General features: G+C 60.4%; 45 protein-coding genes and 1 riboswitch (2 of these 46 running past the window's edge). Of the genes, 38 read left to right on the top strand and 7 right to left on the bottom strand.

Features of this window, described 5'->3' with window-relative positions; genetic code table 11:
• The 3 genes from PGH32_RS05330 to PGH32_RS05340 all read left to right on the top strand — a co-directional run.
• Positions 1-393, top strand: partial view of an SDR family NAD(P)-dependent oxidoreductase gene (locus tag PGH32_RS05330; RefSeq protein ID WP_337893399.1) — the 3' portion only. The gene continues 357 nt to the left of window position 1, outside the view; only the last 393 of its 750 coding nucleotides appear in the window; its start codon lies off the left edge, out of view; it ends in the stop codon at positions 391-393.
• A gap of 708 nt (positions 394-1,101) precedes the next feature.
• Positions 1,102-1,725, top strand: coding sequence for a GNAT family N-acetyltransferase (locus tag PGH32_RS05335; protein WP_337893400.1), 624 nt, complete (start codon positions 1,102-1,104; stop codon positions 1,723-1,725).
• A gap of 969 nt (positions 1,726-2,694) precedes the next feature.
• On the top strand, positions 2,695-3,882 hold the full coding sequence (locus tag PGH32_RS05340) for a hypothetical protein (protein ID WP_337893401.1): 1,188 nt from the start codon (positions 2,695-2,697) through the stop codon (positions 3,880-3,882).
• A gap of 806 nt (positions 3,883-4,688) precedes the next feature.
• Here PGH32_RS05340 and PGH32_RS05345 read toward each other — a convergent pair.
• The gene (locus PGH32_RS05345) at positions 4,689-5,822 is read right to left on the bottom strand and encodes an ABC transporter substrate-binding protein (protein WP_337893402.1); all 1,134 of its coding nucleotides are present in this window, start codon (positions 5,820-5,822) and stop codon (positions 4,689-4,691) included.
• A 418-nt stretch (positions 5,823-6,240) separates the two neighbouring features.
• Here PGH32_RS05345 and PGH32_RS05350 point away from each other — a divergent pair, with 418 nt between their 5' ends.
• From PGH32_RS05350 to PGH32_RS05400, 11 genes are all read left to right on the top strand, one after another.
• Positions 6,241-7,179, top strand: coding sequence for a D-ribose ABC transporter substrate-binding protein (locus PGH32_RS05350; RefSeq protein ID WP_337893403.1), 939 nt, complete (start codon positions 6,241-6,243; stop codon positions 7,177-7,179).
• A gap of 14 nt (positions 7,180-7,193) precedes the next feature.
• The gene (locus PGH32_RS05355) at positions 7,194-7,802 is read left to right on the top strand and encodes a DUF2291 family protein (RefSeq protein WP_337893404.1); all 609 of its coding nucleotides are present in this window, start codon (positions 7,194-7,196) and stop codon (positions 7,800-7,802) included.
• Positions 7,802-9,322: a sugar ABC transporter ATP-binding protein gene (locus tag PGH32_RS05360; protein WP_337893405.1), complete on the top strand. Its 1,521-nt coding sequence runs from the start codon at positions 7,802-7,804 to the stop codon at positions 9,320-9,322. Before PGH32_RS05355 ends, PGH32_RS05360 begins: the two co-directional genes overlap by 1 nt.
• A 1-nt stretch (position 9,323) precedes the next feature.
• Positions 9,324-10,433 (top strand): ABC transporter permease, encoded by a 1,110-nt coding sequence (locus PGH32_RS05365; protein ID WP_314422285.1) that lies wholly within the window; start codon positions 9,324-9,326, stop codon positions 10,431-10,433.
• Between the two features lie 176 nt (positions 10,434-10,609).
• Positions 10,610-11,605 (top strand): sugar phosphate isomerase/epimerase family protein, encoded by a 996-nt coding sequence (locus PGH32_RS05370; RefSeq protein ID WP_314422279.1) that lies wholly within the window; start codon positions 10,610-10,612, stop codon positions 11,603-11,605.
• A gap of 337 nt (positions 11,606-11,942) precedes the next feature.
• Complete coding sequence (locus tag PGH32_RS05375; RefSeq protein ID WP_123330670.1) at positions 11,943-12,446, top strand: RNA polymerase sigma factor; 504 nt, start codon at positions 11,943-11,945, stop codon at positions 12,444-12,446.
• Positions 12,447-12,548: 102 nt separating this feature from the next.
• Positions 12,549-13,496 (top strand): FecR family protein, encoded by a 948-nt coding sequence (locus PGH32_RS05380; protein WP_337893407.1) that lies wholly within the window; start codon positions 12,549-12,551, stop codon positions 13,494-13,496.
• Positions 13,497-13,615: 119 nt separating this feature from the next.
• Positions 13,616-16,330, top strand: a complete 2,715-nt coding sequence (locus tag PGH32_RS05385; RefSeq protein ID WP_337893408.1) for a TonB-dependent receptor — start codon at positions 13,616-13,618, stop codon at positions 16,328-16,330.
• Between the two features lie 49 nt (positions 16,331-16,379).
• Positions 16,380-16,985: a biliverdin-producing heme oxygenase gene (locus PGH32_RS05390; protein ID WP_314422264.1), complete on the top strand. Its 606-nt coding sequence runs from the start codon at positions 16,380-16,382 to the stop codon at positions 16,983-16,985.
• A 158-nt stretch (positions 16,986-17,143) separates the two neighbouring features.
• Complete coding sequence (locus PGH32_RS05395) at positions 17,144-17,923, top strand: Slam-dependent surface lipoprotein (RefSeq protein WP_314422261.1); 780 nt, start codon at positions 17,144-17,146, stop codon at positions 17,921-17,923.
• Between the two features lie 170 nt (positions 17,924-18,093).
• Positions 18,094-19,611, top strand: a complete 1,518-nt coding sequence (locus PGH32_RS05400; protein WP_337893409.1) for a surface lipoprotein assembly modifier — start codon at positions 18,094-18,096, stop codon at positions 19,609-19,611.
• A gap of 13 nt (positions 19,612-19,624) precedes the next feature.
• Here the strand turns inward: PGH32_RS05400 and PGH32_RS05405 are convergent, their stop codons facing one another.
• The 5 genes from PGH32_RS05405 to tenA form a co-directional block, all read right to left on the bottom strand.
• Positions 19,625-20,833 carry an FAD-dependent oxidoreductase gene (locus PGH32_RS05405; protein WP_337893410.1) on the bottom strand — a complete coding sequence of 403 codons (1,209 nt, stop codon included), beginning with the start codon at positions 20,831-20,833 and terminating at the stop codon, positions 19,625-19,627.
• Positions 20,834-20,921: 88 nt separating this feature from the next.
• Positions 20,922-21,854 (bottom strand): ABC transporter substrate-binding protein, encoded by a 933-nt coding sequence (locus PGH32_RS05410; protein WP_337893411.1) that lies wholly within the window; start codon positions 21,852-21,854, stop codon positions 20,922-20,924.
• A gap of 36 nt (positions 21,855-21,890) precedes the next feature.
• Positions 21,891-22,652, bottom strand: a complete 762-nt coding sequence (locus PGH32_RS05415) for an ABC transporter permease (protein ID WP_314422243.1) — start codon at positions 22,650-22,652, stop codon at positions 21,891-21,893.
• Positions 22,649-23,380: an ABC transporter ATP-binding protein gene (locus PGH32_RS05420; protein ID WP_443112738.1), complete on the bottom strand. Its 732-nt coding sequence runs from the start codon at positions 23,378-23,380 to the stop codon at positions 22,649-22,651. Before PGH32_RS05420 ends, PGH32_RS05415 begins: the two co-directional genes overlap by 4 nt.
• A gap of 5 nt (positions 23,381-23,385) precedes the next feature.
• The gene (gene tenA, locus PGH32_RS05425) at positions 23,386-24,087 is read right to left on the bottom strand and encodes a thiaminase II (RefSeq protein ID WP_314422238.1); all 702 of its coding nucleotides are present in this window, start codon (positions 24,085-24,087) and stop codon (positions 23,386-23,388) included.
• Between the two features lie 64 nt (positions 24,088-24,151).
• A riboswitch (TPP riboswitch) is annotated at positions 24,152-24,256 on the bottom strand.
• 1,338 nt (positions 24,257-25,594) lie between these two features.
• On the opposite strand from tenA, the gene PGH32_RS05430 reads away from it, so the two are divergent.
• On the top strand, positions 25,595-26,629 hold the full coding sequence (locus PGH32_RS05430) for a hemin-degrading factor (RefSeq protein WP_337893413.1): 1,035 nt from the start codon (positions 25,595-25,597) through the stop codon (positions 26,627-26,629).
• Between the two features lie 152 nt (positions 26,630-26,781).
• Here PGH32_RS05430 and PGH32_RS05435 read toward each other — a convergent pair whose 3' ends face one another.
• Positions 26,782-27,480 (bottom strand): extensin-like domain-containing protein, encoded by a 699-nt coding sequence (locus tag PGH32_RS05435; RefSeq protein WP_314422226.1) that lies wholly within the window; start codon positions 27,478-27,480, stop codon positions 26,782-26,784.
• A gap of 1,549 nt (positions 27,481-29,029) precedes the next feature.
• Here PGH32_RS05435 and PGH32_RS05440 point away from each other — a divergent pair.
• From PGH32_RS05440 to PGH32_RS05550, 23 genes are all read left to right on the top strand, one after another.
• Positions 29,030-30,247 (top strand): nitrate- and nitrite sensing domain-containing protein, encoded by a 1,218-nt coding sequence (locus PGH32_RS05440; protein WP_337893414.1) that lies wholly within the window; start codon positions 29,030-29,032, stop codon positions 30,245-30,247.
• 281 nt (positions 30,248-30,528) lie between these two features.
• Entirely contained in the window at positions 30,529-31,788 is a 1,260-nt protein-coding gene (locus PGH32_RS05445; RefSeq protein WP_337893415.1) for a CmpA/NrtA family ABC transporter substrate-binding protein, read from the top strand.
• Positions 31,789-31,800: 12 nt separating this feature from the next.
• The gene (ntrB, locus tag PGH32_RS05450; protein ID WP_337893416.1) at positions 31,801-32,712 is read left to right on the top strand and encodes a nitrate ABC transporter permease; all 912 of its coding nucleotides are present in this window, start codon (positions 31,801-31,803) and stop codon (positions 32,710-32,712) included.
• 9 nt (positions 32,713-32,721) lie between these two features.
• Entirely contained in the window at positions 32,722-33,516 is a 795-nt protein-coding gene (locus tag PGH32_RS05455) for an ABC transporter ATP-binding protein (RefSeq protein ID WP_123330644.1), read from the top strand.
• A 22-nt stretch (positions 33,517-33,538) separates the two neighbouring features.
• Positions 33,539-37,741: a nitrite reductase large subunit NirB gene (gene nirB, locus PGH32_RS05460; protein ID WP_337893417.1), complete on the top strand. Its 4,203-nt coding sequence runs from the start codon at positions 33,539-33,541 to the stop codon at positions 37,739-37,741.
• The gene (locus tag PGH32_RS05465; protein WP_337893418.1) at positions 37,738-40,407 is read left to right on the top strand and encodes a nitrate reductase; all 2,670 of its coding nucleotides are present in this window, start codon (positions 37,738-37,740) and stop codon (positions 40,405-40,407) included. The genes nirB and PGH32_RS05465 overlap by 4 nt, the downstream gene beginning before the upstream one ends.
• A gap of 23 nt (positions 40,408-40,430) precedes the next feature.
• On the top strand, positions 40,431-41,279 hold the full coding sequence (gene cobA, locus PGH32_RS05470; protein WP_443112768.1) for a uroporphyrinogen-III C-methyltransferase: 849 nt from the start codon (positions 40,431-40,433) through the stop codon (positions 41,277-41,279).
• 363 nt (positions 41,280-41,642) lie between these two features.
• Positions 41,643-42,326, top strand: a complete 684-nt coding sequence (locus PGH32_RS05475) for a response regulator transcription factor (protein WP_314422196.1) — start codon at positions 41,643-41,645, stop codon at positions 42,324-42,326.
• Positions 42,327-42,328: 2 nt separating this feature from the next.
• Entirely contained in the window at positions 42,329-43,792 is a 1,464-nt protein-coding gene (locus PGH32_RS05480) for a sensor histidine kinase (RefSeq protein WP_314422192.1), read from the top strand.
• 359 nt (positions 43,793-44,151) lie between these two features.
• Entirely contained in the window at positions 44,152-44,355 is a 204-nt protein-coding gene (locus PGH32_RS05485) for a Flp family type IVb pilin (protein ID WP_314422185.1), read from the top strand.
• Positions 44,355-44,912, top strand: coding sequence for an A24 family peptidase (locus tag PGH32_RS05490; RefSeq protein ID WP_337893420.1), 558 nt, complete (start codon positions 44,355-44,357; stop codon positions 44,910-44,912). The genes PGH32_RS05485 and PGH32_RS05490 overlap by 1 nt, the downstream gene beginning before the upstream one ends.
• 32 nt (positions 44,913-44,944) lie before the next feature.
• Positions 44,945-45,850 (top strand): Flp pilus assembly protein CpaB, encoded by a 906-nt coding sequence (cpaB, locus tag PGH32_RS05495; RefSeq protein ID WP_314422179.1) that lies wholly within the window; start codon positions 44,945-44,947, stop codon positions 45,848-45,850.
• Between the two features lie 62 nt (positions 45,851-45,912).
• Positions 45,913-47,358, top strand: coding sequence for a type II and III secretion system protein family protein (locus tag PGH32_RS05500; RefSeq protein WP_337893421.1), 1,446 nt, complete (start codon positions 45,913-45,915; stop codon positions 47,356-47,358).
• A 12-nt stretch (positions 47,359-47,370) separates the two neighbouring features.
• A complete protein-coding gene (locus PGH32_RS05505; RefSeq protein ID WP_337893422.1) occupies positions 47,371-48,036 on the top strand; it encodes a CpaD family pilus assembly lipoprotein in 666 nt (221 codons plus the stop codon).
• 15 nt (positions 48,037-48,051) lie between these two features.
• Positions 48,052-49,260, top strand: a complete 1,209-nt coding sequence (locus PGH32_RS05510; protein ID WP_337893423.1) for an AAA family ATPase — start codon at positions 48,052-48,054, stop codon at positions 49,258-49,260.
• Positions 49,261-49,285: 25 nt separating this feature from the next.
• The gene (locus PGH32_RS05515; RefSeq protein ID WP_337893424.1) at positions 49,286-50,653 is read left to right on the top strand and encodes a CpaF family protein; all 1,368 of its coding nucleotides are present in this window, start codon (positions 49,286-49,288) and stop codon (positions 50,651-50,653) included.
• A gap of 9 nt (positions 50,654-50,662) precedes the next feature.
• Positions 50,663-51,640, top strand: coding sequence for a type II secretion system F family protein (locus PGH32_RS05520; RefSeq protein WP_337893425.1), 978 nt, complete (start codon positions 50,663-50,665; stop codon positions 51,638-51,640).
• 13 nt (positions 51,641-51,653) lie between these two features.
• Positions 51,654-52,622, top strand: coding sequence for a type II secretion system F family protein (locus tag PGH32_RS05525; protein WP_337893426.1), 969 nt, complete (start codon positions 51,654-51,656; stop codon positions 52,620-52,622).
• Positions 52,623-52,636: 14 nt separating this feature from the next.
• Entirely contained in the window at positions 52,637-53,491 is an 855-nt protein-coding gene (locus tag PGH32_RS05530; RefSeq protein WP_337893427.1) for a tetratricopeptide repeat protein, read from the top strand.
• A complete protein-coding gene (locus tag PGH32_RS05535; protein ID WP_314422145.1) occupies positions 53,488-53,994 on the top strand; it encodes a TadE/TadG family type IV pilus assembly protein in 507 nt (168 codons plus the stop codon). Before PGH32_RS05530 ends, PGH32_RS05535 begins: the two co-directional genes overlap by 4 nt.
• Complete coding sequence (locus PGH32_RS05540) at positions 53,987-54,574, top strand: TadE/TadG family type IV pilus assembly protein (protein ID WP_314422143.1); 588 nt, start codon at positions 53,987-53,989, stop codon at positions 54,572-54,574. The genes PGH32_RS05535 and PGH32_RS05540 overlap by 8 nt, the downstream gene beginning before the upstream one ends.
• A gap of 4 nt (positions 54,575-54,578) precedes the next feature.
• Complete coding sequence (locus tag PGH32_RS05545) at positions 54,579-56,156, top strand: hypothetical protein (RefSeq protein ID WP_337893428.1); 1,578 nt, start codon at positions 54,579-54,581, stop codon at positions 56,154-56,156.
• A 37-nt stretch (positions 56,157-56,193) separates the two neighbouring features.
• Positions 56,194-57,671 carry the start of a putative Ig domain-containing protein gene (locus tag PGH32_RS05550; RefSeq protein WP_337893429.1) on the top strand. It continues 6,205 nt past the right edge of the window, so only the first 1,478 of its 7,683 coding nucleotides appear in the window; the start codon lies at positions 56,194-56,196; its stop codon lies off the right edge, out of view.

Genomic DNA, 57,671 nt, shown 5'->3' on the forward strand with positions numbered 1-57,671 from the left:
GTGCAGAAAGCGCTGCCGCTGATGAGCAAAGGCGCGTCCATCATTCTGACCGGCTCGACGGCAGCGGCGAAAGGTACGGCCAGCTTCAGCGTTTACAGCGCGAGTAAGGCCGCCGTCCGCAGCCTGGTGCGTTCGTGGGCGCTTGACCTGAAGGATCGTGGTATTCGTGTCAACGTGGTCAGCCCTGGCCCAATCCGCACGCCGGGTCTGGGCGGTCTGGTACCGGAAGAGCATCGTCAGGGGTTGTTTGACGCGCTGGCAGAGGGTGTGCCGCTGGGCCGTTTGGGCGAACCCGAAGAGATCGGTAAAACCGTGGCATTCTTAGCGTCTGACGATGCGAGTTTCATCAACGCGGCGGAAATATACGTTGATGGTGGGTTAGCGCAGATTTGATTCGCGGCCAGAGCAGCACTTCACGTGTCGGAGTTAAAGGAAAGCGCTGCACGTATAGCACCTAGCGAATTGGGGCGGGTGGGAGCGTCGCTTTAATTTCCGCGACTGGCGTATCGGGGCTGGCCGGAACACGGACTTGCTGCCACATCCCTGTTCGCTCGGTCTGGCAAGTCCTTGTGCTCGGGAATGTCGCTTTAATTTCCGCGACTGGCTTATCGGGGCTGGCCGGAACACGGACCCGCTGCCACATCCCTGTTCGCTCGGCCTCGCACATCCCTGTACTCGGACGGTCCGCTTTTCCGGCCAGCCCCGATTGCCTGATTGCTTTGGTGTTGCTGCTGGAACAACTGATTTCTTCTGGCAGCAACACATGTTCTGAAGGGGAACCGTTACGGGACAGGTTAGCCGGGTGTCTGCCGCAGGGATGGCGGTAATTCTGATAGCCGCATGTATCGATACGCCAAATCTACCGCCTGCTAAATACAAATTGGCTGAGCCGAGTTATGGAGCGCAGAAAGATCGTCATGAGATTGTGCCTGCCTGTACTTCAATCTGAAAACATAAGCTTGTAAACATAATGTGCATAATGTACTTTTTTGTTCGCGGTTTAATGAGGTAAAGACGTCTGTTCACAAGAACTGACGTGTACAAACTGCATCGCCAAATGTAAGAACCTGAAGAATTCTTAAACTAAGGAACGTGCTGAAAATGAGTAACACAATATCAATGGCTCCTGCAGGTTATTCCAGCGTGCCGGCCGGGCATGTGGCCACTGTGGTTACCTGTCTGGAGATGCTGGAGAAACCGAGGGTCAGGCAGGGTGAGCTTCCTGCTGGTGTTACGCTGGAAGTTATCGATAGCACAGATATGAATCGCTACCGTAAATTATACCGTCACGTTGGAGAAGAATGGCTTTGGTTTTCTCGCATTATCATGAAGGACCACAAACTTGCAGAAATACTGGAAGATAAGAATGTAGTCGTTTATGCGCTGCAATGTGACGGCAAAGATATCGGCATCCTTGAACTGGATTATCGTGTAGCTGGCGAATGTGAACTTGCTTTTTTTGGCCTGACTTCGCAGGCGACGGGTAAGGGGTTGGGGCGATGTTTGATGGATGCAGCCATCTTTATGGTTTGGAATAAACCCGTCAGTCGCTTTTGGGTTCACACCTGTACATTCGATCATCCCGCCGCGCTAAATTTTTACATCCGTTCGGGTTTCCAACCTTATGCTATTCAGATTGAGGTTGCACCAGACCCAAGATTAACCGGGTATCTTCCAGAAAATGCTGCTCCTCATATCCCTCTGCTAAAAACCGGCAGGGGTTGAAGTAAGTAATCCTGGAGCCTTCCCCTCTGTAACAGATTCAACCGCGAATTAGCTTTTAACGATCTTATTAAGTCTTATGATCTGGACGGATTCCGTCGCTTCAGTTTCCGTGACTGGCTTATCGGGGCTAGCCGGAACGCGGACCCGCTGCCACATCCCTGTTCGTTCGGGAGCGTCGCTTTAATTTCCGCGACTGACGTATCGGGGCTGGCCGGAACACGGACCCGCTGCCACGTCCCTGTTCGCTCCGGAGCGTCGCTTTAATTTCCGCGACTGGCGTATCGGGGCTGGCCGGAACACGGACCCGCTGCCACATCCCTGTTCGCTCGGCCTCGCACATCCCTGTACCTGGTGAGTCGCTTTAGATTCAGCGCCTGGCGTATCGGGGCTGGCCGGAACGCGGACCCGCTATCAAGTTCTTGTCCGCTCGGCCTCGCACCTCCCTGTACCTGGTGAGTCGCTTTAGATTCAGCGCCTGGCGTATCGGGGCTGGCCGGAACACGGACCCGCTGCCACGTCCCTGTTCGCTCGGCCTCGCACCTCCCTGTGCTCGGACGGTCCGCTTTTCCGTCCAGCCCCGATTGCCTGCATGCATTGGTGCTGCTGCAACAACTGTGCCTTATCCGGCAGCAACGCAAAGACTCAAAAGGGAGACAGTAACGGGACGGGTTTCGACTGGTCATGATGTATGGCTGTATTTGTGAGGTAGTATGCGGTTTAGAAAACATGAAAAGTGCAGACGTCGATTAAAGAACCCCCAGTATGTTTTTACTTAACCAGTGGCAGCATCCCGAAACAATTAGAGTACCAATGATTCGCTTAATACAGGTCTAGAATAAGGGTTTAGCAAAAAAACTATTTTAAAGATAATTTCTTTCCCTTCTCGTATACTCACAGTGTGTTAATCGCTATTCTTCTTGCCAAAAGTTTTTTTCATCATGATCTCAAACCAATGTGAAAGGATGCATCATGGCAATTACTACAACCGATGAAATAAAAGAGTTATTATCTAAAGTTAGTAGGGGTGTCGTTAAAATGATTCCGTACATGACGGTTTTATCAGGTATGATAATATGGAGTTATTTGAATAATATTGGTAGGTTGGATTTGTTAATGGATTCATTTTCTATTAACATTGGCCTGGTATCTTTATTAATATCCTCAATTATATTGTCCTGTTCTATAGGGGTGATACTCACTTTGCCAAGCGCAATACTTATCTTACATCACTCAATTATCCCGGACTTAGTTAAGAAACCTTTTTCCTTACCATGGTTTGGTTGGGGTTTATGTGTACTTTTTTTAATTATAGCATTTCTTCCTGGTATTTCAGGTATGAAAGAAATGGCTCTATCACCTTTAAAACTTTCTTTTGTAATCGCAATACTATCTTTGGCTATTTGTATCATGTTTTCACTAATGAATGATGATTTCATTGCTAATGATTTTTTAGATAAACTTAATAATATTTTTAGGATGTTGGTGGCATCAATTTTATTGACATCCTCCACTTTATCTATATCGATTCCTGTTACTTTTCTTATGAAGAATAGCTCGGGTGAAAGCATTGTATCACTGATGATAGCGTTGGTTTTCATGCTCGCATTTGCGTTCTTGTCGTTTCTCCCTGCAATAGTCTACTATAAAGAAGTAATGAAGAAACCATTTAAAAATGAAGTTGGGGCTATTATTCCATTAGCAAAGAAAATATCTATAACTGCTATTATATGCATTATATTTACATCATTACTATTCCCTAATGTGTCTACTTCATTAATTAGTAGCTCTCTTTATTTTACCGGGATTACTGATAATAGAAACCACCAGTTTTTAGTCAGTTCTGAGAGTTATCAACCTGAAATGTTCCCTCAGCATATATGGATGACCACGACAAAAGATAAAATAGAGAAAGGATTTTTTATATATGGTTTAAGGATGTTTTCATTAGGTGATAAGAGTTTAATATGTCCAGATAGTGTTGGTAATTTAAAACGTATTGTTAATAGAGTGAATTATGATTCCCTCCGATTTTCAGACAATAATCAGAATTCCATAAAATTAAAAGAAATGACGAGTATTTGTGTGGTTATGACCAGTGAAGACGCTCAACAATGGGATACACTATTTTATAGTGAAGATAAAGATAAAGATAAATGATATTGCTGGCATAACATCACACTCAATTCAGCAACGCAACGATTCAAAAGGGGGACCGTAACGGGACAGGTTAGCCGGGTGTCTGCCGCAGGGATGCGGCAGTCAAGCCCCCATGGATGGGTTCACGGCGACCCGGCGATCTGCCCGTTACGGTCGCCCGTGGGCACCGAACTGTTTTCCGCCAGCCCCAATCACCTGAACGTTTCTGAATTTCTGAACTGCTGCATGAACAACCGTCCCTTTCCTGGCAGCAATGAAATTATCCAAAAGGGAGACCGTAACGGGACAGGTTAGCCGGGTGTCTGCCGCAGGGACGCGGCAGTCAAGCCCCCAGGGAGGGGTTCACGGCGACCCGGCGATCTGCCCGTTACGGTCGCCCGTGGGCACCGAACTGTTTTCCGCCAGCCCCAATCGCCTGAACGTTTCTGAATTTCTGCCTTAACAACCGTGCATTACCCGGTAGCAACACAATTATCCAAAAAGGGGGACCGTAACGGGACAGGTTAGCCGGGTGTCTGCCGCAGGGATGCGGCAGCCAAGCCTACAGGGAGGTATTTACGGCGACCCGGCGATCTGCCCGTAACGGTCGCCCCGTTCACGGACCTCACCGCAAAAAGTCTCCGAACGGCCAGAATAGCGATCGTCCTCTGGCAGCAATGCAACGATTCAAAAGGGGGACCGTAACGGGACAGGTTAGCCGGGTGTCTGCCGCAGGGATGCGGCAGCCAAGCCCCCAGGGATGGGTTCACGGCGCCCCGGCGATCTGCCCGTTACGGTCCCCCGATGGGCACCGAACCCCCAGCAACCTACTTAACCGGATGATACTCAATATTAATCGGCTCATCCGGCAGCCTGGTAAACTTCTGGATAATCTGGTGATAATCCGCCGTCGGATCCACATCCTTAAACTGCTGCGGATAAAAATCCTTCGCCAGCATCTCAATGCCGATAATATTGTACGGATGATTGTAGAAATGATGGTAAACCGCCGCCACCTTGCCCGCCTTCACCGCCGGAATATCCTTCACCCCGTTACGATTGCGCAGGCGATCGAAACTCTCTTTGATCTCCTCAACGCTGGTGTTGTAGCCCAGTGGGATCACCGTACTCGCCTTGCCGCCGCGCTTTGAACCGCTCATCACGTAGTAATCAGGATCCATTGAAATCACCTTTTCCACCGCAACGTTTCCGCTGGTGCCCGGCAGCAGCTCGGAGCCGATGTTGCGCGCGCCCGTGGCCTCAACCAAAGCACCCCAGCCGTTACGACCGTGGGTAAAGCAGCAGGCATCGCCGCCGCCGCCGATACCGGCAATCGGCTCAACGAACACCAGCGGCTTCGGTGAAATATCCTTCACCCTGTTTTGAATCGCAGTCAGCTTCTGCTGATAGAAATCGGTATAGGCTTTGGCATTGTCTTCCTGGTTCAGCACCTTGCCCAGCAGGGTCACGCTGGCAGCGGTGTTCTGTACCGGATGCAGCTCCACGTCCACGAACAGCACCGGAATATTCAGCGCCGCCAGCTGCTTCAGCACGCCGGTCTGCTGGAGCGACGGCTTCGCGCGCAGCTGGGCAATCATCAGGTCCGGATGTTTGGCGATCACCGTTTCCAGATTCACTTCACCCTGGTCAGAAAAGCCCATATCAAGGATTTTCTCAGACTGCGGCCAGCGGCTTTTCAGCATATTCCAGCTGCCGGTATCCTGCTTCTTCAGCAGGTTGTTCCAGGAGACCACGCGCTTAAACGGATTGTCGCGGTCAAGCAGGGCGAGGCTGAGGATCTCGCGTCCGTCCTGCAGGATAATACGCTGCGGCTCCTGTTTGATCACCACCTGCTGGCCGTCCATATCGGTCACGGTCAGCGGATAAGTGGTGGCGAACGCCAGGGCGGGCAGGGTTGTAACAAGGAGAGCGGAAAGCTTCAAAGCGGGAACAGTTTTCATATTCGGAAAGACTCAGAATAAAAGGTGATGATAATTATTCTCATTTTTATCTAAACGGCATCTAAACTTTGTAACATTTTTATAAAAAATTCACATTTTCCCCTTTATCTGCATCTGTAACTCAAACTCCCTCCGTTTCCATCGGGTGGTCTACCAGGATACCGGCAAGGCGCTTGCCGTTCGCAAGCCATGAAGAACCGCAGCAAACCACATCGACTACCTTCAGGTTATCTTGTCATTACATTGAAAAATAAGTATTAATTTAAATAAACTTACTCATTAGTAATAAATTTAAACGCATATTGTGATCTTGCTCGCTTTTCCGTGCGGATTGTTTGGACAAAAAAGGCGCAATAAATAATAGTGATTGAATAATAAATCATGCTCGAATAATTATTCACAGCGGAGATAAAAAAAGATGAAACGTACCCTGCTTACCGGACTGTTGCTTTCTGCCATGAGCCTCTCTTCTGCCGCGTTTGCGGCGGATAAAGGGCTGATCGTTATCATTACCCCGTCCCACGATAACCCGTTCTTTAAAGCCGAAGCCGACGGCGCATCGCAGAAAGCGAAGGCGCTCGGCTACACCACGCTGGTGGCCTCTCATGATGATGACGTCAGCAAGCAGAATCAGCTGATTGAAACCGCCATTGGCCGTAAGGCGAAGGCCATCGTGCTGGATAACGCCGGTGCGGATGCCACCGTTGGCCCGGTACAGAAGGCGAAAGATGCCGGTATCCCGACCTTCCTGATCGACCGTGAAATCAACAAATCCGGCGTCGCGGTGGCGCAGATTGTCTCCAACAACTATCAGGGTGCGCAGCTGGGGGCGGAGAAGTTTGCCAAATTACTGAACGGCAAAGGGGAATACGTCGAACTGCTGGGTAAAGAATCCGATACCAACGCCGGGGTACGTTCGCAGGGCTATCACGACGTTCTGGATGATTACCCGGATATGAAAATGGTCGCACAGCAGAGCGCCAACTGGAGCCAGACCGAAGCCTTCAGCCGCATGGAAACCATTTTACAAAAAAATCCCAATATCGTTGGCGTGATCTCCGGTAACGACACCATGGCGCTGGGCGCGGAAGCCGCGCTGAAGGCCGCCGGCAAAACTAACGTGATCGTGGTGGGCTTCGACGGCAGCGACTACGTGCGCGACTCGATTATCAATAAAGGCAACATCAGGGCGACCGTGCTGCAGCCGGGCTGGGCGCAGGCGCAGATGGCCGTTGAGCAGGCGGATTACTACCTGACCCACGGCAAAGCGCAGAAAGAAGAGAAGCAGCTGATGGACTGCGTGCTGATTGACGACGCCAACGCCAGCAGGCTGAAAACCTTTAACCTCGCCAACTGATCCGGGAGCCGATGATGGTGACGAAACTTCCGCTCGCCGTTCTGCTGAGCGCCAGCGTGCTGCTCAGCGGCTGTACGGTGGTTGACCTTGATGAAAACGGTCAGCCGATCCTGCCAAAGGATCCGGCAGCGAAAGCCAGCTTTAGCAGTCAGACCCCGCAGCAGATCGCGCAGGAGAACTGGGACAGCAGGGTACTGAAAGGGGCGCAGGATCGCGCCCTCACCTGGAATGACATGAAGGCCAGAAGTGCCGCGCAGAAGCCGGAGACCAGCAGCAGCGTCTTTGTTCAGGCCGCCGGAATGGTGACCGCGGTCAGCGATGCTGCCGACCGGGAACGCCTGTTGACGGTGACCATTAATGGCGAATCGGTGCCGGTCGCTATCGGCCCGGTTATCCGCAGCAACGCCATTCGCGATGCGGCCGGATTCAAATTTGAAGAATTCACCAACCAGGTGCAGTTCGCCAGGCTGACCAAAGCGCTGAACCAGCATAACGTTCAGCAGTTGCCGAAGATCGACGGCAGCTGGGTGGGCAAACCCGTTCAGCTGACGCTGGCCGTGACCCTGCAACCGCAGCGGATTGAGGATGCGGTCGCCGTGGTGATCAAGCAGGAGCAGCCGTAATGAGCCAGAGCGATCCGATTATTCTGCACACCCGCGCGGTATCCATGCTGTTCCCCGGCACGCTGGCGCTGGACAACGTCGACTACCGCGTCTGGCGCGGCAAGGTCAACGTGATTATCGGCGAAAACGGCGCGGGTAAATCCACGCTGATGAAAATCCTCGCCGGGGTGCAGCAGCCGACCAGCGGTGAGATCTGGCTTAACGGTGAACAGGTGCAGCTCAGCAGCACCCGCGCGGCATCGAAGCTGGGGATTGGCATGGTGCATCAGGAGCTGAACCTGTTTGAAAACCTGTCGGTGGCGGAAAACATTTTCCTCGGCCGCGAACTGCAAAAAGGCGTGCAGCCGATCGATGAAAAAGCGCAGGAGGCGCGCACGGCGGCGCTGATGCAGCGGCTTGACCAGGCGATTTCACCGCGCGAGCTGGTTGCCAATCTGAAAGTCGGGCAGCAGCAGCTGGTGGAGATCGCTAAAGCACTGGCCGAAAACACCGACATCCTGATCCTCGATGAACCGACCTCGGCGCTGAGTAAAACAGAGGTGGAGATCCTGTTTCGGGTGATCCGCGAACTGACCCGTCAGGGCGTGTCGATTATCTATATCTCGCACCGTCTGGAGGAGCTGATGGCGATTGGCGACACCATCACCATCCTTCGTGACGGCCGCTTTCAGGCGGAAGCGCAGGTCAGCGACATTGATGTGCCGTGGATTGTGCGTGAAATGCTCGGCAGCGAGCCGGTCAGCAGCTTCCTGACCCCCGATCGCCAGTTCGGCGCGACGGTGCTGGAGGCGGAAAACATCACCTGCGTTGGCCCCGCCGGGAACGCGGTGGTTAACGACGTCTCCTTCAGCGTGCGCGCCGGGGAAATCGTCGGCATTTACGGCCTGATGGGGGCGGGGCGCACCGAGCTGTTCGAATGCCTGCTCGGCACCCAGCCCTCGTATCTCGGCAAACTGTGGCTGGACAGCAAACCGGTGCCGCAGCGGCTGTCCACCGCCGACCGCATCCGGATGGGCATGAGCCTGGTGCCGGAAGACCGCAAACGTACCGGCATCTTCCCCATCTCCTCGGTGGCCAGCAACCTGACCATTGCCAGCCTGTGGCAGCGGCTGGAGCACCGGTTTGCCATCTCTCACAAACAGGAAATGGCGGTGGTCAGCAGTACGGTCAGCAATCTGTCGATCAAAATCTCCTCGCCGGAGGTGGCGATCAACGCGCTGAGCGGCGGCAACCAGCAGAAGGTGGTCATTGGCCGATCGCTTTTGACCAATCCGCGACTGCTGCTGCTGGATGAACCGAGCCGGGGCATTGATGTCGGGGCGAAGGCAGACGTGTTCCGCATGATGGTCAGGCTGTCAGAGCAGGGCATTGCGGTGCTGTTTTCCACCTCGGATCTGAAAGAAATTATGGCGGTCTCCGACCGTATTCTGGTGATGTCCGGCGGCAAGCTGACCGCCGATATTCCACGGGCGGCGGCCGAAGAGTCCGCGCTGGTGAAAGCAAGTGCACAGGGGTTCTGACATGACACATCTTACCGGGAAAGCGCAGTCGGCGCCTGCGATCAACGCCTTTAACTCGCGGGAGGGAATGATCCTGCTGCTGTTAAAAATGCGCACCTTTATTGCTCTGATTTTGATCGTCGGATTCTTCGCCATCACCGTGCCGGACTTCCTCGCCGTCGGCAGCATGGTGATCATGATTAAACACATCGCCATCAACGCCTTCCTGGCGCTGGGCATCACCTTTGTGATTATTACCGCCGGCATTGATCTGTCGATCGGCGCCACGCTGGGGCTGTGCGGGATGATTGCGGGCTGGCTGATTACCAAAGGCATCGTGCTGCCCGCCTTCGGCATCGCGATTTTCCCCAGCGTCTGGGTGGTGGTGCCGCTGGTGCTGCTGATCGGCGGGCTGATCGGTGCGGCCAACGGCTGGATCATCACCCGCTATAACGTGGCACCGTTTATCTGCACGCTGGGCACCATGTATATCCTGCGCGGGGCGGCGATGCTCACCTCGGGGGGCGAAACGTTCCCCGGGCTGCAGGGCAACCCGCAGCTTGGCAATACCGGCTTCGACAAAATCGGATCCGGCTATTTCCTCGGCCTGCCGTGGGCTATCTGGATGATGGTGCTGCTGGCGCTGGTGATTGCCTACGTTGCCCGCCGGCTGCCGTTTGGCCGCCAGGTTTACGCCATCGGCGATAACGAACGCGCCGCCGAACTCTCCGGCGTGCGGGTGAAACGCGTGAAAATCTGCGTTTATGCCATCTCCGGGCTGTGCGCGGCGATTGCCGGCATCGTGGTGTCTTCCCAGCTGGTGGCCGCCCATCCGGCAAACGGCACCGCCTTTGAAATGAACGCTATCGCCGCGGTGGTGCTGGGCGGCACTTCGCTGGCCGGCGGGCGCGGCACCATCCTCGGCACGCTGATCGGCGCGTTTGTTATCGGCTTCCTCGCCGACGGGCTGATCATGATGGGCGTCAGCGAATTCTGGCAGATGGTGATTAAGGGCATCGTGATCATCATTGCGGTCATCATCGATCAGATGCAGAGCCGCATGCAGCAGAAGGCGGCGGTGGTGGCGCAGAAGGCGCTGCTGGTGGAGGCCGGAACCAGCCGGGCTGCCTGATCCGTGCCGAAGTTTACCCCGGGTGACCCGACTGTCGCCCACGTTTTACCCGGGGCGGCCTGATGCTGGCCCACGTATTCACCCCCCGGCGGCAGGTTAATCCGCAGTCGTCCGGCAGAGAAATTGACAACCTTGCAGCCCCGGCTGCGTGATATTCAGCATGGAGAAGACCCGATATGACAACCTACAACTACCCGAAATTTGGCGCCGGTCTCTGGCATTTTGCGAACTACGTTGACCGTTACGCGGTAGACGGCTACGGCCCGGCGCTCAGCACCCTGGAGCAGATCAAAGCGGCAAAAGAGGTCGGCGATCTCTCCTACGTGGACGTACCGTATCCCTTCTCGCCGGGCGTCACCATCAGCCAGGTAAAAGAGGCGCTGGCCGATGCCGGACTGAAAGCGATCGGCATCACCCCGGAGATTTACCTGCGTAAGTGGTCGCGCGGGGCCTTTACCAACCCGGACCCGGTGGCGCGTGCGGATGCGCTCAAGCTGATGAACGAAGCGGCCGACGTGGTGCGTGAGCTGGGTGCCAGCTACGTGAAAGTCTGGCCGGGCCAGGACGGCTGGGACTATCCGTTCCAGGTGGATCACAAGCAGCTGTGGAAGCTGGCGGTAGACGGCATGCGCGAGCTGGCGGCGGCCAACCCGGACGTCAAATTTGCTATCGAATACAAGCCGCGTGAACCGCGCGTGAAAATGACCTGGGATTCGGCGGCGCGTACCCTGCTGGGCATCGATGAAATCGGCCTGGACAACGTCGGCATCCTGCTGGACTTCGGCCACGCGCTGTTCGGCGGCGAATCCCCGGCGGACTCCGCTCAGCTGATCATCGATCGCGGCCGTCTGTTCGGTATGGACGTTAACGACAACCTGCGCGGCTGGGACGATGACCTGGTGGTGGGTACCGTGCATATGACGGAGATCTTCGAGTTCTTTTACGTGCTGAAGATCAACAACTGGGACGGCGTCTGGCAGCTGGATCAGTTCCCGTTCCGCGAAGACAACGTTGAAGCGGCACGCCTGTCGATTCGCTTCCTCAAGCACATCTACCGCGCGCTGGATAAGCTGGATATTCCGGCGCTGCAGGAAGCGCAGTCGCGGCAGGATGCGATGCAGGCCCAGCGCATTATTCAGAACGCGCTGCTGTCATCAATCGAAGAAGAGTAATCCTCAGTACCTTAACCCGCCGGGAAACCGGCGGGTATTCACCTTCCTCGCAATGTGTTAAATCCCCGTAAAAATCAGGGTTTGATATCGAAAATCTTAATAAAAATACAAATGAAAATCATTACCATCTGTTTCAAATTTTATATATTCTAAACACACTTCGTTGACGTTGCTGCCAGCCAATAGCGATATGGCCTTGCCCACTGCGCTTTTGCCGGATAAACGTTCACGTTTTACATATTTGGCCGCACAGGCTTTTAGCGGCCATCCCTGCTGGGAAACACAGCACTGCAGTAAAGATCGCTGTTATCCAGAGTGTTACTGCGAGGTTTGGTTGATGTGGAACCTGAAAAGCCTGTTTAATAAGCATGCTCAGGAAATTCAACGTTTTTTGCAGAAGCGCGGGCACGGCCCCGACGTGGCTGCGGATTTAACCCAGGATGTGTTTCTGCGTATTTTAGGTTCCGCAGCGCCCAAACGGGACGATAATCCACGTGCCTATCTGCATATGGTGGCGCGCAGCCTGTCGGTGGATCTGTATCGCCGCGAGAAAATTGCCTCGATCGATTATCTGTCGGAAGAGGCCTACTGCGAGCTGCCGGATGAATCGCCGGATCCGGAGCGGGTCACCTCCGATCGTCAGCAGCTGGCGGTGCTTGACCGTGGGCTGACGGCGCTGCCGGATCAGACCCGGCGCGCCTTTGAGCTTTATCGCTTAGGGGATATGACCATTGCTGAGGTGGCACAGGAGCTGGATTTATCGGTGTCCCACACCTGGACGCTGATCCGCCGCGCCTACCAGCATTTACGCACCACCCTGGATGATGATGCGAAGCACTAATGACTTTGCACAGCGACAGCGCGTGTAATTCCCTATAATCTGAATTACCTTTTCTTCCCGTCGCCGCCAGGCTGCCGGAATTTGCCAATAATGACTGAGAAAATGTCGCAACACGAAAAGCTGTTTGAAGAAGCCTTCGACCTGATCATTCGTCTGCACGGCGATCCGGGGAATCCGGCCGCGCGCGAACTGGCCGAACGCTGGCGCGCACGCGGCAAAGAGCATGAGGCAGTATGGGCAGAAGCCGTCCATCTGCACGGCATGACCGGCAGGGTGGTTCAGGCCCGCAGCCAGTCCGAGCCGCAGCCGGTCGGGATTTCTCGCCGCCGCTTTGTGCTGGGCGGTTCCGTTGCCGTGGCGGCTGCCGCTAGCGGCCTGGCGCTGGCACCCGGCATGCTGTTACAGATGAAAGCCAGTCATTTAACCTCCACCGGCGAAATCCAGCAAATCCCGCTGGAGGACGGATCGGAAATTATCCTTGGCCCCAACAGCGCCATTGCCTCCCGCTTCACCGCCGATGAACGCCGCATTGAACTGCTGAGCGGCATGGCGTGGCTCAACGTCGCCGACGACGCCCGTCGGCCGTTTAATGCGGTGGTGGAAGGCATGCAGGTGGTGACGCAGAAAGGGGCCTTTGACCTCAGTCGTGATGCCGAACTGCTGACCGTTGCCGTAGAGCAGGGGGCGGTCGACGTCGCCACTCCCGGCCTGTCGCTGTCGCTGAATGAATCCGTTACCGCCGGCAGCTGGCTGTCGCTGGACCGCGACGGCGGTCTGGTGGAGCGCGGCACCCGCAATCCGCAGCAGTTCGCCTCCTGGCGCAGCGGTATGCTGGTGGCGGAAAGCGAAACCGTCGCCGCCGTGGTGGCACGCATTTCCCGCTGGGTGCCGGGGAAAGTGCTGATCGCCAGCCGCGAGCTGGGCGAACAGCGTATCAGCGGCGTGTACAACCTCGCCCATCCTCAGCGCGCGCTGGCGGCGGTGATCCAGCCCTATGCCGGAAAAGTGCGTGAAATTACCCCCTGGCTGACCATTATTTCCGCAGTCTGAAAAAAAAGTTCAAATTTTTAAGAAAATTTTCGACTCCCGTTCGTTTTATTAAGTAAGAACTGGCTCGGATGCGAATCCGCAAAGCCAGCGTACTGATTAATAACGCCTGCGGGGTCAAAATGAAGTCTGTGAAGTGCAAACGCGCGAAATCGCGCAACGGCAAAAAGTGGCTGATGGCAGCCGTGTTCCGTACCAGCGCGATCTCTCTGGCGCTGATGTCGATGCAGCAGGGTGCGTTTGCGCAAACTTCGCCAGTCTCCTTCAATATCCCGGCCGGTTCCCTCTCCGGCGCTATCGCCGAGTTTGGCCGCCAGTCCGGCGTGCAGGTCAGCTATCCACCGGAATTCGCCGCAGGTAAACAGTCGGTGGGCGTCAAGGGTGCCGTCTCTGCGGAAGCGGCGCTGGGCCGCATTTTACAAGGCTCCGGGCTTTCGTATCAGTTTGTAAACAGCGACAGCGTGACGCTGGTGAACGGCGGTGCCGCGGCCAGTACGTCTGCGTCTGCCTCGGCGACGGACGACTCGCTGCTGCTGGGCACCATCACCGTTACCAGCCGTGCGGGCAGCGACCCGGCCGATGCGCCCTGGCAGGGGGCCAGCTCTCGCGCCCACCTCTCCGCCGAGCAGGTTGAGCGTTTTAGCGGCACCTCTGTGGGTGATTTTTTATCGGGTATCCCGGGAGTACTGAACGGTGACGGCCGCAACTCCGGCGCGGTGGATGTTAACATTCGCGGCCTGCAGGGGCAGGGGCGCGTACCGGTGCTGGTTGACGGCGCCAGCCAGGAAACCACCGTCTATCAGGGCTATAACGGCTCCACGGCGCGCACCTATATCGACCCGGACTTTATCGGCTCGGTTGATATTGAAAAAGGGGCCAGCATGGGGGCCGATTCCACCGGCGCGGTCGGCGGGATTGTGCGCATGAGCACCATCGGCGTGAAGGATATCCTGCTGCCGGGCCACGATTTTGGCGTGCGCCTGAAGGGAAACTTTAACACCAACAGCCGCAGCGCGCCGTCGCCGGGCACTACCGGTGGCCTGACCAACCTCGGCACCTATTACAGCTGGGATGAGTTCCCGAGCGGCTTTGGTGATTCCAGCGGGGTGAACCGTCCGTCGGCGCTGAAGCCGACCGGCGGATCCGGCAGCATCGCCATCGCCGGCACCACCGATGCGGTGGACGTGGTGGCCGCCTACGCCCAGCGTTACAACGGCAACTACTTTGCCGGTAAACGCGGTGGGGACGATGCTCACGCGGTGATTTCGGATCCAACCGGGCCGTTCGGTGAGGTCAATGTCACAGACGGCAGCCCGCTGACGCCCTATCGCGCAGGCGAGGAGGTATTAAACACCTCGCGCGATACGGAGTCATGGTTGCTGAAAAGCACCTTCCGCTTCCAGGACAACCAGAAGTTTGAGCTGGGCTATTCGCGCTATCTGAGCCGCTACGGCAACATTCTCGGTTCACAGCTGATGAGCTACTTCAATTCGCAACCCTATCAGGGACTGCTGAGTACCATCGACCTGGCGACGTGGACCGGTCGCTACAGCTGGAAACCGGAAGACAGCAATCTGATTGATATCAAAGTTGATACTTTCTATTCCGATGTAGATAACCGGGTTAATTCGGTGTTTAACAGCAGCGGCACCCTGTATCCACAGTACTTCTGGCTGGCGTCGAACCGCTGGGGCGGCAACGCGTCGAATACCTCACGTTTCTACAGCGACATGGCCGATGTGACCTGGCAGTACGGCGGTTCATTTACCCGTGAAAACGTGGGACTGCCGGACGGTGTGGATGAAGAGACCATGTCCGGATCGCGTTTTGGCTGGCGCAAAGAGTACAGCGGTTTCAGCACCCTTGAAGTGAAGCCGCTGGACTGGGTGACCCTGAGCGGAAATCTGCGCTATTCCACCTTTGAAAGCTTTGACCGCAGCCCGTCGCTTGAATCGCCGTTTACCCGCAAAGATCACGGCTGGTCGCCGATCTTCAGCCTGATGGTAGAGCCTCTGGATGGCTTCCAGGCCTACGGAAAATACGGCAGCGTACTGCGTTCACCCAGCATCTTTGAATCGATCACCGGCCCGTCATTCTCGGTACCCACTGCGGATAATCCGGTGGCTCCTGAACGCAACAAAAGCCTTGAATTCGGCGTTAACTATCTGATGGATGGCGTTTTCCTGCCGGATGATAAGCTACGCTTCCACGGTGCCTGGTTCAGTAACCACATCGACAACTACATCACGCGCGGCAACATCAAACGCTACACGGCCAGTGGACGGGAAAACTATCAGCTGGGCCGCATGAATCTGGAGTATGCGGAAATGCGTGGCATTGAGCTGTCCGCACAGTATGACAGCGGTCGGGTGTTCGGAAGCGTGGCGTGGAATCACTACACCGACATTATGTTCTGCGCCAAAGACGGCGTGATACATCCATCAGCCAGCCGCTGTGCACCGGGTGGACTCTACAACAGCTTTGCGCAGCAGCAGGTTCCACCAAAAGATACCGTCACGGTAAATCTGGGGTCGCGGTTCCTGGATAGCGATCTGACGGTGGGAACGCGTATTAGCTACATCGGCAGCCGTTTTGTTGAGGGGCTGGGCGCGGACGAAGGGCTCGGGCAGGTTTCAGGCATGTACTCCATCGCGCCGTCCAACTGGAAGCCATATACCCTGGTCGACCTCTACGCCAGCTACAAATTGAACCAGAACGCTACTTTCGATCTGTCTGTGGATAACCTGACCGATCGCTATTACGTCGATGCGCTGAACACCATTCCGATTCCAGCGCCAGGTCGTACCGTGCGCGGTGGCGTAACCCTGAAATTCTGATGTTAAACCAATGCCGCCTGCCGCAGAGCAGGCGCACGGGAGAAAAATAATGAGCGATGTGAGCACCCAGCCTGACGTACTGACCCGCGCGCAGCGGCTGAAGGCGGCAACCACCAGCAGCCATGAGAGTCTGGATCGGCGAATTATGGCGGGCGATCCGTTTGCCAGCCGCGAACGCTACGGCCTGTTTGTGAAGGTGCAGTACCAGTTTCATCGGGAGATCGATGCGCTGTACGAATCTGCGCTGCTGGAGCCGCTGCTGCCTGATTTAGCCGGGCGCCGCCGCTTCCCGCTGATTGGCCAGGATCTGGCCGACCTTGGGCAGGAACTGCCGCAGCCGGAAGGTACCCAGGCATTCAGCACGGCGGAAATCCCGGATATCGCCAGCGCACTGGGCTGGCTGTACGTGGCGGAGGGTTCAAATATCGGTGCCGGTTTCCTGATCAAACAGGCGGAGAAGCTGGGCCTGTCCGGCGAGTTTGGTGCGCGCCATCTGGCCGGCGCACCGGAAGGGCGAGGCCGCCACTGGCGCACCTTTACCGCGGCGCTGGACCAGCTGCCGCTGGACGAGGCCGGGGAAGCTCGCGCGATTGCCGGCGCGCAGCAGGCGTTTGCCCGCGTTCGTGCCCTGGTCGAGCACTATTACGCTAATTAAGTTAAGCAGTAACCGTAGTACCCGTTGTAAGTAGTCCGAGTAAGCAGTAAATCCTCCCGTCGTCAGGGAGGAATGTACTTATAGATAGTAATGATAATCATTTGCTTTTTCATTCAATGTATTTTCACCTTTAACCTATGCTTTTCAGGAAAAATGAAATGAACCAGATTATGAAGAAATCAGTACTTGCTCTTGCTCTGTTCGGTGCAGCCGGTGTGGCTCAGGCCGCAGTCGTCACGAATCAAAGCTATACCGAAACGGGTGGCATTCGCGTTGGTCAAACAACGACAGCTACCCCGGCTGCGGCGGCCGGCGTTGACGGTCAGCTGTATGGTGCTAAAGCCACCTTCACTCACTTTGCTTCACCGACCTATCAGGATGCGAGTGGGGCATTCCACTTCAGCGGCCGCGAAATGGTGGCTGACGGCGCACCTGGCCCTGCAGGCCCTGGTCCGGACCACAGCAAACTGGGCGTATGGTCTTTCGCTAAGGTCGGTACTCAGGACGTCTGGTTCGGCGAATGGGATGGTGAAGCGGCTTCAGGGACCGTGGGGACGAAAACTGCCGGTACCCACACCGTGTTCTATGCGGGTGAAAACGGTAACGTAGCCACCACGCTGCCAACGGCTGCACCGGTAAGCTACGCCATCAAGTCCATCAATCAGTACAGCGGCACCCTGCCAACCAGTACGCTGACCGCCAACTTCAATACCAAAGTGGCCAGCTCTTCCGGTGACATCAACTTCACCGGCGGTACCATCAGCACCGTGGGTACCGATGTGCGTCTGGCAGCAAGCAGCGTAGGCGTGGTAAGTGCTTCCGGCACCGGCGGCACGCTGGACGGTAAATTCTTCGGCACCGGCGCCAGCGCAGTGGCAGGTATCGTTAAGTTTGCTGACCGCAACAAAGATACCGCATTCGGCGGTACCAAGAACTAATCCGGTGGCGAATCTCACCACCTTATATGCAGGGATCACACCCACAGCGGGAACGACGCTGATGGCCTGATTCACTGCCTTCCCGGGAGCAAAGGCCGCTGGTCTTTGCTCTTTTTTGCGTCCGCTCAGCCCGTTTTGAGCGGCACCGTTTGCCTCAGGGATCATGATCTATGCCGACCGTTCAGTTACCCGTTGCCCGCTACCTTACACCGCGCCGCGCCGCACTCAGCCTGACTGCGCTGCTGCTGGCCACCGTTACCGTCACGGCGGTGGCGCAGGAGCGTGAAGATACACGGCGCATGCTCGAAATGAGCATTGAGCGCCAGGGGGCCGAACGCGAGCGCGAAATACTGAAAGACGAAACGACGCGTGACCAGCGGCCCACGCTGACCATTGACGGCCAGACCTATCAGGTGGATCACACCGCCAGCGCGCTGGGCCAGGCGCTGTATCTTTCACTGCAGCATCAGCAGTGGCAGGCGGCCAACCGTTTCCTGCAGGAGTACCTTACCCTGGCGGATCGCGATCCGCTGCTGGAGCACTACGCCCGCGGGATACTGGCGCGGGTGGTGGGCGATAACGACACCGCTATCGCCGAATTTCGCAAGCTGCTGGCACAGCAGCCGGACTTTATTCTCGGCAGGCTGGAGCTGGCGAGAACGCTGTTTGACGATGCGCAGGAGCGTGAAGCGAAAGAGGCCTTTGCCGATGCGCTGGCGATTATCGACGCCCGCGATCCGCAAACCGCCGGCGTGCGCAAAACCATTGGTGCCTACCAGCAGGCGCTGGAAAAACGCAGCGACTGGAACGGCTCGTTCTCCTTCGGCCCGAGCTGGAGCGACAACGTCAACCGCACCTCGGCCAGCCGCACCTGTCTGATCAGCGACAGCACCGGTTTTTGCTACTACGAGCGCGCACTGCCGGAGGCGTTAAAAGCCACCGGCACCGATTTCGACTTCAGCGTACAGCGCCGGCTGGCGATAAAAGGGCATCACGGCGTGTATCTGCGCTCGCTGCTGTACGGCACGCAGTATCGCAACCACGGTGAATTTAACGAAACCACCGTGACGTTACAGGGCGGCTACAGCTATCGCGATGCCCGCCAGCAGCTGATGCTGGCCCCGTCGTTCGAATATTACGAGTGGGGCAACGATGCGATGTACGGCGCGCCCGGCGTTCACGGCGAGTGGAGCTATATGCTGTCGTCCGCCTCGCTGGTGAAGCTGGAGGCGGACTATAAGGATATGCAGTATCGCCGCGCCGACTATGCCCGCAACTTTGACGGCGCGCAGCAGTCGCTCTACGGAACCTGGTACCGCGAGCTGACGCCGGGCTGGACGGTGTTTGGCGGGCTGGATTTCGTCAACAGCCACGCGGAAGACCCGACGGCGGAATATCAGCAGAAGGGCGTGCGGCTGGGGGCCTCGCTGCGCTTTGATGCCGGGTTTGACGGCACGCTTTCCGCCTCATACCGCCAGCGTGACTATGAGCTGTACAACCCGCTGATTGAAGTGCGCCGCCGCGACCAGGAGCAGAACTACACCCTGGTCCTGCGCGCGCCGCGCTGGGAGCTGGCCGGATTTGTTCCCAGCCTGACGCTGCGCCACAACCGGGTGAAAAGCAACGCCGACTGGATCTACTCCTACAACCGCAACGACGCCAGCCTGAAGCTGGAGTACAGCTTCTAGCCGGGTAATTCGGTCAGGCCTTCCCGGTCCGCCGTGGCGTTTCGCGGCGAAAGCCCAGGCCAATCATCCAGCCGAAAACGTAGGGCAGGAAGCGGTAGCGCTTCACGATACGCGGCAGCGGGCTGGTCTGGCCCGGCTCGCGTTTTTTGCCGCTCATTTTAATCTGAATAAACTGGGTGGCGCAGGTCGGGAACTGGCGGCGGCGCTGCACCTTATTCAGCTGGCGCAGGCTGACCTCGCCATTTAGCAGCGGACGGGTCAGCAGATTGGCGGTAGCCACCGCGTCCTGGATCGCCAGATTCACCCCCACGCCGCCGATCGGCGACATGGCGTGCGCCGCATCGCCGATGCACAGCAAACCCTCTTTTGCCCAGCTGTCGAGCCGGTCAATGCGGATCTCCAGCAGCCGCAGCCGGTCCCAGCGGTCCAGCTCCGCCAGCCGGTCGGCGGGGAAAGGCGAAACGGTGGCGACCTGCTGTTTAAAGGCGTCAATGCCTGCGGCCTCCAACTCGCCAAACTGCCCCTTGGTGATGGAATAGCCGCACTGCCAGAAGCTGCCGCGATCGATCATAATAAAGTTCTGCTTTGGCCCCTTATGGCCCATGCCCCACTGCGGATCGTCTTCACGTTTATCCAGGCGGAACCAGACCACGTCGCGCGGTGCGCCGAACGATTGCCCGCTCAGCTGCGCTTTTTCCCGCACCTTTGAGTGGCGCCCGTCGCAGCCGACCACCAGCCGGGCACGAATTTCACGCGACTGGCCGTCGGCGATGGCGCGCACGCCGCATACCCGGCCATCGACAGTAATCAGGTCGTCAAAGGCGCAGGATTGCAAAAGGGTAAAGCCGGGCAGCGCGCTGGCGCGTTCGGCGAGAAAATTCAGAAAGTCCCACTGCGGCATAAAGGCGATAAATTTGCACTTCACCGGCAGGCGGGTGAAGTTGGCCAGCGTCACCTCTTCACCGCCGACCTCGGCCTGCAGCTTTTCAGCGCGCTGGTGGGGCAGCTTCAGCAGATCCTCAAGCAGCCCGAGGTGGTGCATGATCTGCAGGGTGGAAGGGTGAATGGTGTCGCCGCGAAAATCGCGTAAAAAGTCGGCGTGCTTCTCCAGAACCACAACCTGAACGCCGGCCCGGGCCAGCAGGTAACCGAGCATCAATCCGGCAGGACCACCGCCGACGATGCAACAGTCGGCGGTGAGCGTTTCCGCTGTCCGATCCATACAATCCACCTCTGCAATGCGATAAGTGAATTATATGATAATGCTTATCATTATCTATATCGAGTCATGATTCGCATTCAGCAGCGGATTATTTAATCTCCACCGCGTAGTCTGCCACCGGGGTGATTTTCTTAATCAGCTTATTATCAAACAGGAACTGTTCGTAGGCCTGGTAGCGGGCGGTGTCCAGATGCGCCGGATCGCGGGCGAACAGCGGCAGCGATTTCTGCCACGCCTGGCGGTTAAGCTCGGTGTTCAGCTCCGGGTGGCTGCTGGCAAACGCCTTCCACGTTTCCTGCGGATGCGCCTGCAGGTAGTCGTTCCCCTTCTTCAGCGCGGCGAGGAATTTGGCAATTTTCGGTTTCTTCACGTCATCGTGATTGGCGACTATCACCAGCTCGTCATAGGCCGGGACGCCGTAATCTTCTACGTTGAACACCTTTGGATCCTTGCCCTGAATCTGCAGCTCCAGCGCTTCGATATTGCGATAGCCGCCGATCACCGCGTCCACCTGGCCCGCCAGCAGTGCGCCGGTCAGCTGGAAGTTGACGTTAACCGGAGTAATATCGCCAGAGGAAATTCCCTCATGCTTGAGCATGGTGCCCAGCGTCGCCTCTTCAATGCCGGTGACCGAGAAACCGACCTTTTTGCCCTTCAGATCGGCCGGTGACTGAATGTTTTTATCCAGCGTCATCACCGTGTTCAGCGGCGTGTTGATCAGGGTGCCGACGCGCACCAGCGGTAAGCCCTGATCGGCGAAGAAGTGCAGCTGCGGCTGATATGTAATGGCGAGATCGGCTTTCTTCGCGGCCACCAGGCGCGGGGGCAGGGAAGGATCGGACGGCGGCACGATCTTCACGTCCAGCCCTTCGGCTTTAAACGCGCCAATCTGTTCAGCAACGATAATCGGCGCGTGGTCCGGGTTCACGTACCAGTCCAGCATCAGCGTGACGTTTTCCGCAGCGGCGGCGTGGCCCGCGATGGCCGTACCCAGCAGCAGGGCGCAGAGGTTCTTTTTCATTTTGCTGTTATTCCTTGTTATGTCGTTTGCAGGTCGTTATTCCGCCGCCCAGTTAATCAGGCGGCGCAGCAGGCTATCGACGGCTACCCAGAGCAGCACCGTCATCAGAATTAAAATAAACAGCGCGGCAAACAGCTGGTCGGTCTGCATCCGCGCATTGGCGTTGAGCATCAGGTAGCCCAGCCCTTCGGCCGAGCCGACCCATTCACCGATAATCGCCCCAATCGGCGCCACGGCTGCCGCCATGCGCAGGCCGGTGCCGAAGGCGGGCAGCGCCGCCATCAGCCGCACGTGCCGCAGCAGCGCCCACGGCGAAGCCCCCATGGTGCGGGCGAGATCGAGGTAGTCGTTATTCACCCGGCGCAGGCCGTCGAAGAAGGCCGAGGTGACCGGGAAGAAGATCACCAGCACCGCCATCGCCACCTTGGCGCTCATGCCGAAGCCGAACCACAGCACCAGCAGCGGCGCGAGGGCAAACACCGGGATCGCCTGGCTGGTCAGCACCAGCGGCATCAGCCAGCGCTGCAGGCGCGGGGAAAACACCATGCTCAACGCCAGCAGTGCGCCGAGCAGCACGCCCAGCAGCAGGCCGCTGACCACTTCGGAAGCGGTGACCAGCGAGTGGTACGCCAGAAAACCCCGCCCCTCCCACAGCGCCTGCGCCACGGCGGCGGGCGTCGGCAGCAGAAACGCCGGAATATCGCTCAGCGTTGCCAGCCACCACAGCAGCACCAGGCCGATAAACACCGTCAGCCCGCGCCCCCATTTTGCCAGGCGGCCGTCCTGTTGATGGTTCATTCTGCGGCCCTCACCAGCTGTTGCAGCAGCTCGGCCTGGCTTTTCAACAGGTCGACATCATCCGGCGCGCGCGGCGGCAGGCCGCCGATATGATGACTGTCATCAATACCGGCCGGATGCGGCGAAAGCACCAGCAGCCGGTGGCTGAGGCGGCAGGCCTCCATCGGGTCATGGGTGATCAGCAGCACGGTGTGATCGGCCAGCAGCTCGGCGGCCAGGGTCTGGATGGTGGCGCGGGTGATGGCATCCAGCGCCGAAAACGGTTCATCCATCAGCACAATCGGCCGGCGCTCGTACAGCGTGCGGGCAATCGCCGCCCGCTGGCGCATGCCGCCGGAGAGCGCGGCGGGGCGATCGTCGCCGTGGCCGCTCAGCCCAACGCGCGCCAGCAGATGTTCCGCCCAGTCGCGGTCGGCTTTTTCCCCGCGCAGGCGAGGCCCGAGGGTGATGTTTTCCCGCACCGTCAGCCACGGATAAAGCAGATCCCGCTGGCCCATATAGGCAATGCGCCCCGGCACCGGCAGGCCGTCGCTGGCCGTGACCGTGCCGGAGGTAGCCTGCGCCAGCCCGGCGATAATCTTCAGCAGGCTGGTTTTACCCGCGCCGCTGGCCCCGAGCATGGCGACGAAGGTGCCGCCCTCAATGCTGAAGTTCAGCCGCTCGAAGATCACCCGGCTGCCGAAGCGCAGGGTCAGGTCGCGGATTTCGATGGCGGGGCGGGGATCCACGCCGTTCACCACGCGTTTACCGGTTTTTCGACGGCGTTCAGGCCCATCTGCCAGAAGGCGCCTTCCAGCCGGGTGGCGGTGGTAAAGATTTCGCTCAGCCGTTCAAAGCGGGCGTCGGCACCGCGCTGCTGGCCCACGCGGTCGAGCAGCTCAATCGCCGCTTTCACACCGTCCAGATAGCCCTGGTCGCTGTAGTTCTGCATCCATGAGGCGTAAGGATTATCCGCCATCACCGTGGCCGGATCGGCCAGCAGGCGCAGGCCAACTTCCGCATAGCCCGCCACGCAGGGCAGCAGGGCGGCCAGCAGTTCCAGCGCATCGCCAGAGTGGCCGATGTCCAGCACGTAGCGGGTGTAATTGATGGTTTCAGTGGCTTCCGGCTCGCGCGCCATCTGTTCTTCGTTCAGCCCCCAGCCGGCGCAGTAGCCGACGTGCAGCGGCAGTTCGGCGACGATGTTATTCAGCGATCCGGCGGCGGCGCGGATTTCCGGCAGGGTGTGGAATTTGGTGACCAGCAGGGCGTAGGCGCGGGCGAAGTGGACGAGGAACAGATAGTCCTGGGTCAGGTAGCGGCGGAAGGCGGCTTCCGGCAGCGTTCCGGCACCGAGCTGTTGCAGGAACGGGTGGGCAACGTAGTGTTCCCAGTGCTGTCCCGCATCCTGGCGCAGGCGACCAAACAGACCGAATTCGAACATTGAAGCAGGCATAAGATCTCCAAAATCGTGGTGGAGATCCGGGGTGCGGCGGCGGTGTGAAGAGGCAAATACCGATCTGTGTTTGCCAACCCGTCCCTTCGCTGGCATGACCCAGATCAGGTTCAAAGGGTTCGGCATTGCTGCCATCTCAGCCCGTTACAGGACACCCCTCGGAGGCGGTTGTTATACGATATTTATTTTTTGATTACAATCGATTGATTGGGGGTGGCGTTTCAGCCGACTGGCTGTTCGCCCGATCGGGCTGCTCAATAGAAGCTCCGTGTTCCAGCTGACTGGTTGCTCCCCCGCTCGGGCTGGTCCTCGCGCCGCTACGCAGTTCCCTCACTGCGTTCGTCAGCCGGTCGGACCGTCAGAGACGGACTTTCCTGATAGCACGGCGTATCAGCTGACTGGTTGTTCCCCCGCTCGGGCGGTCCTCGCGCCGCTGCGCGGTTCCCTCACTGCGTTCGTCAGCCGGTCGGACCGTCAGAGACGGACTTTCCTGATAGCACGGCGTATTAGCTGACTGGTTGTTCCCCCGCTCGGGCTGGTCCTCGCGCCGCTGCGCGGTTCCCTCACTGCGTTCGTCAGCCTGTCGGACCGCCAGAGACGGGCCTTCCATGGCCCGGCTCTGACTTTCACCCGCGTCCATGCGGGTGAATCCTGGCCTCCTCGCTCCGTTCAGCGCTGCGGATTGCCCGCTCGGGGGAGCAACCAGTCCGCTTTTTACTCAGGTGTTGTCTGTGGAGGAAACATGGCTTTCGTGCTTTATGCCACGCTGGCGGATGATTTGAACACTGGGGTTGTCAGGTTGCTTTTAGCGCCGGTTTATTTCTTAGGAGTCATATTCAGTGTGAATGTTTTTTGCTGGCATTCAGAGCAATTAAAGGGGGATTAACGTTTGCCGGCCGCTTAACAGAAACTCAGGGTTTCCACTGACTGGCGCCTTCTAACAGCCCGAACAATGCAAGAAAGAGGGGCGGCCTCGGTGGCTGGCGGGTAATCCGCAGCGCCGAGGTGGAGGCATTACGCCAGGAGAAGGTAGCAGGGATGCTGCCATCAGGCCGGGCTTGAACAGGGATGTTCAATCCCGGCCGATCCGTCGGCGAAATGCCGGAACCGAGGGAGCCGCATCGCGGCGCGAGGACCGGCCGCCAGCCACCGAGGCCGCCCCTTTTCCACTATCCCCATCGCGAAAAAAAAGCCGAACCAGCAACAACCGATTCGCCCATGGCTCGATTCTGACTCTCCCCCACGTCGTTTGGTTAACTCCTTGCTTCGTTCTGCACTAATGCTCGGCGGCATGGCGTGCCTTAACAAAATTTAATGCTGGGGCGGGTCATCGCCGGGGGAAATCCACCATCGATCCTTAACTGTTGCGGGTTGAGGTAGATACTCGCCTGTTCACCCCCTGGCGTGGATTATTAAGTTCTTTTCAGGTTGCCTGTTTTTACTTGTGGCCCTGAGCGGGCGGCGATCATACTGCGCGCAAATGCCCGATTCTGTAAGGAACCTCATCATGTCGCAGTCGCTTTATTCACGCTATGTTGCCGCCCGCGCGGACCACCCTCAGCTTTATGCCCGCGATCTGGCGGCGGTGCTGGAAACCAGCGAGGCTCAGCTTGCCGCTGCGCGCGTGGGCTACGATGCCCGCCGTCTGGTCGATGAGCCAAAAGCTCTGCTCGGCGCGCTGGCGTCAGTCGGTGAGCTGAAGGCGATTACGCGTAACGACTGGGCGGTGCACGAGCAGGTGGGTCACTACGTTAATCAGCAGCTGGACGGACACGCGGGGCTGATCCTCAATCCCGGCGGCATCGATTTACGCCTGTTCCTCAAGCAGTGGCACAGCGCGTTCGTGCTGGAGGAATCCTCCCCGCGCGGCGTGCGCCACAGCCTGCAGTTCTTCGATGCGCAGGGTGACGCTATCCACAAAGTCTACACCACCGAAAACAGCGATATGGCCGCGTGGCAGCAGTTGATAGCGCAGTTTGCCCGCGAGGAAAACCCGGAACTGACGGTTGTTGCCGCACAGAAGCAGGCGTTCGCCACGGAAGTGGACAGCGCGCGGCTGGAAGACGAGTGGCGCGGAATGACCGACGTGCATCAGTTTTATATGATCCTGCACCGCCATCGTCTTTCCCGCCAGCAGGCGTTTAACAGCGTCAGCGACGATCTGGCCCGCCGGGTCGATAATCAGGCCGTTGAAGCACTGCTCAACCGCGTGCAGCAGGACGGTAATCCGATCATGGTGTTTGTGGCGAACCGGGGCGCGGTGCAGATCTTTACCGGTCCACTGGCGCGCGTTGAGCCGATGCGCGGCTGGCTGAATATTTTTAATCCAGAGTTTACGCTGCACCTGCGCGACAGCGAGATTGCAGAGAGCTGGATCACCCGTAAACCGACGGTTGACGGCGTGGTGACCAGTCTGGAGCTGTACGCCGCCGACGGTACGCAGATTGCGCAGCTGTACGGCGAGCGTAAAGAAGGCCAGCCTGAGCAGGCGCTGTGGCGCGAGCAGTTAGCCGAGCTGGAAGAGTCAGAGGTAACAGTCTGATTTGAGTGTGTGTGAAATAAGGTCTTTTTGAGGCCATTTAGCCGCTATCGATGGACGATGGCGGCTTTTTTTTGCCTTGTTTTGTCGCGATGGAAATGGCGGGGAGGAGGCTCTCGGTTCCATCATTTCGCTGACGGACCGGCTCGTACACGTCAGCGACAAAATCCGCTACCGCGCATGCCAAGATGAAAATGTGAAGCATGAGCCGCGTTATAGTCTGGTCCCAGCGCATTACCAAAGCTGGCACACCCATTGCGCCAGAGCAAATGTAATGCTGCTGACTCTTCGGCAGGCTCTTGCCAGTTTTTCGCTACCCGCAACCAGCGCCCGTCAGCCAGTTGAAAAGCGGTAATATCCCAGGCATCTGCGGTGGCATGTTCGCTGCGCCGTCCCTGCTGACGATGATAAATATTGCGACAGGCAAAGCTCCCAACATGTTCAATACGCCGCAGCGGGCTGGCTACCTCCGACTGTTGCAATAATTGATGACTACGTGTGACATACATCGTGCTGGCGACGGCCATGGGACAACTCGCCAGAAAACTGCTGCTGAGTGACACCGGACCAAATTTGCTGATGCGAATGGGTTGCGAGATTGTGCATTCTCCTTTGGGCAGTGGCGCTTCACGAAAACTGACCAGTCCCTGCGCACTGGCGCGCTGCAACACCGCCAGACAGGCTTGCGGATCGTCTTCTAGCTGCTGCAATTTATAGCGGGTTATCCAGCCCGGCGGGTCGGTCACCGCAAGCGGAATGAAGGGGTTCCACTGTGGAGGAAGATGAGATTTCAACCAGGGAAGGCTCCACCAGGCCGCCAGCGCCAGAAGCGTTATCACGATAAGTACGCGCACAATAAGTTACCCGTCAGGTTGCAAATATTTATAAGTGTAGCTCGGCTGTTTTTTTAGCCACCCGGCTTCCCGGCGCTAACCAGCAACGGAGCGATGAAGCCAGGATTTCCCACAGACAACTCCTGACTCAAAGCAGACTGGTTGGATCGGGCAATCCGCAGCGCTAACGAAGCGATGAAGCCAGGATTCACCCGCATGGACGCGGGTGAAATTCAGATCCGGGTCATGGAGGAATGTGTTTTGGATAGTTTGGCGTTTTTATCGCGATGGAGACTGTGGAAAAGGGGCGGCCTCGGTGGCTGGCGGCCGGTCCTCGCGCCGCGATGCGGTTCCCTCGGTTCCGGCATTTCGCCGACGGATCGGCCAGGATTGAACATCCCTGTTCAAGCCCGGCCTGATGGCAGCGTCCCTGCTGCCTTCTCCTGGCGTAATGCCTCCACCTCGGCGCTGCGGATTACCCGCCAGCCACCGAGGCCGCCCCTCTTTCTTGCATTGTGCAGGCTGTTTCAAAAAAACCAATGTTGAAACGGTTCATGGACTGACTTTGGCTTAAACAGAATGATGTCCATTCATTCAAATCAACCTAAGTTGCAGATGCACGTACCCAGCTCAAAACTGCTATCCAGACTTATCTTCCTGAACGAAACCCAAAAACCAGGATTTACCCACAGACAACTCCCAAGTCAAAAGCAGACTGGTTGCTCCCCCGAGCGGGCAATTCACAGCGCTGAACTGAACAAGGAGGCCGAAATTCCCCACAGACAACTCCCCAGTCAAAAGCAGAATGGTTGCACCTCCGGGCGGGCAATTCACAGCGCTGAACGGAACAAGGAGGCCGGAATTTCCCACAGACAACTCCCAAATCAAAAGCAGACTGGTTGTTCCCCCGGGCGGGCGATCCGCAGCGCTGAACTGAACAAGGAGGCCGGAATTCCCCACAGACAACTCCCAAGTCAAAAGCAGACTGGTTGCTCCCCCGGGCGGGCAATTCACAGCGCTGAACGGAACAAGGAGGCCGGAATTTCCCACAGACAACTCCCAAATCAAAAGCAGACTGGTTGCTCGCTCTGGCCAGCGATCCGCAGCGCTGAACTGAACAAGGAGGCCGGAATTCCCCACAGACAACTCCCAAGTCAAAAGCAGAATGGTTGCACCCCCGGGCGGGCAATTCACAGCGCTGAACGGAACAAGAAGGCCGGAATTTCCCACAGACAACTCCCAAGTCAAAAGCAGACTGGTTGCTCCCCCGAGCGGGCAATCCACAGCGCTGAACGGAGCGAGGAAGCCAGGATTCACCCGCATGGACGCGGGGGAAAGTCAGAGCCGGGCCATGGACGGCCCGTCTCTGGCGGTCCGACCGGCTGACGAACGCAGTGAAGGGACCGCGTAGCGGCGCGAGGACCCGCCCGAGCGGGGGAGCAACCAGTCCGCTGAAACACGGAGTTTCTATCGAGCCGCCTAACCAGCATTCCAGGAAACCCATGTCATCTTCCCCCCGGCACGCTTCTTGCTTAATCACACCAATCACCATGACTTATCGGACCCGCCTATGCCACTTTCTGCACTCAGCTTCGTCCTCGCCTCCAAAAAAAGTGAAATCACCTGCCTGCAGCAGCTGCTGGAAATGGGCAGACTGGTCGGCGCGGTCAGCCAGCTGATCCACATGCTCCAGCGCGAACGCGGCACGGCCAATATCTTTCTGTGCTCCCACGGCGAACTCTGGGCCGAACGGCTCAGCGAGCGGGCGCAGCAGGTGCAGCGGGCGGAACGGGCGGTTGGCGAGCGCCTGCAGGCGCTGGATCTCAGCGGGCAAAGCATGGCTAACGCGCCGCGCCTCTTCAGCCGCATTGCCGCCGTCCTGCACAGCCTCAGCACGCTGCCGCTGCTCCGTCGCCAGGTTCAGGCGCAGACGATCGGCCAGCCGGAGGCCATGCGGCAGTACAGCGACGCAATACGCACGCATCTGGCGCTGATATTTGAAGCGGCGGATATCTCCGGCGACCCGCCCATATCGCGGGCTTTGCTCGCCATGTTCAGCTTTATGCAGGGTAAAGAGCTGGCCGGGCAGGAGCGGGCGCTGGGCGCGGCGGGATTCGCCGCCCGGCATTTTGATGAGGCGGCGCAACAGCAGCTGCTGGAACTGATCGAAGGCCAGGAGCGCTGTTTTCAAACCTTCAGCGAGTTCGCCGATGCCCTCTGCCTGGCGCTGTGGCAGCAGCAGCTGACCGCCGACAGCAGCGAGTTTGAACGCCTGCGGCGCATCGCCTGCACCCGTGCGACACCGTCGGACAATGAGGGCGACACCGCGCTGCGCTGGTTTGAGGTCACCACCGCGCGCATCGACGGCATGAAAGGGGTGGAAGACCTTCTGGAAGAGGTGCTGATGGCCTGCTGCCGTCAGCGGATCGATGACGCGCAGGCCTCGCTGGCGATGCAGCAGCAGGACATCGGCGAGATCCCACCGCCCGAGCCGCACTATTCCGCGCTGATCCCGCCGCAGCTCAGCCGATCGGTGCTGGAACTGGTCGAGCAGCAGTCCCGCCAGCTGCAGGCGCTGGACGCCGAGCTGACCGGGCTGCGCGCCACGCTGGCCGAGCGCAAGCTGGTGGAGCGCGCCAAGGGGCTGCTGATGGAGCATCACGGCATGACCGAGCCGCAGGCGCATAAAATTCTGCGCGATATGGCGATGAACCAGAACCGTAAACTGTCGGACGTGGCCGAAGCGATGCTCGCCATGTCGGCGGTATTGGGTAAAAAAGGCAACTAATACTAAAGGAGTAGCTGCACTGTTGGTGTGCCATTGCGCTGTGCAGAACGTGCCGTTGCGGTGCAGTGAAACGCGGGCAGCGCAGGGGAAACGGGCTAAGCGGCTGATTTTACGCGGATGCGCGAAGTTGGCATACAAGCTGCATTGTTATTAACCATAACGACTAAGCCAACGGCGGTTTAGTCAGAGTTACGGATAAAGGCGTCCGTCAGCGTTCAGGAAACTGAGCGCTGACAGGACGCTTTTTTTTTGCTCATTTTTCAACATTACAGGAAGCCGCAATGACGCAAGATAAAAAAATGCCCGCGCAGTTCTCCCGCCGCCGCTTTATCGCCGGCAGTGCGGCGCTGGGCGGCAGCCTGCTGGTGCCGGGCCTGATGAACAGCGTCTGGGCGGCCGGTTCCGATGCCCCCGAGAAGAAAGAGATCCGCGTCGGCTTTATTCCGCTGACCGACTGCGCCTCGGTGGTGATGGCGGCGGTGAAAAAGTTCGATGAGAAGTACGGCATCAAAATCATCCCCAGCAAGGAGTCGAGCTGGGCGTCGGTACGCGACAAGCTGGTGTCCGGCGAGCTGGATGCCGCGCACGTGCTTTACGGGCTGGTGTACGGCCTGCAGATGGGCGTCTCCGGCCCGCAGCACGATATGGCGATGCTGATGACGCTGAACAACAACGGCCAGGCGATCACCCTGTCGAATCAGCTGAAGCAGGCGGGCGTCGCCGATGCCGCCTCGCTGAAGAAGGTGGTCGATGCCAGCGCGAAAGGCACCTACACCTTTGCGCAAACCTTCCCGACCGGCACCCACGCCATGTGGCTCTACTACTGGCTGGCCAATGCCGGTATCCACCCGTTTAACGACGTGCGCAACGTGGTGGTGCCGCCGCCGCAGATGGTGGTGAACATGAAAATCGGCAACATGAGTGGATTTTGCGTGGGCGAACCGTGGAACCAGCGTGCCATTCAGGACGATATCGGCTTCACCGCCGTCACCACGCAGGAAATCTGGCCGGATCACCCGGAAAAAATTCTCGGCACCACCGCGTCCTGGGTCGATGCCAATCCGAATGCCGCCCGCGCGCTGACCGCCGCCGTGCTGGACGCCTCGCGCTGGATTGACACCTCGGACGCCAACCGCATTGAAACCGCCCAGACGGTGGCGGCCCGCGCGTACATCAACACCCCGGTGGAAACCATTCAGGGGCGGATGCTCGGTGATTACCAGAACGGACTGGGCAAAAAGTGGCAGGACGCCCACGCCATGCGCTTCTTTAACGACGGTGCTGTCAACTATCCGTACCTCTCCGACGGCATGTGGTTCCTCACCCAGCACCGGCGCTGGGGCCTGCTGGACCACGACCCGGACTATCTGGCGGTGGCGAAAAAAATCAACCGCACCGACGTCTACAAACAGGCGGCCAGCGCGGTCGGCGGCATCAGCCTGCCGTCCGGGGAGATGCGCAGCAGCACGCTGATGGACGGGAAAGTCTGGGACGGCAGCAACCCTGCCGACTATGCCAACAGTTTTGCCATGAAACGCTAAGAGAGGCCGCCGATGTCCGTCAATGTAAAAACCAAAACCGTCGTGCCGATCGAAGCGACGAGCGCAGAAATTGTCTCAATTGCCCCGGCCGCGCTGAACGCTGCGCCCCCGGCGACGGCGGTCAAAACGTCATCCGTATCGCTGCGCGCGATGCTGCGCGGTGCGCTGCAAAAAGCGATTCCGGCGCTGCTGGGGGCCATCGTGCTGATTGCCCTCTGGCAGATTGCCGCCATCGGCAGTAAAGGATTTCCCACCCCGCTAAAAACCTGGGAAGCGGCGAAGGTGATTTTCGCCGATCCGTTTTACGTCGCCGGGCCTAACGACATGGGTATCGGCTGGAACGTGCTGGCCTCGCTGAAGCGCGTTGCCATGGGCTTCGGGCTGGCGGCGCTGGTCGGCATTCCCGCCGGTTTCCTGATTGGCCGCTTCAGCTTTATCGCCAGCATGCTTAACCCGATTATCTCGCTGCTGCGCCCGGTCAGCCCGCTGGCGTGGCTGCCGATTGGCCTGCTGCTGTTCCAGCGCGCCGAACCGGCCTCGGCGTGGACCATCTTCATCTGCTCGATCTGGCCGATGATCCTCAACACCGCCGAAGGCGTGACGCGCATTCCGCAGGACTACCTCAACGTGGCGCGGGTGCTGAAGCTCAGCGAATTCACGGTGATGCGCAAAATCCTGTTCCCCGCCGTGCTGCCCTACATCCTTACCGGCGTGCGCCTGTCGATTGGCATCGCCTGGCTGGTGATCGTTGCCGCCGAAATGCTCACCGGCGGCGTCGGCATCGGCTTCTGGATCTGGAACGAGTGGAACAACCTCAACGTGGAAAACATCATCATCGCCATCCTGCTGATTGGGGCGGTGGGCATGGTGCTGGAGCAGGGGCTGATGGCCATTGCCCGCCGCTTCAGCTACGACAACCGTTAGGAGCCTGAGATGAATAACAAAGCCATTATCCGCGTGCAGAACGTCAGCCAGAGTTTCCCGACTGCTAAAGGTCCGTTCCTGGCGCTGGACAACGTCAGCTTCGATATCGCGCAGGGCGAAACGGTCAGCCTGATCGGCCACTCCGGCTGCGGTAAATCCACGCTGCTGAACCTGATCGCCGGGCTGAGCCGCCCGACGGAAGGCGTGCTGCTGTGCGACAACCAGGAAATTACCGGCCCCGGCCCGGAGCGTGGGGTGGTGTTTCAGAACCACTCCCTGCTGCCGTGGCTGACCAGCTTCGACAACGTGGCGCTGGCGGTCAATCAGGTGTTCAGCGGCACGATGAGCAAAAGCGAAATGCACGACTGGATTAATCACAACCTCGAGCTGGTGCATATGGCGCACGCCGCCGACAAACGCCCGGGCGAGATCTCGGGCGGCATGAAGCAGCGGGTGGGCATCGCCCGCGCGCTGGCGATGAAGCCGAAGGTGCTGCTGATGGATGAACCCTTCGGCGCGCTCGACGCCTTAACCCGCGCCCACCTGCAGGACGCGGTGATGGAGATTCAGGCGCGGTTGAACACCACCATCGTGCTGATCACCCACGACGTCGATGAGGCGGTGCTGCTCTCCGACCGGGTGATGATGATGACCAACGGACCGGCGGCGAAAGTCGGCGAAGTCCTGCAGGTGGAGCTGGCGCGGCCACGATCGCGGCTGGCGCTGGCTAACGATCCGCTGTTCCACCAGTACCGCCAGCAGGTGCTGCAGTTCCTGTACGAAAAACACCGGGCGGTGGCCTGATTTATCAGGCGGGATACGCGCAATGGAGAAACTCACCCTGATAGTGGTTGGCAACGGTATGGCGGGCGCACGGCTGGTGGAGCAGCTGTGCGAACGCGCGCCGGGGCGCTGGCGCATCCTGATCGTTGGCGAGGAGCCGCAGCCCGCCTATAACCGCATCCAGCTGACCCCGGTGCTGTCCGGTGAGAAACGTTTTGAAGACATCATCACCCACGACGCGCAGTGGTATGCGTCGCATGACGTCACGTTAATCGCCGGTGCGCCGGTCACGGCGATCGACCGCGCCGCCCGTCGGGTGAGCGTCGGCGATCGAACGCTGGCCTATGACCATCTGGTGCTGTCCACCGGCTCGCGGGCGTTTATGCCGCCGCTGCCGGGGGACGATCTGCCCGGCATCCACGGCTTTCGCGATATGCGGGATGTGGAAAGCATTCTCAGCGCTGACGTCACCGGGCAGCCTGCGGTGGTGATCGGCGGCGGCGTATTAGGCGTGGAAGCCGCCGCGGCGCTGGCGCTGCGTGGGATGCGGGTCAGCCTGCTGCACCGGGGACCGCATCTGATGGACGCCCAGCTGGATGCGCATACCGCCGAACTGCTGCAGGCCAGCCTGGCGGCGCGCGGCATCGCCACGCTTTTGCGGGCGCCGACCGCTGCCTATGTCGGTGACCTTTCCGGCCACGTGCGGGCGGTGGCGCTGCGCGACGGTCGCGAGATCCCGGCGCAGCGCGTGGTGGTGGCCGCCGGTGTGCGGCCCGAGATCGCCCTGGCACAGGCCGCCGGGCTGGCCTGCGATCGCGGCATTCTGGTCAGCGAGACGCTGCACACCTCCGACCCGGCGATTTCCGCCATCGGTGAATGCTGCCAGCAGGGGCAGCTCACCGTCGGCCTGGTCGCCCCGTGCTGGCAGCAGGCCGACGCGCTGGCCGCCCGTCTGGCCGGGGAGCCGATCGCGGCGGCCACCACCCGGACGCTGGCGCTGCGCCTGAAGGTCACCGGCATCGATCTGTTCTGCGCCGGCGAGCTGCACGGCGGCGAGGGCGCGCAGATCCACAGTGCATCCAATCCGCTGGACGGCCATTACCGCCGCCTGCTGCTGCGCGATAACCGGCTGGAAGGCGTGGTGCTATGGGGCGATATCAGCGATGGCCCGGACTATCTGGCCCGCATTAACCACACCGATTTTCCGCAGACGCCACCGAGCGTCTTCAGTCCCGGCGATGAACCGGCCGATTCCGGCCTGCCGCCGGTTAAATCAGAACAGTTGCCCGGCGAGGCAACGAGGAGCAAAGCAATGTCGAAACCCGTATTAGTGATGGCCGGACACGGCATGGTTGGACACCATTTCCTGCAGCAGCTGGTGGAGCGCGAGCTGCATTTGCAGTATCAGATCGTGGTGTTTGCGGAAGAGAACGTCCCGGCCTATGACCGGGTGCACCTTTCCGAGTATTTCTCCGGGCGCAGTGCGGAATCGCTGTCGATGGTGACCGGCGGCTTCTTTGAAGCCAGCGGCATTGAACTGCGGCTGGGCCACTGCATCGGCCATATCGATACCCGCCACCGTTTTGTTGTTGACCACCAGGGCCGGCAGACCGCATACGACGTGCTGGTGCTGGCCACCGGTTCGTATCCGTTTGTGCCGCCGATCCCGGGCAACGATGCGCCGGGCTGCCTGGTGTACCGCACGCTGGACGATCTGGCGGCGATCCAGTCCTGCGCCGCCAGCGGGAAAACCGGCGTGGTGGTCGGCGGTGGCCTGCTGGGGCTGGAAGCGGCCAATGCCCTGAAGCACCTCGGCCTGCAAACCCACGTGGTGGAGTTCGCCCCCCGGCTGATGGGCGTGCAGCTGGATGAAGGCGGATCGGCGATGCTGCGGCGCAAAATTGAAGCGCTGGATGTGCAGGTACATACCGGCAAGGAAACGTGCGCCATCGTCGCCGGAGACGCCGGGGGCTATCGCATGGAGTTCGCCGACGGCAGCCATCTGGATACCGATCTGGTGCTGTTTTCCGCCGGTATTCGCCCCCGCGACCAGCTGGCGAGAGAGTGCGGACTGGAGGTCGGGCCGCGCGGCGGGATTGTGATTAACGATTGCTGCCGCACCTCCGACCCGGCGATTTATGCCATCGGCGAATGCGCGCTGTGGAACGGGCAGATTTTTGGCCTGGTTGCCCCCGGCTACCAGATGGCGCGCACCCTGGCCGACACGCTTTTGGGTAGCGACGTGGCCTTTAAAGGCGCGGATATGAGCACCAAACTGAAGCTGCTGGGCGTGGAGGTGGCGTCGGTGGGCGATGCGCACGGCCGCACGCCGGGTAGCCAGAGCTACAGCTGGGTGGACGGCCCGGCGGAAGTGTACAAAAAAATCGTCGTGTCGGAGGACAAAAAGCGCCTGCTCGGCGCGGTGCTGGTCGGCGACAGCAGCGAATACAGCACGCTGTTGCAGATGATGCTCAACGATATGCCGCTGCCCGCCAGCCCGGAATCCCTGATCCTGCCCGCCGGTTCCGGCGCGGCCCCGCAGACGCTGGGCGTGGCGGCGCTGCCGGACGGTGCGCAAATCTGCTCCTGCCATAACGTCAGCAAATCGGATATCTGTGACGCGGTGAAGGGCGGCTGTGGTGATATGGCGGCGGTTAAAGCCTGCACCAAAGCGGCAACCGGCTGCGGCGGCTGCGCGGCGCTGACCAAACAGGTGATGGAGTTCGCGCTGACCGAAATGGGCGTGGAGGTGAAAAAAGACATCTGCGAGCACTTTGCCTTCTCCCGCCAGGAAATCTATCACCTGGTGCGTGCGGGCAACATCCGCAGCTTTGAGGAACTGATCCATAAGCACGGCCAGGGCAGCGGCTGTGAAATCTGCAAGCCGCTGGCCGGATCGATCCTGGCCTCCTGCTGGAACGACTACCTGCTCAAGCCGCAGCACCTGCCACTGCAGGACACCAACGACCGCTACTTCGCCAACATTCAGAAAGACGGCACCTATTCCGTGGTGCCGCGCATTCCCGCCGGTGAAATCACCCCCGACGGGCTGATTGCCATCGGTCAGGTTGCCAAGCGCTATAACCTCTATACCAAAATTACCGGCGGGCAGCGGGTGGACCTGTTCGGCGCGCGGCTGGAGCAGCTGCCGGAGATCTGGCAACTGCTGGTCGATGCCGGGTTTGAAACCGGCCACGCCTACGGCAAATCGCTGCGCACGGTGAAGTCCTGCGTGGGATCCAGCTGGTGCCGCTACGGCGTGCAGGACTCTACCGGTCTGGCCCTGCGGCTGGAGAACCGCTACAAGGGCCTGCGTTCGCCGCATAAGATCAAAATGGCCGTTTCGGGCTGCACCCGCGAGTGTGCCGAGGCGCAGAGCAAGGACGTGGGGGTGATCGCCACCGAAAAGGGCTGGAACCTCTACGTCTGCGGCAACGGCGGCATGAAGCCGCGCCACGCCGATCTGCTGGCGCAGGACATGAGCACCGAGGATCTGATCCGCACCGTGGATCGCTTCCTGATGTTTTACGTGCGCACTGCCGACCGCCTGCAGCGCACCAGCACCTGGATGGATAATCTGGAGGGTGGCCTCGACTATCTGCGGCAGGTGGTGCTGGAAGACAGCCTGCACATCGGCGCAGAGCTGGAAAGCGAGATGGACGCGGTGGTCGGCACCTACCAGTGCGAATGGCAGACCACGCTGGCGGAACCGGACCGGCTGGCGCTGTTCCGTCCGTTCGTCAACAGTACGGAACTGGATGAGGCGGTGGTAATGGTCACCGAGCGCCAGCAGATCCGCCCGGCAACGTCGCAGGAGCGCGGCGAACTCTCCTCCGGCGCGGTTATCCCGCCGGTGGGTGCGGTACAGGGCTGGGTGGAGCTGTGCGACCTGCAGGCGATCCCGCCCAATGCCGGTATGGCGGCGCGGCTGGCGAACCGGCAGATTGCGCTGTTCCACCTGCCGGCGCATCCGCAGCAGGTTTTCGCCCTGAGCAATCACGAGCCGGACAGCGACGCCAACGTGCTGGCCCGTGGGCTGGTGGGGGACGTGAAGGGCGAACCGGTGGTGATCTCCCCGCTGTACAAACAGCGCTTCCGCCTGCACGACGGTCACAGCGTGGACGGCGGCCCGTCGGCGCTCAGCGTCTGGCCGGTTAAGGTGGAAAACGGCCGCGTCTGGGTGCAGGAACTGCCGGTCGCGGCGGCGGTGAAAACCGCGGAGATCATCGCGACGGTCAGCGTATGAAATCGACCCCGACGATACCGACGCAGACCACCTGCGCCTACTGCGGCGTCGGGTGCGGCGTCAGCATGCAGCCGCAGGGCGACGGCTTCAGCGCCAGCGGTATCACAACCCATCCCGCTAATCTGGGGCGGCTGTGCGTCAAGGGCAGCGCCCTGGGGGAAACGCTGGATCTGCAGGGGCGGCTGCTGCAGCCGGAGATCGACCGCCGGCCGGTCAGCTGGGCGCAGGCGCTGGATGCGGTAGCGGAGCGCTTGAGGGCGATTATTGCCGAACATGGCCCGCAGGCGGTGGCGTTTTACGGCTCCGGCCAGCTGCTGACCGAGGATTACTACGTTGCCAACAAACTGATGAAGGGCTTTATCGGCGCGGGAAATATGGATACCAATTCGCGGCTGTGTATGGCCTCCGCCGTGGTGGGCTACAAGCGGGCGTTCGGGGCCGATGCGGTGCCGTGCCGCTATCAGGATCTGGAGCAGGCCGACTGCGTGCTGTTAACCGGTTCGAACACCGCGTGGGCGCATCCGGTGGCCTGGCAGCGGCTGGCCCAGGCGAAGAAAGCGCGGCCGGGAATGCGGATTATCGTGATCGATCCGCGCCAGACCGCCACCTGCGACATCGCCGATATGCACCTGGCGCTGCGCCCCGGCAGCGACGCCGCGCTGTTCTGCGGTGCGCTGCAGGCGATGGCGGAGCGCGGCAGGCTGGATAATGCATTTCTGCAGCAGCATACGCAGGGTGCAGAAGAAACGCTGCGGGCGGCGGGCGAGTGGACGCTGGCGCGCACCGCCGAATTCTGCGGCCTGGCGGAGGCGCAGCTGCGGGACTTTTACCAGCTGATCGGCGACAGCGAACGGCTGGTCACGCTCTATTCCATGGGCATTAACCAGTCCAGCTCCGGGGTGGATAAATGCAACGCCATCATCAATCTGCATCTGGCCACCGGCCAGGTTGGCCGCGAGGGCTGCGGACCGTTTTCGATAACCGGTCAGCCGAATGCCATGGGCGGGCGGGAAGTGGGCGGGCTGGCGAATCAGCTGGCGTGCCATATGGGCTTTACCCCGCAGGAAATCAGCCGGGTGGGGCGCTTTTGGGGAAGTGACAATGTCACGAAATCGGCCGGGCTGAACGCGGTGGACCTGTTCCGGGCGGTGGAAGCGGGGCAGATCAAGGCGGTATGGATTATGGGCACCAATCCGCTGGTGTCGCTGCCGGATGCTGACCGGGTGCGGGCCGGGCTGGCACGCTGCCCGCTGGTGATTGTCTCCGATATTATGCGCGACACCGATACCACCCGCGTGGCGCATATCTGCCTGCCCGCGCTGGGCTGGGGTGAGAAAAACGGCACGGTGACCAATTCGGAACGCTGCATCTCGCGCCAGCGGGGATTTTTACCCGCGCCGGGCGAGGCAAAACCGGACTGGTGGATCCTCAGCCAGGTGGCGCAGCGGTTAGGGTTTGCTGAAGCCTTTCGCTACCGACACCCGGCAGAGATCTTTCGCGAGCACGCGGCGCTCTCGGGCTTTGAAAACCACGGGTCACGGGCGTTTGATATCAGCGGCCTGGCAAATCTGTCCAACACAGAGTGGGACGGCCTGCAGCCGGTGCAGTGGCCGGTTAACGCGCTTCACCCGCAGGGCACGGCCCGGCTGTTCACCGATAACCGCTTTTACCATCCCGACGGCAAAGCCCGTCTTATTCCGATCACGCCGCGCCTGCCGCTGAACAGACCGGACGACGCGTACCCGCTGGTGATGAACACCGGCCGGGTGCGCGACCAGTGGCACACCATGACCCGCACCGGCAAATCGGCGCGGCTGATGCAGCATATCAGCGAACCGTTTTGCCAGTTTCACCCCGATGACGCGCCGCAGATCCGCGGCGGCGATCTGCTGCGCGTCTCCTCCTCGCACGGCTGGCTGCTGCTGCGGGCGCAGCCGGACCCGCTGCAGCCGCGCGGCAGCGTGTTTGTGCCGATGCACTGGAACAGCCAGTTCAGCCAGCAGGCGCGGGTCGATGCGCTGATCGAAGCCCACGTCGATCCGCTGTCCGGGCAGCCGGAAAGCAAACATATGCCGGTCAGCCTGCGCCGCTGGCGCACCGCGTGGCAGGCCGAACTGTTCGTGCGCGGCGAAAACACCGCGCCGCCGGTGACCCCGTACTGGAGCCGGATTACTCAGCCGGGGGTTAGCCACTTTACCCTCGCGGATTCGTCACGGCCCGCAGACTGGCTGGCGTGGCTGAACGAGCAGTACGCTACCGACGGCTGCCTCTGCCAGACCGCCGATCTGGGCGACGACGGCTTCAGCCTGCTGGCCTGGGCCGGGGGCGAATTACAGCTGGCGTTTTATGCCCGCCTCAAAGCGCCGTCCGTCGATCGGCAGGCGGTGGTGGCCGCCTTCAGCGCACCGCCGCAGACAGCAGCACAGCGACTGGCGCTGCTGGCAGGTCGTGCGGGTACGGATAAACCGGCATCCGGTGCCATCATCTGCAGCTGCTTTTCCATCGGCGAGATCCCGATTGCCGACGCCGTGCGGCAGGGCTGCCACAGCGTGCAGCAGCTCGGTGACGCACTCAAATGCGGCACCAACTGCGGATCCTGCATTCCCGAACTCAAAAAAATCATTGCCGTTCAGCTCAGCACGCTGACGGCGGGAGGGGCCAAATGAATACGCTTGAACACGCTTTACAGATGCAGCAACTGGCGAACGTTCTGGCCGCAGGCGACCGGCGGCAGCCCGTGCGCGGCGGCGAAGTGTGGCTGGTCGGTGCGGGGCCGGGCGACGTTGAACTGCTGACCCTGAAGGCGCTGCGGGCCATCCAGCAGGCGGACGTGGTGGTGTTTGACCGGCTGGTTTCCCCGCCGGTGATGGCGCTGATCCCGGATGAAACGCTGTGCATTGACGTCGGTAAATCAATGCGCAATCACACCCTCGGGCAGGATGAGATCAATCAGCTACTGGTCGACCTGGCGCAGGCCGGTCACCGGGTGGTGCGGCTGAAAGGGGGCGATCCCTTTGTGTTTGGCCGCGGCGGGGAGGAGATGGCGCACTGCCAGCGGTACGGCGTGCCGTGCCATATCGTGCCGGGCATTACCGCGGCGATGGGCTGTGCGGCGGCCAGCGGCATTCCGCTGACCCATCGCGATCTGGCCCAGTCGGTGCGCTTTGTTACCGGCCACGGCGCGCAGGGCGAACCGGACGTCGACTGGTCGGCGCTGGCCTCGGCGCGGCAGACGCTGGTGTTTTATATGGGCCTCACCCACAGCGAGCACATCAGCCAGCGGCTGATGGCTCATGGGCTGTCGGCGACCACCCCGGTGGCGGTGATCGAACGCGGCACCCAGCCGGAGCAGCGGGTGCTGACCGCCACGCTGGGTTCGCTGGCGCTCACCGTCACCCGGGAAAAGGTGAAAACGCCTGCGCTGCTGATCGTCGGAGAGGTGGTGAACATGTATCAGGGAGAGAGCCGTCGGCACTCACGGCAGACTCCGCCTTGCCGCGGAAAACAGAGTGAACGCCCGCTCCTGACGGTGGGTTGAGGGGTTACGCCCGCTCACCGCGTCTTCACCCTCAGCGCTGCCGCCGCTGAGGGCCATGCCCAGGTAACTCTCCGCCAGCATTAAATTTCGTTAAGGTTACGGCGTTCACCCGAACGCCGTTTGCTCTCATTCCTTGCCCGCCGCGGCCTGCACCCCGACTCCTCCGCTGTGCAAACGTTTACACAGGCATTGCAAATATCTTGTAATCAAATGATAATGATTGTTATTATCTGTTAGAGTATTTAGTCGGTTGTTACCGGCCGCCTCCCTTCCCGAGCAGTAAAGTAATAACCGATTTATTTTAATAACAAGTACCTGCATTCAGCGGGCGGGCTGAAAGAAAGTGCAGTTCAGGGGAATTTTATGCGCGTTTTAGTGGTTGATGATGATTCCACGCTTTGCCAGTGGCTGAGTGAGAAATTACACGCCCACGGACACTCCTGTCGTCTGGTTCACGACGGCGCGTTAGCGCTGGAGGCGATAGAGCAGGAGGTCTATGACGTGGTTCTGCTCGATCGTATGCTGCCCGGAATGGACGGCTTCAGCGTCCTGCGCGCGCTGCAGGGCCGCCAGCACCCGCCGGTGATGCTGCTGTCGGCGCTCGATCGCGATATCGATCGGGTGATGGGCCTGGAGCTGGGGGCCGAGGACTACATGGGCAAGCCGTTCAATATGAACGAGCTGCGCCTGCGGCTCGATATCATCGTCGGCCGCGACAAGCGCCGCAGCGAGCACAGCCAGGTGCTGACCTTTGCCGATCTGAAAGTTGACTGCCTGCAGCGCTCCGCGTGGCGCGGCGGCAAGCGCATCGACCTGACCGATAAAGAGATCAAGCTGCTGATGCTGCTGATGGAGCATCCCGGTAAAGTGCTCAGCCGTACCCTGCTGCTGGAGCGGGTCTGGGGCTATCAGTTCGACCCGCAGACCAACCTGATAGACGTACACCTGTCCAAGCTGCGTGCCAAGATCGACAAGGGCTTTTCGCTGCCGCTGATCCGCACCCTGCGCTCGGTAGGTTACTGCCTGGGTGAAGTGGAGAAGAGGTAAGGGTGTCGTCAGTTAACAATCTGCGCGAGTCCGGCCTGCGCCTGCGCCTTTTCCGCCGCCGGGCGCTGATGAAGCTGCATCAGTGGCAGGCGATTCTCGCCAACTACGATCCGGCGTTCCTGTCGACCTCGAATTTTCGCCAGGCTATCGCCATCGCCTATCTGTTTATGATGATGATGCTGGGCTGTATCGTGGGCGTCAGTGTGCTAAGCGAGTCACTGTTGCGCACCCACGTGCATGATATTATCACCAACGATATCTACAGCTATTCCGCCAAATCGCGGCTGAAGAGCAGCGAAAGCCTGGTGGAATTTCTGCGCCAGGAGCGCGACGAACAGAGCGGCGAGCTGCCGATGGTGATGGTGCTGGCCGCCGACGGGGCGATGATCTATCACAACGCGCCGATGATGCCCGCGCGCGGCCACTGCGGCATGGATATTGAATGCCTGAAGGGGCTGCTGGGCGTGGCGGGCAGCAATCAGGTGATTGCGCTGGCGGTGCGGCTGGACGACGGTGCGACGTTCTTTCGCGCGTACAATATTGTGCCGATGCTGGAGCGGCTGCGCACCATCCCGCTGGTGGCCGGAGCCGGGGTGTTTATCCTGCTGATGTGCTGCCTGCTGGTCAGCAGCCGGTTCAGCCAGCGCAACCTCAACAGCGTGCGGCAAATCCGCGAGGCGCTGCGCCGTTACAGCACCGGCGAGCAGCAGGTGAGGATGCCGGTTTCACCGTGGGGCAACGATTTTGACGGGCTGTGCACCGATATCAACCAGAACCTGGAGCGCATCGATCGCCTGATGGATCAGGTGCGCAGCACCGCCGGGCACGTGGCGCACGAACTGCGCACGCCGCTGACGCATCTGCAGAACCGGCTGTTCAGCCTCGGCGAACGTGACGATCTCAGCGGCAGCGTGCGGCGCGAGATCGACGCGGCCACCACCGAAGTACAGGACGTGCTGGCGCTGTTTCGCAACGTGATGCGCATTGGTGAAATTGAAAGCGGGCGCTGCGTGCACCAGTTTGAATCCTTCAGCGCGCAGGATCTGCTGAACGATTTAGCCGAATACTATCAGCCGCTGGCGGAAGAGAAGCAGTGCTCGCTGGCGGTGGAACTGAACGCCCCGATGCCGCTGTTTGGCGACCGGGCGCTGGTGTTCCAGGCAATGGCGAATCTGATTGAAAATTCGCTGAAGTACGCCGCGGAACGCGGACGGATCACCCTCAGCGTCCAGCTGCATCGCGGCTGGCTGGCGCTGGTGGTGGCGGATCTGGGGCCGGGTATTGCACCGGGACAGTATTCGCGGGCGACGGAACGCTTTGAACGACTGGGGCAGGACGGTACGCACAGTGGTTTTGGGCTCGGACTTTCGCTGGTAAAAGCGATAGCCGAATTACATCATGGTAAACTCTATTTTGGATCTGCCGATCCCGGGCTGGTGGTCTATTTGTGTCTTAATCGCAGCTAGTGATGGATTTCTCCAGGAAAGTCTTAGCATCAATCTGGCTATTTTTATGCCGTTTGTTTTATGTGTAATATTATTTACCATTAAGAATTATTAATTCTCCCTCTGCGCGCAGGGAATTATTCCCTGCGCGTAAATCCTTATAAAGTATAATCCCTTCTTCACGTCAGGTTTTATTTTGTGGTGCAACGTTTTTTGCCGCGTAAATTACGGCTGTTCCGGCAAGAAAATAGCGAAAATTAACGTATCTTAATCTTCGGTATCTTGTTGTTCGTGAGAATAAGTCTCATTATTGACGCCTCTGATTGTCCTTCTGCCGTGGCACAAGGCAACCTAATAACCTGAAAGAGAGTAGCGGAATAATGAAACTGTTAAGTGCAAAACTGCGCGCCTTTTTCCATGATGAAAGCGGCGTAACGGCCATTGAATACGGCATCCTCGCGGCGGCGATGGCGGCAGCGATTGCGGCCATCTTCGGCGATGACGGTATTTTTGTTAAGGCGCTGAACGACAAGTTTACCCAGATTGCCGATCAGATCACCGGATCCGGCACCACCACCAAATAATGGCGATACAGTCAGGCCTACAGATTGCCTGGTATGTCCTGCTGGCTGTCGGTTTGCTGTGGTGCGTGACTAGCGACCTGCTGGCGCGGCGTATTCCTAACCGCGCCGTGATGCTGTTGCTGCTGGGCTTTCTGGCGCTTTGCGCGCTGGCGGCTGAGGGAATAGCCGGTCCGCTGCCGCGTATTTCAGGTTCACTGCTGCAGGCGTTACCCGGTGCCGGTCTGGTATTTGTGGTGGGCTTTGCGATGTTTCTGACCGGCCGCCTGGGGGCCGGAGATGTGAAGTTGATGAGCGTGCTCTGCCTCTGGGTGGGTTACGGGCACCAGACGCGATTTGTGATGATCACCGCGATAGCGGGTGGGGTACTGGCGCTGGCGCTGCCGCTGCTGAATACCTTAACCACCGGCATTGCGTTGTTTATTGAGCGACTGAACAGCAACCTGCGGATAAATATTACGCCGCCGCCGGTATTACCCGATGAGTTATCGCGGGGTATTCCTTACGGAATTGCCATTGCATTTGGTGCGGCTTATATCCTTATTTGGCCTCAGTTCTGAATAAAAGAGTCTGAAGCGGTAAATATAAAAAAATGAAAATTAATTCAACGGTATTATTAGCCGGGGCGCTAATGGCTGCCGGAGTGGTGGCGCTGCTCGTTCGCAGCCAGCTCTCTGCGCCGGTGGTTAAACAGGCACCCAAGGCACCAGTGGAAAAAACCGCGGTATTAGTTGCCGCGCGCGATCTCTCCCCGGGTGATTTTATCGACCCCTCTGCTCTGCGCTGGGAAGAAACGGCGGAAGCCGTTTCCCGCTCATTCTATTTTGTCAGCGGTAAAGACCAGGAAAATAAACTGTTCGGCGCCACGCTGCGCGAACGTATTCCGGCAGGAACGCGCCTGAGCAGTAATATGCTGGTGCGTCCGAACGAGCCTGGCTTTGTGGCCGCCGTGCTGCATCCGGGCATGCGCGCAATCTCTATCCCCACCAGCGCCGTGGCCAGCAACTCCGGTCTGGTTTCCGCCGGCGATCGGGTGGATGTGATCCTCAGCCTGCGCCGTGATGAACAAGCGCAGCCCGCGCCGACGGCCGCTGCGCCGGTGGTGGTGCCGATGCTGGCCGCGCAGACCGTGGCGCGCAATCTGCGGGTGCTGGCGATGAACAGCCAGACCGACACCGACGTGCGTCCGCGCCAGGACGTTGACGGCGACGCGACGGGCAAAAACGCCCCGGCACGGCCGCGCAACCCGGTCTACCAAACCGTCACCGTGGAAGCCACGCCGCAGCAGGCGGAGGTGCTTGCCGTGGCGAAAGAGGTTGGCCTGCTGCAGCTGGCCCTGCGCAGCCCGGTAGAATCGGATGACGATGCCGATGCGGGACCGTCCACGGTCACTCGCCTGGCGGATACCACCCGTATTTACGGTGGCTTGCAGGGCAATGTGAAGGTGAAAACGTTCCGGGCGGATAAGCAGGACGTGCAGCAGTTCCCGGCAAGATGACCGCGTACTGCCGCAGCCTGCGGCGGTACGGATGAGATAATCCCAGTCACGGATATTCCTAAATGAAGATGAAACCTACCGACTTTTGCCGCCGCCCGGCTGGCAAACGATTGCTGACGGCCCTCAGCTGGCTGTTAGCCACCCTGGCGCTGCCGGCGGCGGCGGTCACCCAGATTGATGCCACCAGCGAGATCCACCTTAACGTGCATCAGGGCCGCATGCTGCAGCTGGATGAAGTCCCGGACAGCGTGCTGGTTGCCGATCCGGAAATCGCCAGCTTTGAACTGCCGTCTCCCGGCAACGTATTCGTCTATGCCAAAACCGTCGGCACCACCACGCTGTATGCGATGGACGCCGACGGCCAGGTGATCGGCGCGATCCGCCTGGTGGCCGAGCACGACCTCGCTGCGCTGAAGGAGCGCCTGCGCCGTGAGTTCCCGGATGCGCAGATCCAGCTGGAAGCGTCGATACCCAGCGGCGTGATCGTGCGCGGCAGCGTGGAAACCCCACAGGATGCCAAGAAAGTCATCGACAGCGTGCAGGCGTGGATCGGCTCTTCCGGCGGCGCGGGTGGCGGTGGACAAGGCGGGCAGGGCGGTGGTGCCGGCGGCGGCGGTGGTTCAGGCAATTCGCAGCCTGGCTCCAGCACCACCTCCCCTAACGTGGTCAACCAGCTCAAAGTGCGCACCCCATCGCAGATCAACATCCGCGTTCGCGTGGTGGAAGTCTCCCGCAAGCTGACCCACGAACTGGGCTTTAACTGGGATGCCTCATTAAATCGCGGCGGCAACAGCTTCGGCTTCGGCAGCGGCGCGCTGACCGACTTCTTCAGCGCCACCAGTAACACCTTCACCCGCGAAGGCGGCAGCGGCATCCTCGGCTACAGCAGCACCGGCAGCGACGGCTCGCTGAGCACGCTGCTCTCGGCGATGAACTCACAGGGGCTGGCCTCGGTGCTTGCCGAACCCAACCTGACGGCGATGTCCGGTGAAACCGCGGCGTTTGCCGCCGGGGGCGAGGTGCCGATTGTGCTGGTGACCGGCAACAGCATCAGCATCGATTACAAATCCTACGGGGTGATCCTGCGCATGACGCCGACCCTGCTGTCGGGCAACCGCATCAGCCTGCATATTGCGCCGGAAGTCAGCGAGCTGACCTCGGTCGGATCGGTCCAGCTGGAAGGCGGCTCCACCATTCCTGCCCTCACCGTGCGCCGTGCCGACACTACCGTCGAACTGGCCAGCGGTCAGAGCTTCGCCCTCGCCGGGATGCTGCGCAGCAGCAACAGCCAGACGGTCGACGGCGTGCCGGGTCTGTCATCGATTCCGGTGGTGGGCCGCATGTTTGAGAAAGAATCGACCAGCAGCGAAGAAACCGAACTGGTGATCATCGCCACCGCCTACGTGGTTGCCCCGGTGAGCGCCGGACAGCTGCAAACCCCGGGCAGCGGCGTGAAGATGATCGATGCCGTAACTCCTGAATTCGGTGCCGCTGGCTACCTCTACTGACAGGCGATAAACATGAAAACCTCTTCTTTATTTACCCTGCGCCTGAGCGGCATGGCGCTGCTGATGACCACGCTGGTCGCCTGTAGCGACCGCGATATCAGCGCCGAACGCATGGCGCGTTTCAATCAGCCGGACCTGGCGGCGGTGAAGGTGAAGCCGTCCTCGCTGGCGGTCAATCTTCAGGTCGATCGCAACGGCCAGGGGCTGACCCCGGAATCGCTGGCGGCGGTCAATCAGCTGCTGAAGCAGCAGGGCAGGCTGGAAAAACAGACCCTGACTCTGACTCCGTGGACCCCGCGCGGCGAGCAGCTGGCGAATCGCCTGGCGAGTGCCCTGCAGAATGCCGGAGCCGACAAGCGCCACGTGCGGGTGATGGGCCGCGTGCCGTCCGCCGGTCGCGGTGGCGATCTGCAGCTGCAGTCGCAGGCGCTGGCGGTCACCAACACCCGCTGCCAGATCAACGACCCCAACCTGCTGATGGTCAAGCCGTATGACGCGGTGGGCTATCTCGGCTGCGCCAACCAGAGCAACCTGGCGCAGATGGTGGCGGATCCGCGCGATCTGATTCAGGCGCGCAGCCTGGATGATGCCGACGGCGCGGTGATCGTCAACAGCATCGAACGCTACCAGCAGAACGAGGTGAAAGACCTCATCGACATTAACTTCGACGAAGATTAACGGAAGGTTAAGCGTATGAGCGAGGCAACGAATTCCGCCCAGCAGGAAGGCGAAGAGTGGGGCACCGGCCTGGTGGCCTTTATCCAGGGCAGCGGGGCGCAAAGCCAGCTGCGTGAAGACCTGGCGCGGCTGAAGCGCAGCGATGCGCAGGTGCTGGCCGGTGGCCTGAGCGCCGCCGCGCAGTGGTGCGAAGTCAACCTGCCGCCGCAGGTGCTGCTGGTGGATCTGGACGGCGAGCCGTGGCCGCTGCCGGCGCTGGAAAGCCTGATGGCGATGTGCGGACCGCAGACGCGCCTGATTGCGCTCGGCGAGGGGCAGGATATCGGCCTGTACCGCGCGCTGCTGCAGCTGGGCGTCACCGACTATCTGGTGAAACCCTGCACCCTCGATCTGCTCTCCTCCACGCTGGCGAAGTGCGACGGCCAGCAGTCCGGCCCGGAATATGCCCGCACCGGGCGCACCGTGGCGGTGGTTGGTGCCAGCGGCGGCGTTGGCACCAGCACCATTGCCGCCGGGCTGGCGCAGCTGATGTCCGGCGAACGGCACCTGCCGGTGGCGCTGGTGGACTTCGATCGTCGCCACGGCGATCAGCTGCTGCTGCAGGGCGTCAGCGAGAGCGGCGGCCTGTCGGCGGTGCTGGAAAGCAGCCAGCTGGATACCCGTCTGCTCCAGCGCGCGATGCTGCAGGTGGATACCCGCCTGCACCTGCTGGCGCAAAAGCCGGAGCTGGGTGAGCTGACGGAACCGGATGCCGACGCGGTGCTGCACCTCGGCGGCAGCCTGTGCCGCATGTTCAATCAGGTGGTGTGGGATCTGCCCGGCTCGTTCCCCAACGGCGCGCTGGATGTGATCTGCTGCGCCGATCTGCGCATTATCGTCACCGAACTGACGGTGCAGGACGCGCGCAACGTCAGGCGCATTATCCAGGCCATCGGCGACGAGAGCGAAGGGCAGCGGCTGATGCTGGTGCACAACCAGAGCCACTATGCCGGAGCCGCGCCGCTGACGCGGGCGCAGTTCGAAGCGCTGGTCGGGCGTCCTGTGGACCTGGTGCTGCCGCATGCCGGTGTCGGACTGGGGCAGAGCCTGAGCCTGGGCGCGCTGGATCTCGCCGCCAGCGGTCCGTTCCGCCAGGCGATGCGCCAGCTGGTGGATCTCGCCTGCGGGCAGCGCCTGCAGCCGGTGAAAAAGAACTGGCTGAACGGCCTGCTCAAGCGCGCCTGAGCGAACTAACGTGAGGAAAAATCCCATGCTGATGCGTAAACCTGCCGCCCCGCGTCGTGAAGAGCCGGCCAGAAAAACCGAAGCCGCCCCACAGGCCGCCAGCGCGGTCGAGGTGCCGGAAGCGCGCCAGGCCGCCCCCGCGCCGCGCCCGCAGGCGGAAAGCCGCAACGGCAACCGTCGGCTGATCCGCTCGCAGCTCTATGACCTGATCGATGCCGGTCGCGCAGCGGCGATGTCCCGCGACAAGCTGCTGCTGCAAATCCAGTCGGCCATCCGCCAGCTGTGCGATGACCAGCGCCTGCAGCTCTCGCGGCAGGAAGAGGAGCTGATCGCCGGTGAAATGCTCGACGAGATGACCGGCATCGGCCCGATCCAGCCGCTGCTCTCTGACGACACCGTCAACGATATTCTGGTTAACGGTGCCGGGCAGGTGTTTATCGAGCGCTTCGGCAAGCTGGAGCTGTCGCCGATCACCTTTATCGACGAAGAGCACGTGTTTAACACCGCCCAGCGCATTGCCGCCGGGGTGGGCCGCCGCATCGATGAATCCAGCCCGATGGTCGATGCCCGCCTGCCGGACGGCAGCCGCGTCAACGTCATCACCTATCCGCTGGCGATCGACGGCACCACCATTTCGATCCGTAAATTTATGCGCCGCAACCTGTCGCTGGAGCATCTGGCGTCGCAGGGCTGTATGTCTCCGGCGATGGCCGACGTGCTGAACAAAGCGATGCAGGCGCGGCTGAACGTGATTGTCTCCGGCGGTACCGGTGCCGGTAAAACCACGCTGCTGAACGCGCTGTCGCAGAAAATCGACAGCACCGACCGCATCATCACCATCGAAGACGCCGCCGAACTGCAGCTGCAGCAGGAGCACGTGGTGCGTCTGGAAACCCGCCCGGTCAGCGCCGAGGGCAGCGGCAAGGTCGACCAGCGCGACCTGATGCGTAACGCCCTGCGTATGCGCCCGGACCGCATCATCCTGGGCGAGGTGCGCGGCGGCGAGTGCTTCGACATGCTGCAGGCGATGAACACCGGCCACGACGGATCGCTGTGTACCGTGCACGCCAACACCACCCGCGATGCGGTTCAGCGCCTGGAAAACATGGTGATGATGGCCAATATGCAGCTGCCGCTGATGGCCATCCGCCGCCAGATCGCCAGCGCGGTGCATCTGATCGTGCAGATCGAACGTATGCGCGACGGCATGCGCCGCGTGGTAGCGGTCAGCGAGCTGTGCGGCATGGAAAACGAGGTGCTGCAAATGCAGGACCTGTTCAATTTCCGCGTCACCGGATCGGACGGCCAGGGGCGCATCACCGGCGAGTACGTGCAGACCATCCAGCGCCCGCAGTTCTATGCGGACAAAGCGCACCTGTTCGATGCGTACTAAGGGAGCCTGATGAACGCGTTTAAGCTGAATCTGATCACCGGGCTGGTCTTTCTTTCCGTACTGATTGTGGTGCTGGCCGTCAGCCACTGGCGGCGTCAGCGCCAGCTGGATGAACAGCGCCGCCAGCGCTTCGCGCAGATCCTCGGTGAGGGGGCGGAAGCCGCCGGTGAGGAGGATGTGTCGATTCTGCGCAGCCAGGCGCAGACGCCGCTGGCCTCGGTGCCGCTGCTCGGGCCGCTGCTGGCAAAACTGTGGCAGCAGCTGGCGTTTATCGGCTGGCAGTCGACCCTGCGCAAGCGCCTGCTGATCCTCTCTGCAGTTGGACTGCTGGTGGGAATGACCCTCGGTCAGCGCACGCCGCTGCCGCTCACTTTTGGTCTGCTGTTCTCGCTGCTGGTTACCCTGGTGCTCGGCGTGCTGCTGTTCCGCGGCACGCTGCAAAAACACCTGCACCAGCTGCGAGAAGGGCTGCCGGATGCCATTGACGCCATCACCCGCAGCGTGCGCGCCGGGGTACCGGTTGCCAACACCTTCGGTCAGGTGGCCTCACACCTCAGCGGCCCGCTGGCCACCGAGTTCCGCACCATCGATCACTGGCTGAAGCTGGGCATTCCGCTGCGCCAGGTGATCCAGACCTCCGCCGGACGGGTGCCGATGGCCGAATACCGTTTCTTCGCGGTGATCCTGATCATCAACCAGGAAGCGGGCGGCCGCTTAGGGGAAACCCTGGAACGCCTCGCCACCACGCTGCGCCAGCGCCGCGAGCTGGCGATGAAGGTGCAGTCGAAAACCTCAGAGGCCCGCGCCTCGGCAAAGATCGTCGCCGCGCTGTTCCCCTGCTGCCTGGGCTACATGTACCTCAAGTCGCCGGAGGACATCACCTTCCTGTTCAGCGATCCGGTCGGCAGCACCATTCTGATTTACGCGCTGTGCAGCATCACGCTGGGCATGCTGATCACCCACCTGATGGTTAAACGCATCGCGTAAGGAGCTTTGAACCATGAGTCATAACCCGGATTCAATGCTGTGGCTGGCCCTGCTGCTGATTGTCGCCGGCCTGTGGCTGCTGCTGAAAAGCCGCCGCAGCGGCGCACTGCAGCGCCTGCAGGCACGCCTGGCGCCGCATCTCGGTGCCGGTGACGCCGGGCAGGGCGGCACGGCCGACGAACTGAGCATTCTGCGCAACCAGGGGGCCGCGCTGTCCCCGCAGCTGGAAAAGGTGCTGATGCCGGTGGCCCGCTTCGGCGAGCGGATGGCGGGATCGGACCGCGATCGCCAGCAGCTGCGCCGCCTGCTGGACCTGGCCGGATTCCGCCGGGTGGAAGCGCTCGGCTGGCTGCTGAGCGGCAAGCTGGCGACCGGCGTGGCGCTGGGGCTGCTGCTTAACGTCGGCGCGCTGCCCGCCGGTGACCGCTTCAGCCTGACCGGGCTGGCGGCGATGCTGATTGGCTTCTTCGTCGGCGGGCTGCTGCCGGAGTTCTGGCTGAAGATGCGCGCCGCCGGTCGCGGGGAAAAGCTGGCCCGTGCGGTGCCCGATGCGCTGGATCTGATGGTGGTCTGCGCCGAAGCGGGCCTGCCGATTGGCCGCGTATTGCAGGTGGTCTCGAAGGAGCTGGGCCTGTCCGCACCGGAAATGGCCGACGAACTGCGCTACACCGCCGCCGAACTCCAGATCCTTGCCGACCGTAATACCGCGCTGTATCACCTGGCCGAGCGCACGCGGGTGGCGGAAATCGAAAGCATGGTCGCCACCCTGCTGCAGGCGGAGCGCTACGGCACGCCGCTGTCCCAGGCCCTGCGCACCATTGCCGATGAAAGCCGCAAAACCCTGTTGCTGACCCTGGAAGAGAAGGCGGGCAAGCTGCCCGCCCAGCTCAGCGTACCGCTGATGGCCCTTATTCTGCCGCCGATTATCGCCATTATGGCCGCACCCGCGCTGCTGCGCGTGATCCGCCTGCTGGCCCAATAACGAGAGAACCTGAAATGTCGATGAAAAAATCCCCGTCACTGTTGACCCCGCGCCTGCTGCTGGCGCTGATCTGCGGCCTGATGTTGGCCGGCTGCAGTTCCGGCTTGGGACTGAAGGGCAGTAAAGATGAAGGGCTGAAGCTGGCGCGCCTGCTGCGCGATCAGGGTCGGCTGGAAGCGGCCAGCGAAGTGTATGCCCGCCTGGACGCGCGCGGCAAGCTGAGCGGTGCCGAGATGCTGGAATACGCTACCGTCAGCGCGCCGGTGCAGCAGCCCGCGCAGGCGCTGGCGCTGTATGGCCGCGCGCGCAATGCGCTGGGGGGCAATATCGACAAAATGGCGGACACCGAAGCGCTGGCCCTGTGCCTCGGCATGGGCCGCGCCGAGCTGGCGCTGGGCCGTATGACCACCGCCGGTAAAGACTTCGAGTGTGCGCTGCGACGCGACGGCGGCAACGCTACCGCGCTGAACGGCATGGGCGTACTGCTGGATGCCCAGGGCCGCCACGACGAGGCCCGCAGCCGCTTTGAGCAGGCGCTGCAGAGCGAGCCGGGCAACGTGGCGGTGATGAACAACCTCGCGCTCTCCTGGCTCTCCAGCGGCCAGCCGGATCGCGCCATCGGCCAGCTGCGCACCGCCGATATGAATAACCCGTCGCTGCGCCTTAACCTGGCGCTGGCCTATCTCTATAAGGGTGATGAGGCCGGTGCTCGCGATACCCTGTCACACCTGGCCGCCGCCGACCGCATCGATGGGCTGATCGCCACGCTGAGCACCCGCGCCGACGAACTGAAGCAGAAAGGCGGCAACGGTAATCCGCTGCTGCTGGCCAGTACCCAGATGCTGCCGCTCAGCGAAAACGCCCAATGACAGCCGTAAAGCTGCGCCGCCTCTTCGCCGCCGCCCGCTGCGAGCGGGGAGTGATCGCCACCGAGCTGGCGTTCCTCGCCCCGGTGGTGCTGGTGGGCGTGATGATGCTGTTCGAACTGGCGCGCATCGGGCTGGTGATTGGCATCGGCAGCGTGGCGCTGGATAACGCCGTGCAGTCGTTTCGCCTGGACACGCTGGAAAGCGAAAGCGCCAGCGATATGGCCGATTCGCTGCGCAGCCGCATGGTGAAAGCGGGGTACGGCTATATCTCCGCCGACGATCTGTCGGTCAGCGTGCTGCACTTTGACAGCCTGAGCGAGCTGGGTGGGCTTACGGTGTCCGACGATGAGCAGGGCGAAAACCGCCAGACGCTGCCGGTGTGGTCGGTGACCGTGCAGATCAAGAAGGAGTTTCTCTCGCCGCTGCCGGAGGTGCTGTCGCTGGGGAATACCTTCCGCTACCAGTACAAACACGTTTTCGGTACGGAACTGAACGATGAATAACCTTCTGCGTCGCCTGTGGCGGCAACAGCGCGGCTCGCTGGCGGTGGAAACCGCGCTGGCGCTGCCGATCGTGCTGGCGGCGGGGGCGGTGCTCACCGACCTGATCACCGTTGAGCTGGAGCGCGAACATCTGGAGCAGCGCGCCGGGGCGATTGTCTCGGTGCTGGCGATGCAGACCGAGCTGACCCGCCAGGGGCTGAGCGGGCTGCTGGCCGCGACGATCCCCGATGAAAACACCGGCAGCTACCAGCTGAATATCGCCAACGTGCGGCAGAACGGCCAGGTCTACTGGCAGCTGTCGCGGGGCAGTAACACCGCTATCTGTACCGATAACGTGGTGCCCACCGGCAGCATCTGGCCCGGCGAACTGCCGGAAGTGAATGAAGAGACGGGCAAAGAGAATGTGTCGATGATGGTGGTGGAACTGTGCCGCAACGGCAGCGATCTCACCCTGCTGGGCGGTATGACGGTGAAAAACCAGCTTCAGGTCACCGCCGTCAATCGCGTGACCCGCAACACCGTGACGCTGGACGCCACGCTGGCGGCGGAAGCCGGGCTGGAGGAAGAAGCCGATGAATAAGCCGATGACTAAGCCTTTTAGCGGACTGCACCGCGCCGTTCGCCGCTTTTGCCAGCAGGAAAAAGGGGCGGGAACCGCGTTCTACGTGCTGGGCATGATGGCGCTGCTGGTCAGCGGCGCGTTTATTATCGACGGCATGCAAACCACCGGCGACGCGGCGCAGATCAAGCGGGCGGCGGATGCGGCGGCGCTGGCGGTGGGGCGCGAGTCGCTGATTAAAAACAACAGCAGCTTCGGCGACGGTGAAAAGCAGCAGCTGGCCTGGGAATACGTCCGCACCAACCTCGGGCTTAACAGCCGCCTGGCGGAGCAGCTGCGCATCTCTGATATTGCGGTCAGCGAAGGACGGACGGATAAAGCCCATCGCACCTTTACCGTCAGCGTCAGCTACGCCAGCGATCCCGAACTGCTGGATGTCGGCCCGCAGGAGCAGGAGATCTACTCCACCGCCGAAGTGATCTATCGCCCGGCGGAAGTGGCGATGATACTGCCGAACACCTCCAGCGAGCAGGCCGCCGACCTGGCGGTGCTGCGTCGCCTGACCAATACCTTTGCCGATGAGTTCCTCACCGACTTCCCGGATCGGCGAATGGCGCTGGTGCCCTACAGCCAGTCGGTCAGCGTCTGGGATGCCGATAACTGGAGCACCCGCATTCGCAGCTGGTCGCTGAACCAGGCGCTGACGCCGGTCGAACTGACCTCGCTGTTTCGCAACAACGACTACGGTATCGCCAACATGGCCAGCCGCATGATGCCCGATCTGCAGTCGAAGCGGATGTGCCTCTACCGCGGGCTGGATCAGGGGGATAATTACTTCTGGGAAGAGGCACCGGCCAAAAGCTTCTGGATCCACTATCGCCACGATCTGCCAATTAACGCCACCTGGATGCCGTTTATTCAGTGGGTGGGACCGAACCCGGACTTCGGCCAGGCCACCGGGGTGAACGACACCCGCTTTATCGTCGGTGACAAGGGCTGCCCGACGGCGGCGCTGCTGCCGCTGACCGACGATCTCGGCAAGATCTCCGACCGCCTGGACCAGATGGAGTCGCACTTTAACATCAACTACGCCATCGCCATGGGCTGGGGCGCGATGGCGCTGTCCCCGGCGTTTCGCGGCGGCGACGGCTGGGGCGACAGCGACTATCCGCTGGACTTTAACGACGGCGGCAGCGGCAACCTGAAAGTGATTGTGATGATGGCCAATACTACCGGCGACTGGTTCGATACCGATTCCTACAACAGCTATGTCGGCGAGGCGATCGACGGTGGTGAAGAAACCGGCCAGGCCACCCCGGCCGCCACCGAACGCTTCCGCTCGCTGTGCAACAGCTTCCGCAACCGCGATATCAAGTTCTATTTCATCGGCGTGCGGCCGGGCGACCCGGAAGATTTCGGTCGCGGGCTGTTTGACCGCATTGCGCTGCCCGGACTGCAGGTGTGTACCAACAACGATGGCGGTTCGGTGGAGTTTGCCGACAGTTCCAGCTTCTCCGGGGCAGAAGGTCAGATCGGCAACAAGCTGGATGACATTCTGGCGAGCATCGATAAACAGAGCAGTTCCGTACGCCTGATCGAGTAATTCATCCGGCAGAACGCGTTAATTATTAGGTGAACTCATGAAAAAATCATCCACACGCCCGGCCTGGAGCCTGACGCTGGCGCTGGAGCCGCGCATGATGTTTGATGCCGCAGCGGTCACCACCGCCGCCGACGTGGCCGAAGCGACCGCCGTTGCCACCACCGCACCGGTCGCCACCGCGACGCCGGTCAGCGATGCGGTGTTTAGCATTGACGCTTCCGGCACGCCGGGTGCCGACGTGCACCTGTTCAGCAACGCCAGCGTCGCGGCGGACAGCAGCGGTGACGAAATCAGCAAGCTGACCATCAGCGTTAACACCAGCGGCAGCAACCAGGCGCTGGTGATAGACGGCACCGCCATTACGCTGACCACCAGCACCACGACCGAAACGGCCAACAGCCACTACTCCTACAGCGTGGCGATTGCCGATAACACCACCACCATCACGCTGTTTTTGAACAATGCGGGTACCGTGACCCCCGATGCGGTGGAGACCCTGATTAACGGTATCAGCTATCGCGCGCTGGACGGCGAAGTCGGCAACGGCACCGTCACCGTGCGGCTGGGAACCCTTAGCGACGCGCAAAACGACAGCACCGATCTCGACATCAGCAGCACGGTGACCATAGATAACGATAAAAACCTCGCGCCCGAAGTGGACAGCACCGGCGACCTGACGCTGCTGGACGATCTCACCGTGTCCGATCTCGCCGACGGCGCCAATGCCGTGAGCTATTCGCCGGACGGTGACTTCGCCTACGTCGCCAGCAGCACCGGCAGCGTGGTGGTCTACAGCGTTTCCGACAGCGGCGTGCTGACCAAACTGCAAACCTTTAGCGACGCGGCGAATTTTGCCGTGACCAGCGGCATGGCGGTGGGCGATAAGGCGGTCTATCTGCTGAACGTGGTGCCGAATGAAGGAGGATACGGTTCCACCAGCGCAATCATCACCCTGACCCGTGCCGCGGACGGTACGCTGAGCTTCGCCAGTAAAGAAGCCATCGGCGATACGCCAATCAATATGGCCATCAGCGAGGATGGTAAACAGCTTTATATCAGCTCTGAAGTCAACGGGATTTATATCTACGATATCAATGCCCAGGGCGCGCTGACCTTTGCCTCCCGTCTTACCGGCAATGTGGACCGCCATGCCGGGCTGACCTCAGTGGGCGACTATGTTTTTGTCATGACCGCGGGCGGAGACTTTCAGACGCTGACCGTACTGAAGCGCGAGGTCAAGAATGGCGTCACTACGCTGGTGGAAGTGGATAACACCACCGTGGCCTCGCCGCTTAATTACAGCTATCAATATCAGCTGGCCGCCAGCAGCGACGGCAGCGTGATCTATACCCTGAACACCAGCACCGGAGCGCTGATCGCCTGGCGCTTCAACGGCAGCATTTTAACGCAGGTCGAAAGCCGCACCATTACCTCGGCGAAAGACCTGGTCATCAGCAGCGACAACACTTTGCTGTACGTTAGCACCAGCAGCGGCGAGTTGTCGGTCTATGCCAT

It is taken from the genome of Erwinia sp. SLM-02 (genome assembly GCF_037450285.1).
GTDB lineage: Bacteria > Pseudomonadota > Gammaproteobacteria > Enterobacterales > Enterobacteriaceae > Erwinia.

What these genes read in the sequence shown, in the direction of transcription:
- PGH32_RS05335 (WP_337893400.1), top strand. Translation starts at nt 1,102, where the DNA reads ATGAGTAACACAATATCAATGGCTCCTGCAGGTTATTCCAGCGTGCCG.
- PGH32_RS05340 (WP_337893401.1), top strand. Translation starts at nt 2,695, where the DNA reads ATGGCAATTACTACAACCGATGAAATAAAAGAGTTATTATCTAAAGTT.
- PGH32_RS05345 (WP_337893402.1), bottom strand. Translation starts at nt 5,822, where the DNA reads ATGAAAACTGTTCCCGCTTTGAAGCTTTCCGCTCTCCTTGTTACAACC.
- PGH32_RS05350 (WP_337893403.1), top strand. Translation starts at nt 6,241, where the DNA reads ATGAAACGTACCCTGCTTACCGGACTGTTGCTTTCTGCCATGAGCCTC.
- PGH32_RS05355 (WP_337893404.1), top strand. Translation starts at nt 7,194, where the DNA reads ATGGTGACGAAACTTCCGCTCGCCGTTCTGCTGAGCGCCAGCGTGCTG.
- PGH32_RS05360 (WP_337893405.1), top strand. Translation starts at nt 7,802, where the DNA reads ATGAGCCAGAGCGATCCGATTATTCTGCACACCCGCGCGGTATCCATG.
- PGH32_RS05365 (WP_314422285.1), top strand. Translation starts at nt 9,324, where the DNA reads ATGACACATCTTACCGGGAAAGCGCAGTCGGCGCCTGCGATCAACGCC.
- PGH32_RS05370 (WP_314422279.1), top strand. Translation starts at nt 10,610, where the DNA reads ATGACAACCTACAACTACCCGAAATTTGGCGCCGGTCTCTGGCATTTT.
- PGH32_RS05375 (WP_123330670.1), top strand. Translation starts at nt 11,943, where the DNA reads ATGTGGAACCTGAAAAGCCTGTTTAATAAGCATGCTCAGGAAATTCAA.
- PGH32_RS05380 (WP_337893407.1), top strand. Translation starts at nt 12,549, where the DNA reads ATGTCGCAACACGAAAAGCTGTTTGAAGAAGCCTTCGACCTGATCATT.
- PGH32_RS05385 (WP_337893408.1), top strand. Translation starts at nt 13,616, where the DNA reads ATGAAGTCTGTGAAGTGCAAACGCGCGAAATCGCGCAACGGCAAAAAG.
- PGH32_RS05390 (WP_314422264.1), top strand. Translation starts at nt 16,380, where the DNA reads ATGAGCGATGTGAGCACCCAGCCTGACGTACTGACCCGCGCGCAGCGG.
- PGH32_RS05395 (WP_314422261.1), top strand. Translation starts at nt 17,144, where the DNA reads ATGAACCAGATTATGAAGAAATCAGTACTTGCTCTTGCTCTGTTCGGT.
- PGH32_RS05400 (WP_337893409.1), top strand. Translation starts at nt 18,094, where the DNA reads ATGCCGACCGTTCAGTTACCCGTTGCCCGCTACCTTACACCGCGCCGC.
- PGH32_RS05405 (WP_337893410.1), bottom strand. Translation starts at nt 20,833, where the DNA reads ATGGATCGGACAGCGGAAACGCTCACCGCCGACTGTTGCATCGTCGGC.
- PGH32_RS05410 (WP_337893411.1), bottom strand. Translation starts at nt 21,854, where the DNA reads ATGAAAAAGAACCTCTGCGCCCTGCTGCTGGGTACGGCCATCGCGGGC.
- PGH32_RS05415 (WP_314422243.1), bottom strand. Translation starts at nt 22,652, where the DNA reads ATGAACCATCAACAGGACGGCCGCCTGGCAAAATGGGGGCGCGGGCTG.
- tenA (WP_314422238.1), bottom strand. Translation starts at nt 24,087, where the DNA reads ATGCCTGCTTCAATGTTCGAATTCGGTCTGTTTGGTCGCCTGCGCCAG.
- PGH32_RS05430 (WP_337893413.1), top strand. Translation starts at nt 25,595, where the DNA reads ATGTCGCAGTCGCTTTATTCACGCTATGTTGCCGCCCGCGCGGACCAC.
- PGH32_RS05440 (WP_337893414.1), top strand. Translation starts at nt 29,030, where the DNA reads ATGCCACTTTCTGCACTCAGCTTCGTCCTCGCCTCCAAAAAAAGTGAA.
- PGH32_RS05445 (WP_337893415.1), top strand. Translation starts at nt 30,529, where the DNA reads ATGACGCAAGATAAAAAAATGCCCGCGCAGTTCTCCCGCCGCCGCTTT.
- ntrB (WP_337893416.1), top strand. Translation starts at nt 31,801, where the DNA reads ATGTCCGTCAATGTAAAAACCAAAACCGTCGTGCCGATCGAAGCGACG.
- PGH32_RS05455 (WP_123330644.1), top strand. Translation starts at nt 32,722, where the DNA reads ATGAATAACAAAGCCATTATCCGCGTGCAGAACGTCAGCCAGAGTTTC.
- nirB (WP_337893417.1), top strand. Translation starts at nt 33,539, where the DNA reads ATGGAGAAACTCACCCTGATAGTGGTTGGCAACGGTATGGCGGGCGCA.
- PGH32_RS05465 (WP_337893418.1), top strand. Translation starts at nt 37,738, where the DNA reads ATGAAATCGACCCCGACGATACCGACGCAGACCACCTGCGCCTACTGC.
- cobA (WP_443112768.1), top strand. Translation starts at nt 40,431, where the DNA reads ATGCAGCAACTGGCGAACGTTCTGGCCGCAGGCGACCGGCGGCAGCCC.
- PGH32_RS05475 (WP_314422196.1), top strand. Translation starts at nt 41,643, where the DNA reads ATGCGCGTTTTAGTGGTTGATGATGATTCCACGCTTTGCCAGTGGCTG.
- PGH32_RS05485 (WP_314422185.1), top strand. Translation starts at nt 44,152, where the DNA reads ATGAAACTGTTAAGTGCAAAACTGCGCGCCTTTTTCCATGATGAAAGC.
- PGH32_RS05490 (WP_337893420.1), top strand. Translation starts at nt 44,355, where the DNA reads ATGGCGATACAGTCAGGCCTACAGATTGCCTGGTATGTCCTGCTGGCT.
- cpaB (WP_314422179.1), top strand. Translation starts at nt 44,945, where the DNA reads ATGAAAATTAATTCAACGGTATTATTAGCCGGGGCGCTAATGGCTGCC.
- PGH32_RS05500 (WP_337893421.1), top strand. Translation starts at nt 45,913, where the DNA reads ATGAAGATGAAACCTACCGACTTTTGCCGCCGCCCGGCTGGCAAACGA.
- PGH32_RS05505 (WP_337893422.1), top strand. Translation starts at nt 47,371, where the DNA reads ATGAAAACCTCTTCTTTATTTACCCTGCGCCTGAGCGGCATGGCGCTG.
- PGH32_RS05510 (WP_337893423.1), top strand. Translation starts at nt 48,052, where the DNA reads ATGAGCGAGGCAACGAATTCCGCCCAGCAGGAAGGCGAAGAGTGGGGC.
- PGH32_RS05515 (WP_337893424.1), top strand. Translation starts at nt 49,286, where the DNA reads ATGCTGATGCGTAAACCTGCCGCCCCGCGTCGTGAAGAGCCGGCCAGA.
- PGH32_RS05520 (WP_337893425.1), top strand. Translation starts at nt 50,663, where the DNA reads ATGAACGCGTTTAAGCTGAATCTGATCACCGGGCTGGTCTTTCTTTCC.
- PGH32_RS05525 (WP_337893426.1), top strand. Translation starts at nt 51,654, where the DNA reads ATGAGTCATAACCCGGATTCAATGCTGTGGCTGGCCCTGCTGCTGATT.
- PGH32_RS05530 (WP_337893427.1), top strand. Translation starts at nt 52,637, where the DNA reads ATGTCGATGAAAAAATCCCCGTCACTGTTGACCCCGCGCCTGCTGCTG.
- PGH32_RS05535 (WP_314422145.1), top strand. Translation starts at nt 53,488, where the DNA reads ATGACAGCCGTAAAGCTGCGCCGCCTCTTCGCCGCCGCCCGCTGCGAG.
- PGH32_RS05540 (WP_314422143.1), top strand. Translation starts at nt 53,987, where the DNA reads ATGAATAACCTTCTGCGTCGCCTGTGGCGGCAACAGCGCGGCTCGCTG.
- PGH32_RS05545 (WP_337893428.1), top strand. Translation starts at nt 54,579, where the DNA reads ATGACTAAGCCTTTTAGCGGACTGCACCGCGCCGTTCGCCGCTTTTGC.